Genomic DNA, 44,868 nt, shown 5'->3' with positions numbered 1-44,868 from the left:
TCTCATGTGCGGGCTCTGACTTGGCGACGCACGTTGCGATGGCCAGGTCGCCGGTGACGTTCACGACTGTGCGGCACATATCGAGAATCCGGTCGACGCCGAGAATGATCCCAATCGATTCCCCGGGGATCCCCACAGAGTTCATGACGGCCACGATCAGCGGAAGTGAACCGCCCGGTACCCCTGCCGTGCCGATTCCCGCCAGCACAGACATCAACACGACTTTAAACTGTTGACTGGCGGTCAGCTCGATGCCCATGACCTGTGCCAGAAACAGGACGACCACCCCTTCAAACAGGGCCGTCCCGTTCTGATTGCCCGTGGCACCGACGGTGAGGACGAAATTCGAGATTCGTTTGGGAAGCCGAAGTTCCTCCGAAGCGACTTTCATCGCCGTTGGCAATGTGGCACTGGACGACGAAGTGCCGAAGGCAACGAGCATCGCTTCCGAGACGTTCGAAAAGAATTTCCAGGGGGAAATCCGGGCGAAGACAAACACCACAATGGAATAGACCACGACCAACTGGATTCCGAGACCCAGCAGGGCCGTCAGTACGAACCAGACGAGCGTCTTCAGAATGTCGAAGCCCAATTGAGCCGTCAGGGCAAAGACCAGGCATCCCGCACCGTAGGGGGCCAGTCTCATGGCAAAACTGATGACGGACATGGAGATGGCATAAAGGCCCTCCAGCCAGGAGACGAAGGTCTGCGTCTCGATCGGACGAGTCGTAATCGCCATCCCGCAGATGAGTGCGAAGACCATGACGGACAGCATCCCGTTCCCTTTGGAACTGCCATCGACGGCACCGACCATCTCTTGCAGGGGATTTTCGGGCAGCAGGTCGACAATCGTGTCACGAACGGGCTTGGCATCCTTCAGTTTGTTCATTTTTTCCGAGGCACTGCCCGAGTATTGGGTGATCAGCTTCTGCCGCTGGCCCTCTTCGAGTGCGTGTCCGGGACGAAGAACTCCTACGAGTCCCACACCGATCAGAACCGCAGCGGTCGAGAGGAGTCCGGTGAAACCAAGTGTCTTCAGCCCCATGCGGCCCAGTTTCTTGAGGTCACCAATTTCCACTACCGCCAGTGCCAGTGCCGAGAAGACCATGGGAAGCACGACCATGAACATAATCCGGAGGAAGATTTTTCCGACCGGTTCAACCCAGTAGATCAGCGTATCCAGCCAATCTTTCAGGCCGTTTTTGTTGGCGTCGCCGGGGACGCCCGCTTCGACGGTGGCCACCACATGGGCTGCGAGTCCGCCCAGAATTCCGACAAGCAAGCCAATCAGAATTTTCGTATGCAGCGGAAGGCCGTGCTGTTTATCCTCGTTGCGAAGATCGGTGGACATCGAGATCCTTTCGTAAAATTGACTTCAGCGAAGGAGGATACAGGTCGGTGCCGTGAAGGTCACGTCCAACGAGCATACTTCATCGCTTAAGTGATGCCGCAATTCAGATTGCGTCGTTTCCTGTCTCGCCATGGCAAGCAGCCGCCAAGCAAAAACCGCAATGCAACGAACTTCAATTCAGTTGCAATTCTGCGATAAAATTCGATATCAACTCAGCAAAACTGGAAAGAGGTGAGCATTGGACGAATACGTTGAACCAGTGGGAAAAAGGATTCTGATTCGTAAGGACGAGAGCCGTCAGGTGACTCGGGGAGGAATCGTTCTGCCCGACAACTCCGAGATTCCCACCATCACCGGACGGGTTGTCGAAATCAGCATTCAGATCGAACGGGACGATGATTTTCCTATTCGGAAATATGACAAAGTCATTTTCCATCCGAAACACGCCATCCCCGTTGACTTTGAACCGGACAATCTGCTGTTCGTTGTCCCCATTGAAGACGTGGTGGCGGTCTTCCGTCGCACCAAAGTGTCGAAAGTGCCGGACGAAGTTGACGACGAAATCGAGTCCTCGGATGAAATTCCAGACGAAGAATAAACTCAAAGTCGATCTTGCACACAATTTGCTTAGGGAAGGATTGTGTGTTCTGATGAACAGATCTAAATGATGTTTTGTTTCGTTTTCAGGGGTGATTTGCGGCGGGAAAGTAGACGCTTGCTTCTTCCTTCGACACTCGCGTTGTGAGATTTGCAGAAGCAGTATACACTCCTGATTACCGGTTGAATCACAGTATGGACGCTGGGCTCCCGGAATCAGGACACCTCTCATCGAATGGGTGGGTATGCGCTTTCAACTCTCGCAAACCACGCCGCCTCATCTGAATCGTCGACTGCAGCTCCGAATGTTGTCGTTCGTCGGATTGATGGCGATCATCATGTTCACCGTGGGTGCTGTGACCAAGCGCCCGGGTGTGAGCACGAAGCCGCAGGGGATCTCACCCGATTCGCTGAGCTTTGAGGTTCGTCGTGAAACGTTCGACTTGAAAGAGGGCGAGTTTATCGCTGCTCTCTCAGACGATCTTGCCACTTTGGAAGACCTGTCACCGGTCGCCGAAGAAGACCTCAGAGGTCAGTCGCCCAGGTCGAAATCCCTGGACGATCGGACGCCATTCACGACCCGCAGCAAAGAATCCAGGAAGGCCGGCCGGGAGAGCGGCAGTGATCCTGTTCCCTCGGGCAATCCATTAGCCCTTGATGTGGCCGACGAGTTTGGGGCACGTACCCCCTCGCGGTCGGTCAGTGATTTCGATCGAGTTCCTGCAACAGCCGCTCCTCCGGCGGTTGATGACTGGGCTCTCGACCCCGACTTCGCAGGTTCCGCCCCCGCGCGAAACGAACCAGAAAATTTCATCAGACCGATTCCACGGCACCGGAAGCCTCAGCAACTGGATAATTCGTTCGAAGATCTTCGCACGCCGCGCCTGACGACGGAACCCCCCCCCGCTCGAAGAGATGAACGTCTGCCTGCCCCCAGCAGTGTCGACGAGGGTGACGACTGGAATGTCGCTCCTCGCTCGCGACAGGTGAAACCTGCCAGCGGGCTGTCGACGCGTGGTCCCGCCTACGATCCAGACGAACGTCCGGCCGCACCGATTGAGCTCGGTCGCCGGGGGACAGTCACGCCGTTTCCTCCCAGCCAGCCAGAACCGGTTGATGCAGAAATTGCGAAACCTCGCATCGACAAACGATATCTGGACAGGGTCAAAGACAACGATATCGGAATTCGCAGCGACGAATCCGAAGCCTTCTTCTGGTTGCTGGATCATTCACGGCGGGTTCCTCCGTCCCAGCTGGAACGTGTCTCCAACAAGGATGTGCAGTACATCAATCTGATGACCGAACCAGATCGCTATCGTGGTGAACCGATTACGATCGAAGGGGATCTGTGGCGCCTGTACGAGCTGAAGGCCAATCGGAATTCGTACGGCGTGGCCAGGATGTATGAAGCGTGGATCTTCACCGGAGATTCCAGCAATCATCCGTTCCGCGTCGTCTGTACGAGTCTGCCCAGTGGCATTGAGCCGGGCGAAAATCTGCGGAAGCCTGTCCGCGTCACAGGATACTTCTTCAAGAAAGAAGGCTACCAGTCCAACGGTGGAGTCCACATTGCTCCGACGATTCTGGCACGACGCATTAACATCAACACCATGCCCAACGGAATTCCGTCTACCAGTGGAATTCTCCCCTACATGATCGGGGCCGTCATGGCGATCGGGCTGGCCGTGCTAGTGACGATTGTTGGATTCGCGATCAGCGACGGACGATCGTCGCGAGCGGGAATGGATCGATTACGACGTCACCCACAGATGTCTTTTGCGGGACTCAAGATTCCAGAAACCGTCTCTGTCGAATCGGCCCTGAAGCAATTGGCCGAACAGGAACGCAACGCTGCAGTGACGGGGGCGTATGGCCCCCTGGTCTCGCGACAATCCGTTCGGACGCAGACCCTCCGCGACCGCTCGCCCTCACGTCACCTGCAGGCAGAGGCAACACACCAGCAAAAGCGGCTTCAGACCGGTACACTGCAAGACTGGTCCAGCCGTCAGGCGGCGGCCCGAGCCGAAATCGAAGCGCTGGCTCAGACCCGAACGGCAACGAAGGCCGCCTCAGTCGAACGTGCGGATGAACTGGACGTCAATCGCCTCGATCCTGCTCGGAATGTACTTCAACGGGATCAGGCACTCAGCGAGATTTCCACTGTTGCCCCCGACAATGACGCGGTATCGTTCACTCTCGCTCCGACAATCGATCAGATGCGATTGAAGCACGAGACCGAGTCGCTCTGGCCAGGTGAAACGTTGACATCGGATATCGCAGAGCAGAGTCGACCCGCCGCAGCCTCCAACATCCCCGAAGCGTCGCAGGTTGAAGACGAATCCACAGACGACAGGGTACGTCGGAACCGGCGCAATTGGCGACGTGGAAAGTCGGCCTGACGGTCGCTGCATCGGAACGTCTGAAAGTAGATCTTACCTGGAACTGCCGGTCTTCTTTGTGCGCTCCGCTTGAAACGGAATTTAACGACACTCTTCGTGATTGCTCCCATGGTGTCAGTCGATCCCCTGAACCTGGTCCAGCCCCGGCGCAAAATCACTGGCGTCTCGGCCATCCTGCTGCCGTTTACTGAAGCGGGTGAAGTCGATTGGCTGGCCTTCGATCAGCACGTTTCCCGAACTGTCGAAGCGGGGCTGATTCCCGCCGTCAATATGGACACGGGCTATGTGAATTTGATCGATGACTCGACACGCAACTACGTGCTGAACAGGACGCACGACATTCTGGCAGGGCTTCCCTTCGTCGCAGGAGCGTTCGTCGCTGATCGAGAGGGCGATGCGTTCCAGTGCGATGCCTATCTCCAGCAGATCGAGTTCATCGAAGACCGGGGCGGACTGCCCATCGTTTTTCAATCCTATGGGCTGACGCGTCAGTCGAGTGAGAGAATCGTTGAGAGTTACGCGCAATTGGCTTCCGCCTGTGACCGCTTCCTGGCGTTCGAGCTGACGACCAGTCTGGCACCGTTTGGAGCAATCTACGATTTGCCCACTTTCGAAGGGGTGATGTCGATACCTCAATGCGTCGGGGTCAAGCACTCTTCATTTCGTCGGGAACCCGAATGGGAGCGACTGCAATTACGAAACGAGTCGCGGCCCGACTTTGTGATCTTCACGGGGAACGACTTCGCCATCGATATGGTCATGTACGGAAGTGACTACCTGCTGGGACTCAGCACCTTCGCGCCGGATTTGTTCGCGATGCGTGACAAATTTTGGGAAAACGGGGATCGCCGCTTCTATGAGCTGAATGACCAGTTGCAGTACCTGGGGCACTTCGCTTTCCGTCACCCATCCCCGGGATACAAGCACTCGGCGGCTCAGTTTCTCCATTTGCGCGGGTGGATTGGCACGGATCTGACCCACCCCTTCAGTGTGCAGCGACCCTCGTCAGATACCGAAATTCTGCAGGAAATTCAGGGGCGACTGGAACAATTTGTCGCAGACGTTTCCGCATAGCCAGGGATCGATCTGGTCCATTTTTTCGTTCCATCTTTTCTGAGCTGGGGCGATTGCGCTCACCAATCAGGAAACCTGGGATCGACTCCGAGAAAAGGATCAGGAGCGCGGGATTCAGCATGCCTCAAGCGACGGACGAGTTGTGTGGTCCTGAGGGTGACCGGGTTTACGAGACACAAGATGTCTTTGCCCGCGCAGATTTTTGACGACGCAAGCAATCGCGTGACTGCAATCAAGATCCGGATGCGGGTCGCGACGTGGGCGGAGTTGCAACCCGAAAGGGATTTTTGTCGCTTGCATGGGTTGATTGAGAACTTGGGCTATGGTGCCGCACGCAGGAAAACCTCTTGCTGCTGACCCCGCGAAGACGCGTCAACCTTGGCTACCCGCGGGTCGGGGAGTAAACAAAGCGGGGGAACCGCCTCATATTTTGAGAAGGTTCCCCGCATGCTTTACGCGCTGATTCCGGCGAAGGTTACTTTCGCGACTGGTGTCGCAGGAGTGCGGCTTCGATGAAACTGCGAAACATCGGATGCGGATGGTTAGGTTTGGATTTGAACTCTGGATGGAACTGCACTGCAGCGAACCAGGGATGGTCGGGAAGTTCAATGGCTTCCACAAGTGTGCCGCTGGGGCTGTTTCCACTGAGAGACATCCCACCTGCGATGAACCGTTCACGATACTCGGGGTTGAATTCGTAACGGTGGCGATGACGTTCTGAGATCTCGTTGGTTCCGTAGATCTTTGCCATCAACGAATCAGGAGCGAGCACGCATGGCTGTGCTCCGAGGCGCATCGTTGCCCCCTTCTTGTCGATGTTCCGCTGGTCCTCCAGCAGGCAGATCACCGGGTGGGGCGTAGCTGTGTCGAACTCGGTACTGTCGGCATCATCGAGACCGAGTTTGTGCCGGGCGTATTCGATCACGGCAACCTGCATCCCCAGACAGATTCCGAAGTAGGGGATGTTCTGTTCGCGGGCATATCGCACCGCCTGGATTTTCCCTTCAATTCCCCGGTGTCCAAATCCACCAGGGACGAGCAGACCATCGATACCTGCTAGAACAGAGGCGGCTTCCTGCTGTTCGAGTGACTCGGCTTCAATCCGTTTGACGATGACGCGGGTCGAATGCGAGAACCCGGCGTGATCCAGGGCTTCGTAGATCGATTTATAGGCGTCGCGATGTTCAATGTACTTGCCAACCACGGCAATGTTGACGTCGTGCAGCGGATTCTTGATCCGGTGAACAAGATCTTCCCAGTCATCCATTTCGGACTGACCTGCGGGAAGGTGCAGTTTCTCGAGAATCAGCTTATCCAGACCATATTCGACCAACCCGCAAGGAACTTCGTAGATCGAATATTCCTTGTCCTGTTCAACAATAACGGCACGTTTCTCCAGATTGCAGAAAAGGGCAATCTTGTCGGCGTTATCCTGACCGAGGTCGCGTTCCGTTCGCACGATCAGAATGTCAGGTTGAATACCAATCTGCCGCAGTTGCTGCACGCTGTGCTGGGTCGGTTTGGTTTTGAGCTCTTTTGCCGCTTTCAGATACGGGACGAGCGTCAAATGAATGAACAGACAGTTTTCTCGACCAATATCGAGTGGGAGCTGTCGAATTGCTTCAAAGAACGGCAAGCCTTCGATGTCGCCCACGGTGCCGCCCAGTTCGGTGATGACGACATCGACATCAGGACCGGCCAGACCGCGGACAGCAGCCTTGATTTCGTCGGTGATATGCGGCACGACCTGGACTGTCTTGCCCAGATACTTCCCTTCACGCTCTTTCTGGATCACTTTGGAATAGATCCGTCCGGACGTGTAGTTGGACTCGCGCGTCAGGGGGCTGTTGGTGAATCGCTCGTAGTGTCCCAGGTCGAGGTCTGTCTCTGAGCCGTCATCCAGGACGTAGACTTCGCCATGCTGAAAGGGGCTCATCGTCCCCGGATCAACATTGATGTACGGGTCGAGTTTCTGCATACGAACTTTGAGTCCACGTCGTTCGAGGATGGTCCCGATCGAAGCAGAAGTGAGGCCTTTACCGAGCGAGCTTACCACGCCGCCAGTGACAAAAATATGCTTGGTCATTATGAAACTTTGAAGGAAGGTCAGGCGGGGGAACGAAGGATGGATAAAGGGGGAATGATGAGTGCGATGAGAACCGGCTTCATTCCGCTGCTTTCATCCTCTGGACGAATCGAGCATAGTCCTCAGGTGTGTCGATGCCAACTGAGTGATGCTCAACAATTGCGACTTGGATCCGGGCACCCGCTTCCAACGCTCTTAATTGCTCAAGCTTCTCAAGTTGCTCCAGTCTTGATGGAGCCAATTGCGTCAGCCTGAGCAAAAAGTCGCGCCGGTATGCGTAGATACCAATGTGTAAGGTCCAGGGATGCTCGGCTTCCAGGACTTCTGCGGCTTCACGATCCCGACAAAACGGGATCGGGGCGCGACTGAAATACAGAGCCCGGCCGTCGGCACCCGTAACAACTTTGACGCAGGAAGTTGCCTGAACCTGTTCGAGGGACCGCATGGGTGTTCCCAGTGTGGCCATATCGGCATCAGGGAAGTCGATCAGTGCCTGGACCACGGCGTCGATGTTCGCGGGATTGATCTCGGGTTCGTCCCCCTGGATGTTGACGAAGATGTCACCGTCGGGGCAGCTTCGGCGTGCGACTTCAGCGATGCGATCGGTACCGCTCGGGTGTTCGCCGGTCATTTCCGACCGTCCACCGAAATGAGCGACGGTCCGTGCAATTTCGTCATCGTCTGCAGCGACGATCAAGTGGCTGAGACTGCGAGCCTGCGACGCCGAATTCCACGTGTATTGGAGCAGGGGACGCCCCGTTTCGGCCAGCAGTAACTTTCTTGGCAGGCGAGTCGAGTGCAAGCGGGCAGGGATGATTCCGTAAACCTTCATGATGCTTTTACTTCTGACTGCTCGTTAATGCCATTAAGTGTTGAAAATCGAGATCGTTTCGCAGGGGGTCGAAATCTGTTTCCCGGGGGACAAGTTTAAGCAGTTCACGATCCATTCGGAACGCCCTCCCGAGCCAAGAGAGGGCCTCGAACTTTTCTCCCGCGAGCGAGTAATAGCAAGCGAGATTGTACAGGACGACGGGAACATCCTTGTGGAACTGATAGGCCAGCTTCATGGCGTCAATCGCCCTGGGGAGCTGGTCCACTCTTTTGTAGCACCAGGCCATCCGCATCAGCGCGTTCAGCTCAGTCGGTTTTTCCTTGTGAGCTTCGCGGAAGTCGTCAAGCGCCGGTTGCATCTCTCCTTTCATCAACAAGGCTTCGCCATGCAGCATGCTGACATTGTATCGCTCATCGCCGACATCTTCGATGTGTCCCAACTCGCGTAGTGCGTGGTCAGGCATGTTGAGCGCCAGATAACCTTCTGCGGCTAGAATCTGACGCTCACGACGCTTTGAGGAATTTATGGGCATGAAAGTAAACCACTGGTGGCCGGGGGTGCCTTGCGTTAAGGAACCCGACAGTGCGGCAATGTAACGGATTGCGCGCGGCAGGACAAAGCTGACGGATCAGCGAAGTTTTCCGGCGATGAGTTGCTCGAGCTTAAGAATATCCGCCGAGAACTTCCGAATCCCTTCTGCGGTTTTCTCGGTCGCCATGGCGTCTTCATTCAACAGGAAGCGGAAGCTCTTTTCATCCAGTGTCTGCTTCTCCCACTTCGATGACTTCGCCGCGCTGGCGTCCAGTTTACGGGGCAGGGGATCCGTCGAAGCCGCAAGTTCCCCGAGGAGTGCGGGGCTGATGGTCAACAGATCACAACCGGCGAGCTCGGTAATCTCACCTTTATTGCGGAAGCTGGCTCCCATAATTTCTGTCTGGTAGTCGAACTTCTTGTAGTACTCGTAAATCTCCGTCACCGAGCGGACTCCGGGGTCTTCTGCCGGGGCGTATTCCTTCTTGGTTGCCGCTTTGTACCAGTCAAGAATTCGACCGACGAAGGGAGAAATCAGTCGGACTTTCGCTTCTGCACAGGCGACTGCTTGCGGGAACGAAAAGAGCAGCGTCAGGTTGCAGTGGATTCCTTCGCGTTCGAGGATTTCGGCAGCCCGAATTCCCTCCCACGTGGATGCAATTTTGATCAGGATTCGATCTCGGGAAATCCCATTTTTCTCATAGATGTCAATTAACTGCCGGGCCTTGGCGAGTGTTCCCATTGTGTCGAATGACAGTCGCGCGTCGGTTTCTGTTGAGACTCGTCCGGGTACGATCTTCAGGATTTCGATCCCGAAATTGACCAGGACATGATCGATCACGTCTTCGACCTGTTGTGCACCCGATAACCCTGACCCCTTTCGGTCTGTCACGGCTTTGTCGACAAGATAGGCATATTCCGGCTTGGAAGCGGCAGCCAGGATCAGTGACGGATTGGTGGTCGCATCTTGTGGCTGATACTGCTTCATCGACTCGAAATCCCCGGTGTCGGCGACAACGACCGTGAATTTTTTGAGTTGATCGAGTTGCGATCCGGATCCAGACATAGTGCATCTCCTGCCAATGTGGCGAAGGGAACGTTCCGCTGCAGTCTTTCACAAGTTTTACTCGTTGCGACCGACAGATTCCATCACAGGAAATTCATGTGGAGGCACTTCGCAAGGACGCACGACCTGTTCGTGGTCTCACTTGCGATGCCTGCCTCTTCGCTGGGAACGGGAGGAGGGCAAGTATCGATTTGTCATAAATAAACGTCAGTCTGTCACAGAACGATCGCCCCGGGGCACTCAGCAGCCTGTCTCACCTCGAAAAATGAGCAGCCGCTCCATTTTCGAGAGACTCTGATGCAGTGGCGCAAGGCGGAATTTTGTTGTCACAAGTCGCTAGGCTTCAGGCAACTCGACGTAGAGTTCGGAACCCTCGACGATGACTTCAAAGCAGGGATGCTTCAATTGCGCGTTCAAACAGTGTCGGCCTGATGTCACATCAAACTGCCAGCCGTGCCAGGGGCAGGTGACTGTCGTTCCGGAAAGAGCGCCGCGCGCGAGCGGTCCTCCGGCATGCGGACAGATCCCGTCCAGGGCATGAAAGCGTCCCTCGACGTGAAAAATGGCCACGATCCGGCCAGCCACCACAAACTCGCGCCCTTCTCCCTGTGGAATATCCGAAACGTTCGCTACCCGATGTCGATTCACAGCAAGACGATCCTCTGCAAGTATTACCCGGCACCGGGAGTCAAGAGTTGGCGAACGCTTGTTCAATCGCGGATTTTGTTTTGTTGAACCCCGTCCGCGCGACCTCGAGAGCATCTTGCTTCCAGTAGTCTCGATTGAAGAGTTCAAGCGAAACGGCGCCGCGATAGCCTGCATCTCGCAAAGTTCGAAAGATCATGCCGAGCGGCGCAATTCCGTCACCCGGATAGACGCGATGGGCGTCGTTGATGCTGTCGCGGGCGGGCGTTGCCGGGTAATCATTGACGTGGAAATTGTGCATCCGGGATCCGGCGAACATGGCCAGCCCCTCGAAGCTCGAGCCTCCCTTGAAAATGTGGTAGACGTCGAGGAGGAAACAGGCACTGGGATGAGCTGCTTCAACGCCGATGAAGGCGACTTCTCCCAGTCGCGCCAACGTCTTGGAAAAGCCCCAGAGTTCCAGTTGAGGCAGGACTCCTTCTGCTTGCCCCAGTTCGCAGAGCGCCCGGTATCGGTCTGCGAGTTGATATGGATCAAGCCCCGTTTTATCGGTCACGCCGACGGGAGGAGCGGCCAGACGTTCTCCACCGATTTCCCGGACAAGTCCCATACATCGCCTGGCTTCTTCCAGGCCACGTTTTCGCTCAGCTTCGTCTTCCGCGAGAAATGCCGCAAACCCAATCGCACTTTCCACCTGAAGTCCCGCATCGGCGATTCGCTTTCGCAGATCAGACAGGGTACCACCTGATTTGACATAGTTGTCAATTTCGCCAATCCACGGCTCAATTCCGGCATAACCTGCTTTCGACGCAACTTCAATGGCACCGAGAATGTCGAGCTTGTTCCCTTTGTAAGGGCAGTCGCGAATCGTGCTGGTATTCAGACAAATGCGAAAAGGCTGAGTGTTTTCCGGAGCAGCCGATGCCACCGCGGGGGCCAGCAGCGAGGTGGTTGCAGCGATTGTGGCCGTCGTTCCGAGAAATTCTCTGCGATTGAAGGTGGTCGACATCAGCTTCTTTTCCACGGTTTTGAGGGCTTTGAATGAGGCTTGGATTGTCCAGAATCGAATCCCGCAAAACAACGCTGTCAGTCATTCGCGGTTGGCGATGAAGGAAAATCTCGGAGCGTCAGTTTACTTCCCACTCTCTCCAGTGGAAACTGCCCTGACAATGTTGCCCTGTTGTGCAGTCAGCCTTGACCCCCCAGCGATAATGAAGACATGCTGTTCATCCTCGATAACTACGATTCGTTTACTTACAACCTGGTGCAGCGGTTTGGCGAGATCGACTCACGAGTGGATGTACGAGTCGCACGAAACGATGAAATCACAATCGATGAAATTGCCGCGTTAAAGCCCAGTGGAATTGTGGTTTCGCCCGGCCCTTGTACTCCGCATGAGGCCGGGATCTCGATGGAACTGATCCGGCAACTGGGCCCCCATATCCCGACGCTGGGTGTGTGTCTCGGGCATCAGTCCATGGCCGAAGTCTTTCATTCGCCGGTCGTGCGTGCTGAACGGCTGATGCATGGAAAGGTCTCGCCGATCCATCACCTTGGAACAGGTGTCTTCGAAGGATTGCCCAATCCCTTCACTGCAACCCGCTACCACAGCCTTCACGTTCCCGAAGCGACGCTGAGCCCTGAACTCGAAGTCACGGCCTGGGCCGACTTCCCGGGACATCCGCGAGAAATCATGGGCTTGCGGCACCGAGTCCATCCCATCCACGGAGTTCAGTTCCATCCGGAAAGTTTTCTGACCGAAGGGGGCATTGAACTGCTCAAAAACTTCCTCAAAATTGCCGGTGAAATTTCTTCGTGAGGCTGATTCAGGCCTCACTGGCATCACGGTCGCAAGGTTGACTGTCCCCGTGAATTGATCACTGACGGTTTCGGGTGATTGCAGGTAAGGCCTTCAAACATGGCGAAGAAGACTTCCCCGAGGAATGCCCTGGCTGAAGCGAAGACCGGACCAGCGATACGGCCTTCGTTATTGGGCGACCTTCGACAAGTGATCGAAGCCGCGAGAGAACAGACAGCGCGAGCGGTCAATTCGACGCTGGTCATCATGTACTGGCGAATCGGAAAACGGATTCGTGAAGAGGTCCTGAAAAACGAACGTGCCGAATACGGCAAGGAAGTGGTACAGACAGTATCCGTGGAATTGACGGCTGAGTTTGGACGAGGCTTTGGTCGCCGGAACCTTTTTCGGATGATGCAAATCGCCGACTATTTTCGAGACGAAGCAATTGTGACGGCGCTGTCGACACAATTGAGTTGGAGTCACTTCATAGAGATCCTGACGCTGGAAGACTCGCTCAAGCGAGATTTCTACGCCGAAGTGTGCCGTGTGGAGCGGTGGAGCGTCCGAACACTGCGGCACAAAATCGGCCATTTGCTCTATGAGCGGACTGCTGTCAGCAAAAAGCCGGACGAACTGATCGCCCGAGACATCGCTGCTCTGCGGGACGAAGACCGCATGACACCCGATCTGGTCTTCCGGGACCCTTACTTTCTTGATTTTCTGGGTCTCACGGGGCCGCACATCGAAAAGGATGTCGAAGATGCGATCTTGCGAGAGCTGGAATCTTTTATCCTGGAGATGGGGACCGATTTCGCATTCGTAGCCCGACAGAAACGAATTACGGTCGACAACGAAGATTACTACCTGGATCTCTTGTTCTACCATCGTCGGCTGCGGTGCCTGGTGGCAATTGACCTGAAGCTGGGGAAGTTTCAGGCGGCTGACAAGGGGCAGATGGAATTGTACCTACGCTGGCTCCAGCAGCATGACACCCATCCGGGAGAAGAACCTCCTCTGGGCCTGATCCTGTGCGCTGACAAGTCACAAGAGCACGTCGAACTCTTACGGCTGAATGAAAGTGGGATCCGCGTCGCACAATATTTAACCGAGCTTCCTCCTCGAGAATTGCTCGAAAAGAAACTGCACGACTCGATCCTCATCGCCCGCGAACGTCTGGCTCGCGATGAGGATCACTAACAGCCTGTGGACTGAAGATGGAACTGGCTCCTGTCCCATATTGCTGGCATCACAGTCGATGCGGAGTTGTGTAGTGCGAATCGAGGATTGCCACGGAGCCTGTGCCACCAACTCTTTTTCTCACTGTTTCCTGGAAGCGTTATCTTCAGTCCGCTTCAGGCTGCGTCCTACGAGTTCCGGCAGGAATTTGACGGGCACAGAGGCTTCGTTGATGACGGCTTCGTGAAAGCGTCCGAGGTCGAATTCGGTCCCCATCGATCGCTGGATCTGTTGGCGGAGTCGGAGGAAAGCAGAACAACCGACGAAATAGGTCGAAAGCTGACACGATGACTGTTTGGCGCGAACGACCTTCAGTCGAGCTTCCCCTTCGGCCTGAAAGGCGTCTTCGGTCAGGAACCGCAGGGCCTCATCATCCGACATTTCAGTGCAGTGCATTTTGTGATCAAGGATGGCATTTGCGACGCTGCGAAGTCGGAACTTGAGCTGCATCATTCGCAGGGCCGGGTCCCCCTCACCATAACCCTGATCGAGCATCATTTGCTCGCAGTAGTTCGCCCATCCTTCGGCGTAGACGCCGGATCCCAGAACTTTACGTATGAGAGACGGATTTAGGTTGGCGTATTCCAACTGGACATAGTGGCCCGGATAGGCCTCATGGATTGTCAGTATCTTGAGCATCTGGCGATTGTACTCACCCAGAAAACTGGCGACGCGTGAGCGGTCCCAGTCTGCCGGAGGAGGGCTGATGGCATAGATGCTGGCCGTATGGGGATCGAGCGGGGGGGCGGGTTCCAGAAAGGCGACGCTGTTTCCCCGCTGGAATTCGGGCATCTCGATGATTTCGCACCGGTCAGGATCGGGCAGTCGCAGAAGATTGCGGTCTTTGATGAACTGCTTGATGGTTAGGACGGTGGCACGAGCATCGTTTGCCAGTTCCTCTGCTGAGCTGTGGTCTCGACCGATTTCCTGAAGGACCTGCTGAATGGCAGACTGCCGCCCCGCTTCATCATCGGGAGGGAATGGATGACGGGGGAAATAGCGTCCCCAGAGCAGCTTCGCGATGAGCAGCAGATCGCTACGAACCAACTTCAAGTTGGCCTCTGCTTCAGCGAGAACGTCATCTGCGGTGACGCCCGCATCCAGCACCATTTCGAGTTTCTTTGCAAATTTCTCTCTCCCCAGCCGCCACTCACCGTTCGCGCGAGGAAGCAGTTCGTCCTCAAGGAATTTCTGGTGGCGTTTCAACTCTTCGACGACAGTTGCTGCCGCACTCTGCACCGCCTCCCGCTGTGGCGAGTTTCCGATGATCTCGAGCAGATCCTGTTGGAAGAATGCGATGGCACCCTTGTTCTGAAGGATTGCCGTTTCGGTTACGATTCGGGGCGGGTTCTTCAGATTGGAGCGCGCCGCGACCAGGATCCTGGGAATCGCCTGCATGCGATTCAGTGCGTGAGTAATCGCAGACTCTTTCGACTGGGTCGATTGGGTGAGCAAGCTATAAACACAATCGGTCGCCAGTCCCGTATAGATCCTGGGGTCTGTCTCATAGGGACGCTCGACCTCTTCAAGCCAAAGGTCGAGTTTCAACGAGTCGCGCAGGATCTCAAAATCGACCTGTCCCTCGCGCGATAGCGATGAGTAGGAGATTTCTCTGGCCAGGCGGTCAAGTGTTGCCTGTGTCAGTCCGAAACGTTTCTGACGGGTCTCGGAAGAGACATCGTCGAGCAACGAATCAAATCGGCGGTCACCCAGCCGTGAACCGCGTAAAGGGCTAAAAGTAAAATCCGCTTCCAGGTATTCCTGAAAGATTCTTGCCAGTGTCTGGTCGGCGTCGGTCGGCATCGTGTCTGCGTCCTTTCGTTCCACGTTCCATACGCTGGTCAAAACGTCGTAGGTGCGGGGATCGAGCTGCTTGAGTTCGATCGCGTTGTAGGGAAAGAAGTCGTTTCGGCTGAAGTAGGCCTCTGTCGTCTCAGCAAAAAACTCTTGAGGGTTCGTCATGGCATAAGCGCGACCGCGACTCTTGCGGCCTTCTGCATCCTGTCGTTCCACATTGTCGTAGTCACCACTGGAGCGGGCCCGTTCAAACGCTTCTCGGATCACAGAATTCTCGAACCCGTCCTTCAGTACGCGATGGTGATAGGCATGAGCCAGCTCATGCAGGGCGAAGTTCGGCATACGTCGGATCTCGGCCTCGAAGATGCCGATATTTGTGAATTCGATTCCCTGTGCCATCGCGGGGTCACGACCATGATCTCGCAGCCAATCGGCCGCCGGGTGATATTCCGCCAGGGGAGGCGTGTTGGGGTACTCGGGAGAGAACCAGAGGGGGACTTTCTTCAGTTCCGCCAAAGGACCCGGCGGGACGACACGCTCAATTTCCGAAAGTTGCCGGTGAAGCAGTTCCAGAGCCTTCGTAGTTTCTGCGGACAGGTTTACGAGCAACTGAGGATGCACATGGACGACCCATCCTGACAGATTGCGAACCGTTTTATCGTTCGTTTCTGCGGCCGCAACATTGCGAGCGAGTGCCTGAGCTCGGATCGCAGCTTGAGCGTTCAGAAGTCGCTTTGGCCATTCAAACTTTGGCGCCTGCTGCGGTTCGTACCCCTGCAGGTGGCCCGTCAGACGTGTGGCAGGTTTGGTGTACTTGAGTTCGGTTTCGCCAAAGACTTCGCGGCACAGAGCAGCAAGTCCCGGGTCGTACTCCAGCAGTAGCTCTCGCGTGTTGACATGATTGTGGTCATGGTCATTGATGCGGTTGTTATCAAACCATGACTGGACTCCTTCGGCGAAGTACTCGTGGTGGTTCACGGACGCGTACTTCCCCTTCCAGAGGCCAGCATTCATGGCTGCGTCGTAGGTCTCTTTCAGTCGGCGGTCGAATGTCGGATCGACATTAACCATCCCACGCAAATGAATGCTATGAGCAAACTCATGAATCAGAATGTTTTCTGCTTCGTACGGGTCACCCGGAAAACCCAGCAGGTTTTCTTCCGCGACCGAGCAGTAGGGATCGGTCTCACTTCCCCCCAGGCCACGAGCACGCGCGTCCCAGTAATCTTTGGGAGCGATTCCGTCAAAGTCGGGAACCTTCTCGCCTGCGAGTTGGGCGAATTCTGGCAGGTCCGTTGTAAACTCGTCCCGCGCCATAATGCACATTCTCGCTCCGCTTTTGATCATTGCCTCACGCACGTCAGGTCGTCTGGCAAGCATCATCTTCACGAGGTAAGCGGCTTCTTTCAGTGCATAGGGATTGACCCGACTCGAGGCCACGATCGGAAACCCATCGACACTCACCGACTGCTCGTAGAAAGCCGGAATCCCATTTTTTCCCTGTGGATCTAAGCGGAACCCCTGGTAAGTCACTTCGCTCGTCACGCGAGCCGACGCCTTGTCGTCCCGACCCACGACTTCAAACTGATGTCCCAAGGTCGTAGAGAGAATCAAATCCTTGCCGGGTTCGACCGTCCCGCTGGGAACTTTTTCAGTGGATGATTTCTGCCAGAAAATATCGATGGTCTGGGGACTGCCATTGATCATCTGCAATTGAGGACGCGGAAACTCGGCTTTTTGAGATGATGGCTCGTCAGCGAAAACGGGAACTGTGATCGTGAGAAGGATCGTTCCGATCGCGAGACCGAACATGGTGCCACGAGATTTGACGGGCGGCTGGGGGGTGAATGGGAATCTCATCGAACCTCCACAATTCGTGGACCAATGACATCGGCCCGTGGTGTAATGCCAAGTCCTGGGGTACAGCTTGCCTGCATCGTTCCCTGAACTCGACAGGGGGCTCCCTCGGCAATGCTGACAGTCACATAGCTGTTAAAGTCGGTGCTGGTGAAGCGAAATTCTTCCGGTGTACTGTGCGCCAGATGCGCGATCGCCGCTGTGGTGATGTCCCCGCCCCAACTGTCTTCCAGCGTCATCGCGATCCCCATGGAAACGCAGAGATCACGAACCTGCTTTGTCCGGGTGAGGCCCCCGAGCTTACTGATTTTCAGGTTCACGACGTCCATGGCGAGATCCGCCTTGGCTCGCAGCAGCATGCTCAGGTGATCAATGTTTTCGTCGAGGACGAATGGATGATCTGTGTGTCGTCTCACCGCCAGACATTCTTCATAGGTCAGACATGGCTGTTCGATATAGACGTCGATATCACGAACAGCTCGAACGACTCGGATGGCTTCGTGCTGCGTCCAGCCCGTATTCGCATCGGCGACCAGGCGGTCTGATGGTTGCAACATCGCACGTACCGCACGAATCCGCTCAATATCGGTGTCGGGATCGCCCCCCACCTTCAATTGAAATCGCGTGTAGCCTGCTTCTCGATACCCCGCGACCTTGACCGCCATGGCATCGGGAGATTCCTGTGAAATCGCCCGGTAAAGCCGCACGCTGTCGCCAAAGCGTCCTCCCATCAGCATACAAACCGGGAGTGATGTCGATTTTCCGAGGAGATCCCAGCAGGCGATATCGATGCCGGATTTGACGTAGGGATGCCCCTTGAGTGCCGCGTCCATCCGGTGGTTAATGACAGCGAGTTCCCTCGGGTCCAGTCCGATCAGGTGCGGTGCCAGTTCTTTCAGCCCGGCTCGCACTCCTTCGGCATAAGCGGGAAGATAAAACGGCCCCAGCGGACAGACTTCCCCGTAGCCAATCAGCCCCGTATCCGTTTCGACCCCCACAATCGTACTGTCGAAGACGGATACGGACTTTCCTCCAGACCATTTGTAGGAACCTTCAACGAGGGGAAGTTCGACCCGGTGAGCAAAGATGCGCGAAATTTTCATAGTCACAACGGCTCGCGAAATAAGAGTTCAGTCTGTGGTGAATGTCAGCCACCAGACGCGATCGGAACGAATCGAGCGAACGAATTAAGAATGGATAACCGGAAATCATGGGACGCAATCCTGTGATGGGCAAGCGAAAGGGGCTGCTATGCCCCGGCGAATTTCCGGGTGTGTTGTTTGCGAGACGCAATTCTCGAATTTTCGCGATAGGTTTAGCGGAGTGATTCGTACGTGCTGAATGAGGCAGATATGACAAGCACACCCCCGACACGGCCGACATTGCTTTTTCGGATTCGAAACGCCCGTGACCAGGAGGCGTGGGAGCGGTTCATCGACCTGTATGCACCGCTCGTTTATGGGTTTCTCAGAAAGCGAGGTTTGCAGGATGCGGATGCTGCGGACTTAACTCAGGATGTTTTACGGCAAGTTGCATTGGCCGCGAACTCACTTGAGTACGACCCCAGGAACGGGACCTTCCGCAGCTGGCTGTTCACGATTGTCCAGAACCGCTTGATTGATCACTGGAGAAGAGAAGGAGTGCGTGAGCGTGCCACGGGAGACTCAGTGGCTCAACGGCTTTTGGAAGAACAACCGCAAGCGGGAGTGAACGAATCTGCCGATGGAGATTGGGACACCGATTACAGCCGGCAACTATTCCATTACGCGGCCAAAATTGTGAAGCAGGACTTCACTCCATCGACCTGGCAAGCGTTCTGGCGGACGGCCGTCGATGGGTTGCCCGGGCCAATGGTGGCGGAGCAACTGGGTCTGAGTTTGGCAGCGGTCTATCTGGCCAAAGGTCGAGTCCTGAACCGGTTGAAGGAGCAGGTGAAACAGCTCGTTGGAGAGGAGTAGCCTCGCTGGCATCGGGAAGAATTTTTGCGATCGCGGGCTTCAGCCGTCGACGGCGCAAGCATCGATCGTGAATGGTGCAAGGCCCTGCGATTTTCAGGCCGTGGGCTCATTTTGCTGCAATGGCGGGCGACGGGTGAGGATTGGCAACGAACACGTTCTGTAACTCAGGAAAGTCAAAATCATGACACACTTCACGATCGCGTGTCCCACCCGGGACGACCTGCGGGGCTTGATCGACGGTGCGGTTTCCGGGGAGATGCAGCAGGCGATTCAAACCCATCTCGAGAGCTGCGCCCGATGTCAGCAGGCGCTGGCGTCGCTGGTGGTCGTGAGTGAGTCATGGGACTCAGAACTGGGGAAACTGCGTGAGCAGGAGGGTCTCCCCGTTGAACCGGTTCTGTCCGATGCCATGCAGCAGATGAAGGGGGAGGATTTCGTGGACATCGCGGAGCCTGCTTCCCGGCGGCGTGCGGAGATCGACTTCCTTCAGCCTTCTGACGTGCCGAATTCGATCGGTAGACTCGGACACTACGAAGTCACGGAAGTCGTTGGTCAAGGGGGAATGGGAATCGTGCTGCGGGCATTCGATCCGACGCTGCATCGCGTTGTCGCCGTCAAAGTTCTGGCTCCCTATCTGGCTCACAATCCGCATGCTCGTCGCCGATTTGTCCGGGAGGCTCAAGCCATCGCTGCCGTCAGTCATGACCATGTGATTACGATCCATGCCATCGAAGACGTCGCCGAGCAACCCAGAATCGTGATGCAGTATGTCGCAGGTCGTTCCCTTCAGCAGAAGATTGATGCAGAAGGAGCGCTCGAGCTGAAGGAGATTCTGCGGATCGGAATGCAGACGGCATCCGGCCTCGCTGCGGCTCACGCGCAAGGGTTAGTCCATCGCGACGTTAAGCCATCCAATATCCTGCTGGAAAATGGAATCCAACGAGTCAAATTGACGGACTTTGGGCTGGCTCGTGCCGTCGATGACGCCAGCCTGACGCAAAGCGGAGCCATTGCCGGAACGCCGCAGTATATGGCTCCAGAACAGGCAAATGGAGATGCCGTCGATTACCGGGCCGATCTGTTCAGTCTGGGAAGTGTGATTTACGCGATGTGTGTGGGGCATTCTCCCTTCCGTGCGAGTACTGCCATGGGAGTATTAAAGCGAGTCTGCCATGATCCCCCTCGGCAGATCCAGGAGCTCAACCCCGATATTCCTGATTGGTTGTGCAATATCACAATGAAGCTCTTGGCAAAGAAACCGGACGAGCGGTTTCAATCTGCCAAGGCCGTTGCGGAAGAACTGGAGAACTGGCTGGCCCATGTACAGCAGCCGACCGTAGTAGCCAAACCCAGGGGAGTGTCAGAAGGGGTTTCTGCAGAAGCGGAACCCGCAACGCCGTCAGCGCAGCAAACCGGCTTGCCAGTTTCACAGACCCCAGTGAGTCCCTGGAATAACCCCACCACGACAATCCTCTTTCAGCACATATCCGGGCGGCTCTTGCTGTTCTTATTTCTGACCGGAATGACAGTCTCAATCGCGTTTCACCAATTTAATTCAAAGATCGGTCTTGCCGAAGTGATCTTGGTCGGAGCGATTGCGGGGTTGCTTCTCAGTTTTTGGGGTGTGCTGTTCGTGGCGTTAGTCCGACTGCTTTGGGGCAACGCCCGCGAAGTATTCGTCAGATCTTCCAGTTCGCGATGGTTACCAAAGGTGTCACCTGAAAGACGGCGTGCGTATGGGAGCGCCATTCCTCCCGAGAGCTTAGGAATGCTGTCAGCCATCGTCTTAATGGTCATGGGCGTACATCCGCTGCTTGCCGCCGTTGTTGCTCTAATTGTCTGGATCCTCGTGCTGCGGGTCATTCAGCCACCCGGCTCCGCCTACGGGAAAAGACGTGTCATTCCGGTGGCAGCCCAGGAAAATGGGAATGACCGGAGGACGACCTCTCAATCGGCCGGTTCGGCAGCGGAGATCTGAATCCTGTCGGACACGATGGGGATGTCCCCCGCGGGATCAGGTTGCCAGAGTCGGAATCTCCCAGACCGTGCCGTAGGCATTCTGCTGTTCGAAATACTCCAGCAGTCGTAAGTAGAACTCATGGTTGGCGAGCGTGGCACTGTCCCCAAAAACGATCAGTTTGCGGCGGGCGCGGGTCAACGCCACATTCATCCGGCGGGTATCGTTCAGGAAGCCGATTTCTCCCTTCAAATTCGAGCGGACCAGTGAGATCACGACGGCTTCTTTTTCCCGTCCCTGGAAACCATCGACGGTATCAACTTCGACGGCTTCGCTGCTGAGCAGGTCGCGGATGAGTCGCGCCTGAGCGGCATAGGGCGTGATCACAGCGATATCGTCCGGATTCAGACCCGATGCGATCAGTTCCTGGACTTGACCGATTACGAAATTGGCTTCGCCCTGATTCTGGATGCTGCTGCCTTCCGGATCAGTTTGTTCATCGCAGTCGGATCCTGCGGTGTCATAGAACTGGAGCGAAGATTGTGTCAGGGGAAGTTCGGCGACCTTGGGTAGTTCGCAGAGTCGATGCTCCCGGACTGAGGCGGCGGCGGTCAGTTCCCCATCATAGAACTCGTTCGAAGAGAACTGCATGATTGCCGCGTTCATCCGATATTGAGTTGTCAGTCTGCGCGAGATCGACGTTCCCCAACGTTTCACCAACCGCTCCATCAGGCTGACGCCTAACCCTTTTCGCCTGGCTTCAGGACAGATAATCGTTGGGGGCAACTGGCAGTGATCCCCGGTCAGGACGAGACGCCGGCTGCGGAGAAGTGGGAGCCAGCAGGGGGGCTCGGTTGCCTGAGCCGCTTCGTCGATCACCACCAGATCGAATTGCCGGTCTTCCAGTAAATCCTCGTTAAGCCCGGTGAGGGTACTGCAAACGATCTGCGCTGAATCGAGCAGGTAGGTGACGAGGCGGGACTCGAGTTGTCTGGCATCGTGAAGGAGCCGTTTGGCCTCATCCCGGGCCTCACGGCGCGCCCCGGGCTCGGGGGCCGACCGAGTGAACTTACCTGCCTGACGTCGCAGGATCCACGCTTGCTTTGTCCATTCCCGGGCGAGTCGCAAATCCGGGTGGGATTCAACTAGCAGGTCCAAAGTATGGTCGCGGAGCTGCGGCAAGACCCGTGCCGGGTGTCCGATCCGGATCACTCGTTCTCCTGCTGCAAGCAGTCGCTCAAAGAGATTGTCTACTGCCAGATTACTGGCGGCACAGGCCAGCACCCGTTCACCCCGCCGGACGGACTGCCGGATCAGTTCGACGACTGTGGTGGTCTTACCTGTTCCGGGTGGACCATGGATGATGGCCACATGCTCGGCGGACAGTGCGTGACTAACGGCAGCGTGCTGCGATGCGTCCAAGGGGGACAGGGGGATCCACTCGCGGCCGGGGTTGAACTCCGGTGCGTCTTCGCCCAGCAAGCGGCTTTTGAGCGCCGCCAGGCGACCTCGGTCGATTTCAGCAACTCGCTTAAGAGCGTTTCGTTGACGCTGTCGAGCGATTTCGTCTGACGAAAGATCGATCCGAAACGTCGGACGATCGGCCGTCGTCTCGGGGGAATCGCTGAGCACCACCGTGATCGTTTCGCGGTTGCGATCAGTGACGACTCCTCTCCAGCCCTCCTGTTCACGTCCCTGTTCCTCCGATAGCAGGATCGGTGTTCCCGAGTGAAGTCGAGACCAGGGGAGCTGCTGCCTGCGGTCACGCTTGCCGAGTGTGAGGATGACGCGCCCTCCAAACCCGGCCGTCTCGTCGCGAATGGCGAGATCGACGATTGTCGTACCGGTCCGCTCGGCCTGATCCCCTGATGCCTTGCGTGAAAGCCGCAGCGTCTCGGCCTTCACGGCGTCGGCTTCGAGATCAAGGTTGCGAATCAATTGTTGAAAGAAGTCGGCCGACACAAAGTTCCCTTTTGAAGTTTTTCTCTACGGGAATGCTACATCCGATGCGATGCTCACTTCCAGCGGAGGTCCCTGACGGAGGTCACCTGGACGCTCGTTCGGAGGGTCGACCCGTCCGGGACTCACGTTTCTTCGCAAATTCCTGCGGTGACCCACAACTTCCAGATACCTCCAAATTGACAGCCGAAGGAGCTACGACTTGCGGTGGTAAATGTCGAGAGCATAAAATGATGTTGATTCGTCCACCTTACGAGGATGCCGGTATGCTGCGACTACTCAGTTCCCCTAGACAGCTTTGTAATGGGTTAACCCGGCGGGAACTTCTGGAGGCGGGTGGAACGAGCCTGTTCGGTTTGTCGCTTCCTCACCTGCTGCAAGCCGACGCAGCCCGCGCGGCCGAAGCCACGAGCACCTCTGCGACGAAAATGCCTGATGGGTTCGGACAGGCCAAACGCTGCATCATCCTGTTTCTGTACGGCTCACCCAGCCAGATGGAAACCGTGGACATGAAGCCGGAAGCGCCGGTCGAGATCCGGGGAACGATGAAGCCGATTCCGTCGGTCGTGCCGGGCCTTGATGTCTGTGAGCACATGCCGAACATGGCCCGGATGATGGATCGTGTCGGGGTATTGAGATCGATTCACCATGAATATCCGATTCACGGCGTGGCCCATGCGATGACAGGGACGCCTGTGATCGACGTGAACATGGAACTTAGTCCGAACGATCCGAAACATCATCCCTATTTCGGCAGTGCGGTGGAGTACATCGACCGGCAGCGCCGTGGTGGGATGTCGCCGTTTCCTCAGAATGTGGCCCTGCCGTTCCCGTTCAGTTCGCAGCGGACAGGAGAGGTCCATCGCGCCGGGCCGTATGCCGCGTATCTGGGATCCGCCTACAATCCGGTCTGGACCGAGTTTGAAGGACGGGCAGACCGTTCTGTCTACAAGACCCTGGGTGCCCGGCGGGAAGAAATCTTTGATCCCTACGTTGGTTGTACATCCGATGCTTATTTCCGGATGGCGTCGACTTCACTTCCTGCCGAACTGACACTGGATCGACTCGATCGTCGTCGGTCGCTGCTTCAGCAGATCGACGTGGCCCGCCGAGATCTCGATCAGTCCCTGGGTGGTCGATCGCTGTCAACATTCCAGCAGATGGCGCATTCACTCATTCAGTCCCCCGCAGTTGTGTCGGCACTCGATGTCCGACAGGAATCGCAGGAGACTCGCGAACTCTACGGCATGACGCTCTTCGGACAATCATGCCTTGCCGCTCGCCGGATGCTCGACGCCGGGACCCGGCTGGTCAGTGTGTTCTGGGACGAATACGGTCTGGCCGGGGATGCGTGGGATACGCACTGGAACCACTTCCCCCGCATGGTCGACCAGCTGCTGCCGGGCCTCGACAAGGCATTCTCTGGCCTGGTCCTGGATCTGGACCGACGTGGGCAATTGGACGACACGCTGGTCGTCTGTATCAGCGAGCATGGTCGCACGCCCAAGATTGCGGGGGTCGAAGGAGGCGGGCGTGATCACTGGTCGCAAGCCTACTCTGCACTGTTTGCCGGGGGCGGAATCGCGCGCGGACGCGTCGTGGGGGCCACTGATAAGCACGCAGGCGAAGTTGTTTCAAACCCGGTCGGACCGAAAGACGTGCTGGCGACCATGTATCATCTGCTGGGAATTGAACCGCACATTTTTCTGCCGGACCGGACTGGCCGTCCGATTCCCCTGGTTCCCGAAACCAGTCGAGTCATCACCGAATTGCTGGCCTGATCTGGCACGATCGAATTCGAAACGGGTTGCCTTTGAGACTTCGTTATAGACTTCGGTCCCGCTAACATTGAAGGGTGGTCCCGCCACTCAGCGGAGACTGATTGCGATTTGACCTGCTGACCGCTTCCCTGAATAACTGATCTTTCCGACTGTCCTACCCGCCTGAATTGTCCTCGCCTCAGCTTGCTTGATTACCTGCTTACTTTGACGAGTCAACTTGAGCTGTGATGATCGTCCCCCCATTCAGTAGAAAAGCTCATTATGTCCGCTGACCCCATGCAGACCCATATTGCCAAGACGCTGGCGCACACCAGTCCCCTCATCTCGTGTCGTATCGATCCGACAGGAAGATTTGTCTTTGCGGGAGCCGAAGATTCCAAGGTCGTCCGCTGGGAACTGGCGACAGGAAACAAGGTCGAATTCATCGGGCACGAAAGTTGGGTGCGCAGTTTGGCGTTCTCGGCGAACGGAGAGACCCTGATCACGGGCGGGCACGATGGAAAGCTGATCTGGTGGTCGGCCGCCGCGGACGCTCCTGTTCCACTGAGGACCGTGCAGGGACACGATGGCTGGATTCGTGACTTTGCCGTCAGTCCCGATGGTCAGTTTCTGGCGTCCTGCGGCAACGACCTGAAAGTCAAATTATGGTCACTCGCAGACGGGGGACTGGTACGTGAGTTACTCGGGCATGAACGACACGTCTACGGCGTGGCATTTCATCCGGACGGTAAGCAACTTGTTTCGGGGGATTTAACCGCGAAGTTCGTGCATTGGGAAGTGGAGACGGGAAAACAGGTACGCACTTTCGAAATTGCGAGTCTCTCGAAATACGACCCGGGCTTCATGGCGTATTACGGCGGTCCTTTCTGCCTTGAATTCCATGCAGACGGAAAGCGGCTGTTCGCCGGGGGAATCACCAACGTCTCAAATGCGTTTGCAGGAGTCGGGAATCCCATCATCGTGCAGATTGACTGGGAACAGGGAAAGGATGCAGTAACCCATCTCAGTAAAGGTGGTGTGCAGGGAACGGCATGGGGACTGACCTGTAAGCCGGAAGGGTTCCTGATCGGAGCGACGGGTGGGCAGGGGGGCGGTCACCTGTTCTTCTGGAAATACGACCAGAAGGATGAGTTTCATACGCTCAACCTTGGCAATGTCGCTCGTGACCTCAGCCTGCATCCCGATGGACTTCAGATCGCAACGGCCCACTACGACAAGAATCTTCGCATCAGTCTGATGGCTCCGAAGACCTGATCGGTCGTGGAGGCTTTGGAATTTGAGCGGGCGTCGGTGCGAGAGACTGCAGCCTGTGTCCGTCATGCGCACCCTCAGTTGGAAGCGTTTCGCTGAAGCGCGCTCTTAATAGCTGCCAGCGCCTGGGGGGTGCCGTTGATCGTCCCTTTCAGCGGAAGGAGACTTGTTCTGTAGTCGTCGACTCGACCCAGAAACTCAAGGAAGCGGCGCGCTGTGAACGATTCGACGGTCATCCAGTCTCCTGCCCCCATCTGTCGCAGAAAGTGAGCATTGATCTGCTGCTCGTGATGCATTTCTTCCGGGATCGCAAAGACAGGCTTTCCGTAAAACAGGGCCTCACCCAGCAACTGATTTCCCGCAGCGCTGACGAGCGCCGTGCAGGAAGCAAGATCGGCGACGAAACGATGTTCGTCGATTGCGTGAAAAGTGACTTGCCCCATGGCGGGGCGTTCCCCCAGGCCATAGACGCGTACAGGCCACCCCGATTGGGCCAGAATCTCGATCACGGCTGGGGGAGTATTGGTGCGGAGATAGGACAGCAGGAATCGATTCGTTGTAGGGATCGTTGCCACGACATCCGGCCTTAACATGGGGCCGATTTGCACGACGTGTTCAAAGCCCTTCTTCAAGGGAGGTGTGTAGAACGATGAGGCGACCGGAGTGTAGGGCCCCCAACCGTAGTACCAGCGAACCGCCCAGCTCATCCACCACGCGTAGCGTCGCAGCAGGAGTGGTAAACTGCTGAGATCGTAGGCAAGCAGCACATGCTGGTGATCGATACTCATCCAGGGGAGCCCCGTCAGTCGACTTGCCCGGGGAAGCGCGGGTTCAAAGTCGGAGATGGCCAGGTCTGGCTTTTCGAGTTCGATCTGCTTTCGAAGCGTATCGACAAGTTGCGGCAGGACCCGCCAGCCAAATTTCATCGCTGCCGCAGTGGACTTAAACAGATCCAGTTTGCCACCCGTATAACGAAAGTTCAGGCCTGGGATCTTCTGCAACCGGACATTCTCAGATTGTCGTTCCCCGTACGATTTCGACAGAAATTCATACGCATCCCCCGAAGCGAACAAGACGATTTCATGTTCACTTTTCAGATGCTCCACCAGCGTCATCACCCGCACGGCATGCCCACGCCCTTCGCCGGCCATACTGTAGAAAATTCTGGACATCCGATCTCCGGGACGCAGCGATGAACGAAACCTCAGCGGTCGTCAATGATAGGCTGTTCGCAAGCCAATACACTCTGGCTGGGGTGAAACGTACGGGAGATTGGCTGACTTTGCTATCGACAACGTCACAACAGCTCCGTTCAGACGCGCAGCGCAAACGATAGTGTGACCGTGTCCAACGGGATTCTCTGCAAGTCGGCATTCATCGCGCCTGGATTCACCGGGGCACGTTTTGTTTGAGAGGGTGCTTTTCAAAGAATTCCCAGATCAATTCGTTCGCAGAAATGTTGCGCGCACAGCGGCCCAGGAACGCAATGGGTACCTGACGACCGGGCCAGGTATGCCCACCGCCGTCGATGACAACCAGGACCACGTCCGCTGCTGTCGCCTTCTGCGGGTAAGTACGACGGGTGACCGTTCGCTTGTCTCCTTCTCTGGAAAGCATGTCGACCTGACATTCTTCTTCGCATCCATTGCGTTTAGCCCAATATGCGACCGTGTCTTCAGCACCAAGCAGTTGGAATACAGGTGGCGTTAGATTGATGGGGGAACCATAGGGGACGATCCCGTCACTCGTACCGTGAAAGTGCAGTACAGGGACAGCTCGAGGTGGTTCAGGGAGATCCATCGCCATCGTTCCCGAGACGGCCGCAATGGCGGCGATTCGGTCGGACATTTCTGAAGCCAGCCGATAGGACATCATTCCACCGTTACTCATCCCACAGGCATAGATCCGATTTCGATCGACGTTCGCGATTGATTCGAGTTCGTCCAGCAGATGTCCAATAAACGCGACATCGTCCGTTTTCTTTCCCTTCAGTCGGCTAATCAGGCCGCCAGCGTTCCACGTCCTCAGGGGACCGGGACCCGTACCGCTGGGATAGACGGCGATGAATCCTTTTGCGTCGGCGGTTTTATTCAGATTTGTGAACCAGACCATCATGGAACCATTCATGGCGGCACCATGCAGGGCCAGGACGACCGGCGTTGGTTTTTTAGGGTCATAGCCCGGAGGAACGTGCAGGATGTAGGATCGCTTCTCGGCACCGGAATAGAGATAACGTGAGTGGTCGCCGGGGGTCAGCGGCGTCGCGATGACGCTCTGGACCGTGGAAGCGGTCGGTGCTTCTTCTGTGCGGCCCAGCTCTGAGGTACTTCCCAGCACAACGATGAACAGCAGAAACCTGCAGAGGCGACAGGTGTTTGATTCAAGGATTCCGAATGGACGATGCAATTGAACTTCCTCCACTGACGACCAGTGAAAACGCCTGACGCAGGGCCTGGAGCTAATGTGTGATGCCTCGAACTTCTCGGGATTCAGTAAGCGACCTAATCTAATCACCGACAACCGCGACGCATTCACGGGTTGGAATCCGCAGCGAAACGGCGACGGGTCAGACCCACTTCGTCGTCGACGACCGATGCTCGATACAGGACAATGTCGAGCGTCGGTGGACGAGCTGAAACGATCTACGCCAGCAGTTCCGGAATGATCTTGGCACCCTCGACGCCGGTGAGTCGCTGATCAAGACCCTGGAATTTTACCGAGAAACGTTCGTGGTCGATGCCCAGACAATGCAGCATCGTGGCGTTGAGATCATTAACGTGGACCGGGTTTGAAACGACGTTGTAGCTGAAGTCATCGGTCTCACCGTAGACCTGACCACCCTTGATACCCCCTCCCGCCATCCACATGCAGAAGTTTCGCGGATGATGGTCGCGACCGTAGTCGTCGCTGGTCAGTCGCCCTTGTGAGTAGACGGTTCTCCCGAACTCGCCACCCCAGACCACGAGCGTTTTATCGAGCATTCCGCGCTGCTTCAGGTCTTTCAGCAGTGCTGCAATTGGCTGATCGGTATCCTGGCATTGGGCCCGCAGGTCACGCGGCAGGTTGCCGTGCTGGTCCCATCCCCGGTGCAGGATCTGAACGACTCGCACTCCCCGTTCGATCAGTCGCCTCGAGAGCAGCGCACTGGCTGCGAATGACCCTGGTTTTGTGACTTCGGGGCCATACATGTCCAGCGTGGCCTTGGACTCTTGTGCGAGGTCCGTCAGCTCAGGAACGCTGGTCTGCATCCGAAAGGCCATTTCGTACTGAGCCATTCGCGTCAGCGTTTCGGGGTCGCCCAGTTGCTCGAGTGTTCGTTGATTCAGTTCGCCGAGTGCATCGAGCATGGCTCGCCGGTTCCCGGCACTCACTCCAGCGGGATTCTGGACGTAAAGAACAGGGTCGCCAATGTGACGCAGCGCAACGCCCGTATATTTGCTGGAGAGGAACCCGCTGGACCACATGCGAGTGAACAACGCCTGAGCCGCCGCACTCGAAGACCATGAAGGTGTCAATACGACAAAGCTGGGCAGATCGTTACTTTCGCTTCCCAGTCCGTAAGCGAGCCACGAGCCCAAACTGGGTCTGCCAGGGACTTCGTTACCGGTCATCACGAAGGTACATGCGGGGTCATGGTTAATGGCATTGGTGTGCACTGTCTTCACGACGGCGATGTCATCAACGCATTCGGCAGTATGGGGGAGCAACTCGCTGACCCAGGTCCCGCATTGACCATGCTGGTGAAATTTGAACATGGAGGGAGCGACGGGCAAACGACTTTGTCCGCTCGTCATGGTGGTGATTCGCTGTCCCTTCCGAACGGATTCTGGCAGGTCTTTATCGAAATATTCGGCCAGGTTCGGCTTATAGTCCCACAAATCCATCTGCGCAGGTCCACCGTTCATGTGCAGATAGATGACGTTTTCCGCCCGGGGGGTGAAGTTTGGAAGTCCGGGTAATGCCGGATGCATCCGGGTGGCAGCAACGGAGTCCGCCGCAAGCGCAGAGGAGGCTGCTGACATTCCCAGGGCGATCCCCCCCATGCGAAGTCCAGTCGAACCGAAGAACTGGCGCCGGGTCATGGCCAGCAGTTGATCATGAAGTATGTTCATTTCTCTATTTCCCTCTGCAAGAACTTCGACTGTGGTCGGCGAGCTCGGATTACTCGTGGTTCCATCGCAAGGTGCAAGACAGTTCAAAAAATCGGAACGTCTCTTTTCCTTGTCACGCCGCGGCCCATCTCTGGAAATGCGATCACAATTTCGCCCGCGAACACCGGGAAGCGGGACTCCCACGGGAATTTTCAGTTTCGGTTTAAGGCCTCGTCAGTGTTCAGAACAAGGTTGGCGAGCATTGTCCAGGCTGCTGTTTCAACGTCAGATGCAACTCCTCGTGGCTTCGATTCGCCGACGTGAATTGCCTGATGGGCCGATTCCGGATTACTGGCGAAGAGTTCCGTCTGTCGATTGAGCGAGGCGACAAGGAGCGTCAGCTCTTCTGGTGCTGGCTGGCGCGAAAGGACGGTCTTGTAGAGGTATCTCAGCCGACTTTCAGTCGATTCACCCCCTTCGACGAACACCCGCTCGGCGAGTGCCCGGGCGGCTTCAAAGTGCTGAACGTCGTTCATGAGCTGCAAAGCCTGAAGCGGCGTGTTGCTTCTCTCACGGACCGTGCAGACCTGTTCGCGGTTGGGGGCGTCAAAGTTCGACATGAATGGCGGCGGGGCTGTCCGTTTCAAAAACACGTACAAACTGCGTCGATAGAGCGAAGATCCGTGATCCTGCATGTAGAACCGGGTATTGCTGTCGGAGTATCCGACAGGCTCCCAGATGTTTGCGGGCTGGTATGGTTTCACTCCCCGGCCCCCCATCGTTAGATCAATCAGGCCGCTGGTAAACAAGGCGTTGTCTCGCACCTGTTCTGCGTCCAGGCGAATCCGTGGGCCACGGGCATAGAGGCGGTTTTCGGGATCGGCAACTCGTGCTTCCGGCAGCAGCCGACTGTGTCGCCGGAACGCGTCAGAGGTGAGCAGCAGCTTCATCAACTGTTTCGTATTCCAGCCGGATTCACGGAATTCGGCGGACAGCCAGTCGAGCAGTTCCGGGTGGCTGGGGACTTCTCCCTGCATTCCGAAGTCAAAACTCGTTTTGACAATCCCTGTGCCGAACACTTGTTGCCAGAATCGGTTGACCGTCACTCGTGCTGGCAACGGGTTTTCAGGAGTCACCAACCAGCGAGCCAGATCGAGTCGATTCAGTCGTGTTTCCGGGCTGCTTTTCTTAATTGCTGGAAGCACCGCAGGAACAGCAGGCTCAACCGGGTCTCCCTTCGTGTCGTATTGTCCGCGCAACATGACAAACGACTCCCGAGGAGCGGGCGTGTCCCGGAAGATGAACGTCCCCGGGGGGGAATCGTCTGCGACGGTCCGTGCGATACGCGCCGTTAACCAGGTCGTTCGCGCGGCAGCCACTTCTTCGTTCACCGGTCGAGCCACGACTGCCAGGTAGAATCGGCGCAGCTTTGAGGCTTCGTCCTCTGTCAGCACTTTGTCAGGTCCTGCCTGGATCAGTGCATGTAGTTCGCCAGGCAATTCTGGAGGAACCGTTGTGCCGATGGCTTTTCGCCATGCTGTCATCGATTCCAGTGGATCTGTCGCAGGATCAGCTTGACCTTTCAGGAGAACTGCGTCCCAGTAGGCAATTCCACCGGTTTGCGACAGCTTGAGTCCATGGATCCGCTGTCCGGGGTTGAGGCCCAATTCTGCGGCGTTGATCGTCAGGCGATTCCACTGACCGGGACGGATCTCGGATTCCGTCGCCCCGTCGCGAACCAGCCCCCCGTCTGTTTTCTTCCAGTTAAGGGTCTTCGCGCCAGCGATGCCGAAACCGATCGACGCGGGAAGATCGACTTCGTCGACATAGACGGAAACCTCAAACTGCCCCTCCTGGGGGACAGCGAATGGATGCAGCTTGTATTCAAAGTCATCCGTGTATGTTGAAGCGAAGGCTTGTCGGATGATACGGCGACCCAGTGGGGCCGTGATTTCGGGGTCGGTCATCCAGTCGATCGGATTGCGAGACGAACTGCGCGAGTAGGCCCCGAAAGGAGTGACATCGTCGAGCAGGACATCACGCACGGTTTTTCGGGCGATTTCCGTTTTGGCGTCCGCGGGATCAACGTAGTTCGTATGGGACAGAACAATATCGATCCACGCCCGGGCTTCTTCCTGAACCTTCGCTGCTGCTGCGGCGGTCGCTAGTTCTTTTTCACGTGGCAGTTTCATGAAGGGCGCGGTCACATTGGTGTTACCATCCATTGCAGGATCGGCCGCGCTGTTGAAGAACGCGTAGAGAGAATAGAACTCTTTGGCGGTCAGTGGATCGTACTTGTGATCGTGACAGACTGCACAACCCGCCGTCAGCCCCAGCCAGGCTTGTGAAACGGCTGTCGTTCGTTCGACCGCGTACCGGTAAAGAAACTCTTCCGGGATCGCGCCCCCTTCACTTGTCGTCACATTGCAGCGGTTGAATCCGGTTGCGATCAGCTGGTCACGCGAGGGATTGGGCAGCAGGTCTCCCGCCACTTGCCAGATGGTGAACTGATCATAGGGAAGGTTCTCATTGAATGCGCGCACGACCCAGTCTCGGTAGGCCCACATCTGCCGTTCATTGTCCAGATGCAGCCCATGGGTATCGGCGTAGCGCGCGACGTCGAGCCAGTGCTTGGCCATCTCTTCGCCGTAGCGGCTTGATGCCAGATACCGATCCACCATTTTTTCATAGGCGTCTGTGGAAGTATCGGCGAGATACTCATCGACTTCCTGAAGTGTTGGAGGGAGGCCAGTGAGTGTGATGGCGACGCGTCGAATCAGGGTTTCGCGATCCGCTTGCGGCTGAGCGGTCAGACCTGCTTTCTGCAGTCGTTTATCCAGGAATCGATCAACGGGATGTGGCGACTGGATCGCGGGAGGAAGTTCAGGCCGCTGAATCGCTTCGAAGGCCCAATGCTGCTGATATTTGGCACCTTGCTCGACCCAGCGTCGCAGAATTTCTTTCTGTGCATCGCTGAGTGTCTTGGTCGATTCCGGCGGTGGCATCATCTCGGACTCATCCTTCGACAGGATTCGTTGGACGAGAGAACTTTCATCAACTTTTCCGGGGACGACCACGGGGGATTTTCCGTGGAACATGCCGTCGGCTGTATCGAGTCTCAGATCGGCTTTCCGTGTCGAGCCATCCGGGCCGTGACAATGAAAACATTTGTCGGCCAGAATCGGTCGAACGTCGCGGTTGTACGAGACTTCGGGTTCGGCTGCGAAAAGAGGTGCGACAGGACGCACACTGACTGCCAGGCCCGTGACGAAATAACACGCCCCAAGGAGGGCGATTGGCTTTGGCCGAGTGAATTGTTGCCGAGCGTATGAGAACAACTGCGTACCTCGCATTTCACATCGTCAATTGGACGTAGATAAACAATCTCAAGAGCAGGATCGCGGGAGTGGCGACCTTGTTGTCCCATTTTACGTTCCCGTCCCCCCCATTGTCGAACTCGACACTCGCTGTCTCCCCGTGCCGTGCGGTCCCAAAGCAGCCTAAATGACATTGTCGCGACCTTTTGCGGGTTTCTGGAAGATTCAGGAGTTCTGGTGAACTCCTGACCTGGAAGACGCGATTCGTTCAGGGATTTACTCGAAAGGCGGGTTGCGAACACAATCAGGGGGTGAAATGACGGAGCATGCCTCGTACGTGGGATGCCGGTTGCCAGAACTGGAACGCGTTCGGGTTACTACTTGAGGAGAGATCATGACAGGTCCGATGCCATCACCGGCTTTGTTTTTTGAGACCATTAACGCATTTCAGAAAACAGAGGCCCTTCGATCGGCGATTGAACTCGATTTATTCACGCTCTGCGCGGCAGGAGACCAGACAGCGGAGAGCCTCGCTGCAGCGACAAAGACCTCGCCACGAGGTGTTCGTATTCTGGCCGATGCGCTCTCGATTTACGGATTCCTGACGAAGCGAGGGAATGTTTATGAATTAACGCCGGATTCCCAGGTCTTCCTTGTTCGCTCGTCTCCCGCCTATCTGGGGGGAGTTATCGAGTTTCTGCTGACCCCACAAATTCGTGAAAGTTATCACTACCTGACGGCGGCAGTGCGTCGCGGGGGAACGGCTGTCTCGGAAGAGGGGACGGTTTCTTATGACAATCCCGTGTGGGTCGCATTTGCCCGGGCGATGGGGCCGATGATGCATTTGCCCGCTCAGTTGCTCACGGGTCTGATTGGCGGAGAGACGCAGCAGCCACTGAGAATTCTGGATGTGGCGGCCGGTCACGGACTGTTTGGGATCGCGTTCGCCCAAAAGTATCCGCAGTCCCAGGTAACGGCACTTGACTGGGCCAATGTTCTCAGCGTGGCGACTGAGAATGCCGAGCGTGCGGGAGTCGCGGACCGGCATAAGCTGTTGCCGGGCAGCGCGTTCGAGGTCCCCTGGGGCGGCCCGTACGATCTGGTGCTGTTAACAAACTTCCTGCATCACTTTGACCTGCCGACCTGTCAGCAGATCGCAGAAAAGGCTTATGCGAGCCTCGCGCCCGGGGGACGTTGCGTAACGTTGGAGTTTATTCCTGATGCGGACCGCATCAATCCCCCAGCGACCGCCTCGTTTGCTCTGACAATGCTCGCCACAACGGCCCACGGTGATGCCTACACGTACGCAGAACTGGAACAGGTGTTCCAGAAAGCCGGTTTTCAGAAGAACGAGTTCCGTCCCTTGCCGCCGACGATGCAGCAGGCGGTGATTTCCTATAAAGACTGAGTCTCTGTCCCGGGCTCGCTGTACCACTGACGTCAGATGATTCAGCAAGCTCCGAGCCCTCCCCGTTGGATTTACCGGGGAGGGCTCTGTGAGGATGCGAGATCAACCCGATGGTCGCTTCATTCCCGGTACAGATCAGGGCTTCTTCCCTTCCTCGCCGAAAGTCGATTTCTTGCGAAGCAGGTGATGATATTGCTGAGCGAACCGGTGCGATTCGTCGCGAACGTACTGGAGCAGTCGCAAGGCAAACGAATGTTTGCTGAGAACACGGGGGTCGGACTGGCCTGGCAGGAAGATTTCTTCTTCGCGTTTCGCCAGCGAGCAGACGAAGGGGGGCGTGACGCCGATACTCTCAAGTGCTGCCATGGCAGCGCCAAGCTGCCCCTTTCCGCCGTCGATCAGCAGCAGATCGGGGAATGGTTCCCCTTCCTGCTGGAGGCGTCGGAAATGGCGGCTCACCACTTCGCGCATTGAGGCAAAATCGTCGACTCCATCGACCGTGCGAATTTTGAACCGCTTGTATCCCTGCTTAAACGGAAGTCCGTCGATGAACTGAACGCAACTGGCAACGGTTTCTCCTCCCTGAAGATGGGCGATATCCATCCCTTCGATGCGGCGGGGAAGGGAGGGGAGATCAAAGACTTTCTTGAGCCCCAGAAGTCCTCGTTTGGGATCGACCTGAAAGACTTCGGGCTGGGCATGTTCGCGCAAGTCGCCTCGAAGGTTCAAATTTTCCAGAGATGTAATTTGATCCCGCAGCCGCGCAGCTTTCTCGAATTTGAGTTCCTTCGCCGCCAGTTGCATTTCCTGTCGGAGTTCTATGAACAGCGTTTCTTTCTTGCCATCCAGAAACATGCGCAGCCGGCGGATGTCGCGGCGATAATCTTCGCGCGAGATGCGCTGGTTGCAGGGGGCCGTACATTGCCGGATGCTGGCCAGCAGACAGGGACGGAACCACCGCCAGCGGTCGTCGGCTTCCTTAATGTCCAGGGTGCAGGTCCGAAACTGAAAGATCTGCTGTAGAACGGCGATGGCTCCCCGCAGGCGTTTGGCGTTTGTGAACGGCCCGTAGAGCTTTGTTCCGCGTGGTCGCGGCTTGCGGGTAAATTCGACCCGGGGAAACTCTTCGCGGATGAAGATTTCCAGATACGGGAAGGTCTTGTCGTCTTTCAGTTCCTGATTGAACCGGGGCTGGACATCTTTCACCAACCGGGCTTCGAGCAGCAGGGCATCGACTTCGCTATCGGTCACGATATAGTCGAGATCTTTGATCTCGGGGACGAGATTCGCCGTGCGCAGGTCTTCTGCAGCCTGTTTGGTGAAGTAACTTCCCGCCCGGTTCCGTAAATTGACGGCCTTACCAATGTAAATCACCCGGCCGCGCCCATCCTTCATCAGATAGACCCCGGACGTTGTCGGGAAGGTTTTCACCTTTTCTCGCGGATCACACGGTGGCTCGGGGGGAAGTGTGTTGTCACTCATGCAGAAAGGTTCTCGGCGGTCTCTTTGCTTGTCAACTTGTCGGCGAATGAAGTAAGTACGACAATGGATTGAAATTGCTCTGGCAAAATGTCCACCCCCCGTGGGGCGGCAATCGAATAATCAGTTCAGGCAGATGACTGGATCATCGGTCTGGCTTTGGGCTTTGTGCGTAAAGTCATTCTAACGAAAGTTAACGTGTCCATGATCGATTCGATCGAAATAGATGGGGTTCGTCTCTATCTCAGCCAGCCGGATTCGTCAGAAGGCGAGTGGATCGGTCAGCGGGAGATTCTTCAACAGTTACTGGCCTGCTGGCTGGTGGTTGACCAGAAGGATCTGCCACTTTCTCCTCGATTGGTGGGTTCACCGGGAATCGGGAAGACCACACTGGCAATCTCTGCAGGACGCGCCCGGCAGCAACATCTGCACATCTATCAGTGCACGGCAGATACTCGACCTGAGGACTTGCTCGTGACCCCCGTTCTCGCCGAGAACGGCAAGATCAAGTACCACGCGTCGCCGTTGGTGACGGCGATGGTGCGCGGCGGCATCTGTATTCTCGACGAAGGGAACCGGATGAACGAGAAGTCGTGGGCCAGTCTGGCACCGCTGCTCGACCATCGCCGCTATGTCGAATCGATCGTGGCGGGGGTTACGATTCACGCGCATCCTGATTTTCGCTGTGCCGTGACGATGAATGATGACGAATCGACGTTTGAGATTCCCGATTACATTCTCAGCCGTCTGCAGCCGACCCTGACCCTGGGGCACCCGAACCGCGAAGATGAAATGTCCATTTTGAGGTTCCATCTCCCCTTTGCAGAGACGGAGATGCTGAACCTGACGGTCAACTTCCTGCAGCAGTCGCACGAACTGAATCTCGATTTCTCCACCCGGGACGGCATCAACGTGCTGCGGTATGCGATGAAGCGGATGGCTCAGGATAAAGATCATCCTGTCAGCAAAGATGCGCTGTGGAAAGAAGCTCTGATGAACTGCCTCGGCGAAGGGGCCGAAGACCTGGAGTCGCTGGCACGGCGGCGTCAGCAGTCGCTAGGCGGGAATGCCATGCCGATGGGGTTGGGGGACTTTTTCTTCGACCCGGGGGATCCGATGCATCCAGACTACGATCTCGATGACGAGGACGACGAGGATGTAGAGGACCGTTGATTTCTGGATGTCGTGACGGCCTTTTGGAGCCTATGACCACGCTCTCCATTCTATACCGAAAGGCCGAATTTGAAGGGGGTTTCAGGTTTCCTGTCATTTTGGCTGCAGGGTGTCAGACTGCGTTTTGAGGCCCAAACGAATTTCTGCCAAGTTGGCATTGTGGAGAGTTGCCTCGCCGTCGGATTCAAGATTTTTGTTTCGGCGTTTCGTGTTGCCTGTTGATGTAATGCTTTTTAAGAAAATAGGTTGCATTTTGGGGAATGTCTCTGTCAAGCCTGTGTTGACCCGAATGGTACATGACTTGCTTTTTGAGAGGGGCAGACCGGGCCCGGTCGATTCTCAAATCAATCGTGTCACAATCTCTCAGGGAGAGGTCCTCCCTGACGGAATGGAGGTCTCACTATGCTTGTAAGAACTCGACGAATCGGTTTGCCCTCTGTTGACAGTCTGTCCACCGTTCATCGCGATATGGAAGAGTTGTTTGGGCGTCTGGTGAACGGCGCCGCCAACGGTGCCTCCGCTCATGGATGGCACGCTCCCGTCACCTTGTGGAACGATGCTGACAAAGTCTACGTCGAAATCGAAGTTCCCGGGGTCAAGAAAGAAGACCTGGAAGTGACCGTCCATAATGGACTTCTCCGGATTGCAGGCCAGCGCAAGGCTGCGGAAGGGGAACGTCAGTACTGGACGAATGAACGACGCTTCGGGGCCTTCGAGCGGACCATGACGATCCCTGACGAAATCGACGCAGACAGCATCGATGCCGAACTGGTGGACGGCGTGCTGCATCTGACGCTGACCAAGAAACCGGAAGCTCAGCCGAAGCGAATAGCCGTCAAGTAACCTGCGTCGCATGACAAAGCCAGTCATCTTCGATCGTTGAGTGGTTTCACTATGCGACCGAAGGTGACTCAGGTTTGAGTCTTACTCGATAGAGCAAACGATTGAATGAGGGGTTCATCATGCCAGCATGGTGGACTCCTTGTATTTTCGGAATGGGCGAACAAAGCGTGTCGTCACATGATATGAACCGACGAGGATTGTCGCTTCTCTTCGTACCGGCACCTGAAGCACTATTCACATTTGGGCCGACGGTTGTGGCCGATGGGACTGAATAAACAGGCGGCTCATAACTTCCATGGCAGGTTGGCGTCGTCATCGGCGTCAGGGCTTACCCACCTCTGGGGGTGATGAGCCGCCATTCGGATAGGACGAGGGGGCCTGCCCTGCAGGGGACTCGGCTTCCGCTGGGCGAGGGTGACTTCGTTTCACCAGCGTGATCGAGTTGCCAGTGGTGTTGTGGTAGGCCTCATCCATAAACGAGCGAATCAGCAGCAGTCCCCGTCCACTGGGTTTGAGAAAGTTTTGCGGGTCCCGCGGGTCGGGAACTGCTGCCAGATCAAAGCCCGGACCTTCGTCCGTGATCACGAACCTGACCTCGCCGGGCGTAAAACGTGCTTTGAGGTGAATTCGGCGATTGCAGTAGGGAAGTGTCTCCTGACGCGCCAGTATCAACTGTTCATAGGCGTCGTCTTCGCGGTCCCGCAGCTCCGAGCTGATTTCCAGATTGCCGTGGATCATGGCATTCAGCAGCGATTCTTCCAGTGACACGCCAATGCGTGTCAGTTGGTGCTCCTCGAACGTGCCACTCGATTGTCCGATTTCCTGCAGTTCTGCCACCGCGGCAGACAGCAATCTCCGGTCATTGATGAGCGAGAATTCGAGTTCATGCGCGACGATGTGCCGGGTGAGTCGTTTCCGGATCTGACGTCGCGTCGCGGCGGTGAGCACAGTCTTCACGACATCGGATAGACGGCCCCGAATCGACTGCTTAGGGACGTAGCTGGCTGCTCCCTCCTGGATGGCCTGGACGGCAATATCTTCGTTCCCAAATGCGGTCAGGATGACAAACGGCGTGCAGCGAAATCGGTCCCGGACGACCGCGAGTAACCCCAGCCCATCCAGTCGCGGCATTTGCAGGTCACTGAGAATCAGGTCGAAGGGGCCCTGTTCCTCAAGACTCTGCACCGCATCTAATCCGTCTGTGGCCTCGACCACTTCGCATTCGAATGATTTCTTCAATATATCTCTGATGATTTGCCGCGCCAGCAGCGAATCGTCAACGATTAAGAAGCGAGTCATACCGTCTCCTCCGAATCGGGTCGACTTGCGGGCCCGCGTCTGAAATGTCACGGTCCTTCCGGTAACGGAGGAACCGCAGAGTTGTCTAATCGGCCGCTTCATTTGGGGCAGATGGACTCCAGTCCTCTGGAGATTTCCCAGTGCCCCACTCTGAGGATTTTCGCGAGTTTGCTCGGTTGCTTCAATCTTGTGATGACGCAGCACGGAAAATGTGCATAGAAACGTCCTCATCCCGTAGAATGTCTTCGCCTTCAGGACAATGACAGGGCTTCAGGGACTGCCGCAATTCTGCTCTGACTGGATGATCTGAAGATCGCCTGATTCAGATTATCCCCTCGGAGCGGTGACAGAACGAACTGTTTTCAGAACTAATTGACCCTTCACGGAGAGGTGTTCAGAACGACCATGGCTGCCACCAGTGTCCAATTTTCCGTTGCGATCCACATGATGGCTGCCTTGGCCGAGCACTATGGGGAAGCAGTCCGTTCTGATCAGCTGGCAGCAAGTGTCAAAGCGGATTCCAGTTTTATTCGGCGGTCGCTCTCGAAACTCGCAAAAGCAGGCCTGGTGGAGACGACGCGAGGCCGAAATGGCGCCTGTTCTCTCGCTCGCCCTCCCGAAGAAATCACACTTCTGGATATCTACCGAGCCAGTGGCGCGCCACCGCCGTTCTCGATTCATCATTATGATGTCCAGGAAAAGTGCTCCGTCAGCGTTCACATTAAGTTCTGTCTGGGTGACGTCCTCGACAAGGTCCGGTTGAGTTTCGAAGAGACACTCTCGAAGACCACGCTCGCCGACATTATTTCAGATCTTCGAAAAAGATCGTGTAAGGATCGCTCGGGCCCCCTGTAATCCCCTTCAGATGAGTTTGTTACTTTTAATAGCACAAAATCGCAGGGAAAGAAAAATGAGCAAGCTGACAGGTAAAGTCGCGGTCGTGACAGGGGCTTCCAAGGGGATTGGTGCTGGCATCGCCAAGGCTCTCGCGGCTGCAGGCGCTTCTGTGGTTGTCAATTACGCGAAAAGCAAGAGCGGTGCAGATGAAGTCGTCAAATCGATCGAAGCTGCCGGGGGAAAAGCAGTGGCGGTCGGCGCCGATGTTTCGAAGAAAAGTGATGCTGAGTCGCTGATCGACGCAGCCATCCGGAACTACGGTCGGCTGGATATCCTTGTAAACAATTCGGGCGTGTATGAGTTTGGAGCGATCGAAGAGATCACCGAAGAGCATTTTCACAAGCAGTTTAACGTGAATGTGCTGGGCCTTTTGCTGACGACACAGGCTGCCGTTAAGCACTTGGGGGCGGGTGGTCGCATTATCAATATCGGCTCGGTGGTTTCGCGCCTGCGTCCCGCCAACACGGTCGTCTACACGGCGACCAAAGGGGCTGTCGACATGGTGACGTCAGTTCTGGCGAAAGAGCTCGGGCCGCGCCAGATCCGCGTTAACTCGATTAATCCCGGCCTGGTCGAGACAGAAGGAACGCACGCCGCCGGCATTGTCGGGTCTGACATGGAACGTCAGAACGTGGCGATGACTCCGTTGGGCCGCGCCGGTCAGCCAAAGGATATTGCGTCGGTTGCCGTGTTTCTCGCATCGGATGAGTCGGACTGGATGACAGGGGAACTGCTGGTCGCGAGCGGTGGACTTTAATCCCATTCGGTGGACGCAGCGAACTGACGCTTTCTCTTTAAGGTGAGAGTTACATCCAGGTTGATTGGCCCGGGTCGCTGCGCGCACGGTTCAGGTTGTGGCAGCCTGTCCTCTGCCGATGCCGATTCAAACTTTTCCTGACGCCAGTGTTCTTCATCAGGCTCATGAATGTCGGAGACTGACTCTGGGGACGAACCTGGGGTCGCTCTGCGCGACCTGCCGTTCGGTCGGCAGCTCATCCAGAAACTATCAACCAGCCCGATCCCATTTCCTCGGTTCCCCCGGCGGGATGCCGTTCGCCCAGGGCCTTCGGTCAGAAGGGGGCATTCCGCCATGCGTTGGTGACTCGGGTTTCGGAAATCGAAGTCTGTGGAATGGCACCCACGTTCGATGACTGCAGGAAACAGGCAGATCAGGTGTGAAGAAGGACCCTTTTTCGTGTTCCGTTCGCAATTCCACAGGGACAAATATAGTGTATTCCCCGGTGACGGTTCGGAAGCGCTGGTGGCAATTTCCTGCGGGAAGTGATGCCCATTTTCCCTGACCGTCTCAACACGGCCATTTTGATTTCCCACCTGCATGGTTCTCTTCATGAAACAGTCTGACACGACCCGCCGAAACTTTCTTAAAACGTCAATTGCGCTCGCGGGAGCGGTTCCATTGATGTCCCGTCTCGCCTCCGCTCAGACCGGAGATTCGGACCGCCCACTGTTTGCTTACGTGGGAACGTTCAGTTCACCTTTGACGGATGTGCTGCCCACTCAGGTGGACCTTCCCCCCGGGAATGGTCGCGGGATTCATATTTTCAAAGTGAATCGATCCACGGGGGTGCTCGATCCTGCGGGCGAATTTCCGATGGGGACCAGTCCCAGTTGTCTCGCGCTGAACGCTACCGGGACCCGAATGTATTCCGCGAACGAGACGGACCGGGTTGGGACAACGAAAGAGGGGACCGTAAGTGCCTTTGCGGTCAACCAGCAGACAGGACAACTCGAGCTACTCAACACGATTCGTTCCGGTGGTGCCGGTCCGACTTACGTGAGCGTCCATCCGAAGGGCAAATTCCTGCTCGTCGCCAACTACTTCGGTGGTTCTGTCGCCGTTCTGCCGATCCTGGCCGATGGCAAGTTGGGTGAGCCGACCGACGTCAAGAATGATGCGGGCAAGATCGGTCCGACGAAGGCCGTCAATGCTCCCCCGGGCAGCTTCGCCATCAGCGGGCATGACCGAACGCATGCGCACATGATTCAGGCAGATCCTTCCGGTCGATTTGTGCTGCATATCGATCTTGGTCTTGATCAGATCCTCGTCTCGAAATTCGACGAAAAGAAAGGGACTCTGACCCCCGCTGCAACACCCTACGTGTCACTGCCCCCCGGTGATGGGCCTCGACACTTCAACTTCCATCCGAATGGCAAATGGTTCTATTCCATTCAGGAGGAAGGGTCGACGGTTGTGCTGTTTGACTATGACGGTGAAACAGGTCGCCTGACCGAACGCCAGACCATTTCAACACTTCCCAAAGGCTTCGCGGGCAGCAATTTCTGCTCAGAGATTCTCGTGAGTGCGGATGGCAAATTCCTCTACGCGGGGAACCGACTGCACGACAGCATCGGGATCTTCTCTATTGGTGCTCAGGGTGAGCTGACGTATCTCGGTGAAGAATGGACGCGGGGTGATTACCCGCGGAGTTTCAACGTCGATCCGTCGGGAAAATTCCTGTATAGCTGCAACCAGCGTGGCGACAACGTCGCACTTTTTGAAGTCAATCAGCAGACCGGCGGATTGCAGTTCACGGGTCACTACACGGCCGTCGGAAATCCCTCGATCATTATCTTCCTCGAACCGAATCAAAAGTGATCGATGAGGAATTGAAGATTTCCCCACCTCTCATTCGTCAGAGGTGGGGAGGGAATGGATCAGATGCGGTCTCTCGAATCGTCGCCCGGGACGAGTATCGAGAGACCGCTTTTTTGCGTCGCAGGAATCGGAAACTCACTCGGCCACAGACTGCATCTCCCATGTGTGCAGTTGCCGAATCAGACTTGGGATGGCTTCGAGCTCTGATCTTTAGAGACGGCGCGGATCAAGGCATCGATTCGGACCGGTTTTGAAATCCAGCCGTCGAGTTGCAGCGGCTCTGAATCAAACTCGTTGCGCGATGAACCACTGACAGCGAATACCCGCAAGTCGTGCAGTCTCAGATCACTTCGGACCGACTTAAGAAAAGTCGGGCCGTCGACATCGGGCATTCGCATATCGAGTAGAACAATATCCGGCAGTTCATGTTCGTGAAGGTAATCGAAGGCTTCGCGTCCGTTGCCCGCGGTGGCGACTTCGAACCCGCCGAGTCGAAGGCACGTTGCGAGTAGTTCACGTTCGTTTGCCTGATCTTCGACGATGAGAACCTTGGGTGTTGTCGACCTGGCCTCGACAACGGCGTCGTGAGTGGCTCGCTCCAAATCAGAAAATTCGCGTAAAACTTCGCTGAGGTTGGCTTCGAGATCGACCGTTTCACCGATTTCGATTTTCCGTTGAAGCAACTGAAGCTTCAGCATTCCCAGGTTAAGTTTATTTCTCCAGGCGTGGCTCAGTTCTCGCACTTCCTTCGTCATTTTCGAAGTGGAAGCAGGGGAACGAGAAGCAGAGTCGGGGCTGTTATCCAGCACTTCTTCCCGGAGCACTTTGACGTCGTTGGGGGCCTCGATTCCCAGTCGAACGACAGAACCGGCGGAACGAAGGACATCGATCGTGATGCCCAGTCCGGGAAAGACCACTCTCTGTCCCGGGCGTCGAGATAGTACGAGCATTAGATAACCCTTCCTTGGCGAGAAACCAGGCGCATGACCAATGGTAATGTGGCAGGTCGCTGCGATTATCAGGGTAAGAGCCTCTTGCCCACGTCTACACATCCGTGCGGACCCCGACAATCCTTCTTGCTGCAGATTCTATACGACGCGGTACGAAGTTCAATAGCGATCCCGATTTAGGGAGAACCGACTACCAAAGCTTCGCTCTATGGGGGCAAGTGTCGCCTGCAAACATTCTCCAGCGACTCGCCCGCAGTTCATCGAGTAACACGCTGCGAACGACGTTCCCGGATAGTGCCATTGAAAACTAACGAACACTCCATTTCGATTGTTGAGTCCACATCGTTTTACATGGGATAGAGCCGGGTTACGTTGAGAGGTGTGCTATGCAAAGACGGCATTTGCGTTCTTGTGCAGTCGTAGGAGAAGGAATGTTGATGTCAGAGTGAATCGCCCAATCAGCCGCTTTTGAGGTTTGATTACGGCCCTCACGTGTCGCCGTCCACCATCGCCAATTCGGTCTCTGAACGAAGTCGAATTCGCGTTGAACCGCTGAGGGGGCCGAAGGCGTTCGTCGATGAATCGCCAACTCGGATCTGTGGCATCCGACCCGATC

General features: G+C 56.2%; 32 protein-coding genes. 15 read left to right on the top strand and 17 right to left on the bottom strand.

Features of this window, described 5'->3' with window-relative positions; translation table 11 throughout:
• Nucleotides 1-1,351, bottom strand: a 1,351-nt coding sequence (locus tag VGE80_RS03270) for a dicarboxylate/amino acid:cation symporter (protein WP_440591661.1), incomplete at its 3' end; no start/stop codon positions are given.
• A 238-nt stretch (nucleotides 1,352-1,589) separates the two neighbouring features.
• Between VGE80_RS03270 and VGE80_RS03265 the strand changes: the two genes are divergently transcribed.
• The 3 genes from VGE80_RS03265 (at nucleotide 1,590) to VGE80_RS03255 (ending at nucleotide 5,421) form a co-directional block, all read left to right on the top strand.
• Nucleotides 1,590-1,949: a co-chaperone GroES gene (locus tag VGE80_RS03265; RefSeq protein ID WP_373650731.1), complete on the top strand. Its 360-nt coding sequence runs from the start codon at nucleotides 1,590-1,592 to the stop codon at nucleotides 1,947-1,949.
• Between the two features lie 244 nt (nucleotides 1,950-2,193).
• Nucleotides 2,194-4,347, top strand: coding sequence for a hypothetical protein (locus tag VGE80_RS03260; protein WP_373650732.1), 2,154 nt, complete (start codon nucleotides 2,194-2,196; stop codon nucleotides 4,345-4,347).
• Between the two features lie 108 nt (nucleotides 4,348-4,455).
• Nucleotides 4,456-5,421 carry a dihydrodipicolinate synthase family protein gene (locus VGE80_RS03255; RefSeq protein WP_440591660.1) on the top strand — a complete coding sequence of 322 codons (966 nt, stop codon included), beginning with the start codon at nucleotides 4,456-4,458 and terminating at the stop codon, nucleotides 5,419-5,421.
• Nucleotides 5,422-5,896: 475 nt separating this feature from the next.
• On the opposite strand, the gene VGE80_RS03250 is transcribed toward VGE80_RS03255, so the two are convergent.
• The 6 genes from VGE80_RS03250 to VGE80_RS03225 all read right to left on the bottom strand — a co-directional run bounded on the left by VGE80_RS03250 (nucleotide 5,897) and on the right by VGE80_RS03225 (nucleotide 11,590).
• A complete protein-coding gene (locus VGE80_RS03250) occupies nucleotides 5,897-7,507 on the bottom strand; it encodes a CTP synthase (RefSeq protein ID WP_440591659.1) in 1,611 nt (536 codons plus the stop codon).
• Nucleotides 7,508-7,586: 79 nt separating this feature from the next.
• A complete protein-coding gene (gene kdsB, locus VGE80_RS03245) occupies nucleotides 7,587-8,339 on the bottom strand; it encodes a 3-deoxy-manno-octulosonate cytidylyltransferase (protein ID WP_440591658.1) in 753 nt (250 codons plus the stop codon).
• Nucleotides 8,340-8,346: 7 nt separating this feature from the next.
• Entirely contained in the window at nucleotides 8,347-8,871 is a 525-nt protein-coding gene (locus tag VGE80_RS03240) for a tetratricopeptide repeat protein (RefSeq protein WP_440591657.1), read from the bottom strand.
• Between the two features lie 96 nt (nucleotides 8,872-8,967).
• Nucleotides 8,968-9,936 carry a transaldolase gene (gene tal / locus VGE80_RS03235; RefSeq protein WP_397571188.1) on the bottom strand — a complete coding sequence of 323 codons (969 nt, stop codon included), beginning with the start codon at nucleotides 9,934-9,936 and terminating at the stop codon, nucleotides 8,968-8,970.
• 336 nt (nucleotides 9,937-10,272) lie between these two features.
• Nucleotides 10,273-10,584 (bottom strand): Rieske (2Fe-2S) protein, encoded by a 312-nt coding sequence (locus tag VGE80_RS03230; protein ID WP_373650738.1) that lies wholly within the window; start codon nucleotides 10,582-10,584, stop codon nucleotides 10,273-10,275.
• A gap of 40 nt (nucleotides 10,585-10,624) precedes the next feature.
• Nucleotides 10,625-11,590, bottom strand: coding sequence for a sugar phosphate isomerase/epimerase family protein (locus VGE80_RS03225; RefSeq protein WP_440591656.1), 966 nt, complete (start codon nucleotides 11,588-11,590; stop codon nucleotides 10,625-10,627).
• A gap of 210 nt (nucleotides 11,591-11,800) precedes the next feature.
• Between VGE80_RS03225 and VGE80_RS03220 the strand changes: the two genes are divergently transcribed.
• Both VGE80_RS03220 and VGE80_RS03215 read left to right on the top strand, forming a co-directional pair.
• A complete protein-coding gene (locus VGE80_RS03220) occupies nucleotides 11,801-12,400 on the top strand; it encodes an anthranilate synthase component II (protein ID WP_440591655.1) in 600 nt (199 codons plus the stop codon).
• A 99-nt stretch (nucleotides 12,401-12,499) separates the two neighbouring features.
• Complete coding sequence (locus tag VGE80_RS03215) at nucleotides 12,500-13,579, top strand: PDDEXK nuclease domain-containing protein (RefSeq protein ID WP_440591654.1); 1,080 nt, start codon at nucleotides 12,500-12,502, stop codon at nucleotides 13,577-13,579.
• Nucleotides 13,580-13,699: 120 nt separating this feature from the next.
• Here the strand turns inward: VGE80_RS03215 and VGE80_RS03210 are convergent, their stop codons facing one another.
• Both VGE80_RS03210 and VGE80_RS03205 read right to left on the bottom strand, forming a co-directional pair.
• Nucleotides 13,700-17,275 carry a DUF885 family protein gene (locus VGE80_RS03210; RefSeq protein WP_440591653.1) on the bottom strand — a complete coding sequence of 1,192 codons (3,576 nt, stop codon included), beginning with the start codon at nucleotides 17,273-17,275 and terminating at the stop codon, nucleotides 13,700-13,702.
• The gene (locus VGE80_RS03205) at nucleotides 17,272-18,375 is read right to left on the bottom strand and encodes a cis-3-hydroxy-L-proline dehydratase (RefSeq protein ID WP_440591652.1); all 1,104 of its coding nucleotides are present in this window, start codon (nucleotides 18,373-18,375) and stop codon (nucleotides 17,272-17,274) included. Before VGE80_RS03205 ends, VGE80_RS03210 begins: the two co-directional genes overlap by 4 nt.
• Nucleotides 18,376-18,624: 249 nt before the next feature.
• On the opposite strand from VGE80_RS03205, the gene VGE80_RS03200 reads away from it, so the two are divergent.
• Together VGE80_RS03200 and VGE80_RS03195 are read left to right on the top strand one after the other, a co-directional pair.
• On the top strand, nucleotides 18,625-19,230 hold the full coding sequence (locus VGE80_RS03200) for an RNA polymerase sigma factor (protein WP_373650744.1): 606 nt from the start codon (nucleotides 18,625-18,627) through the stop codon (nucleotides 19,228-19,230).
• A gap of 181 nt (nucleotides 19,231-19,411) precedes the next feature.
• Nucleotides 19,412-21,208 (top strand): protein kinase domain-containing protein, encoded by a 1,797-nt coding sequence (locus VGE80_RS03195; protein WP_440591651.1) that lies wholly within the window; start codon nucleotides 19,412-19,414, stop codon nucleotides 21,206-21,208.
• Nucleotides 21,209-21,244: 36 nt separating this feature from the next.
• On the opposite strand, the gene VGE80_RS03190 is transcribed toward VGE80_RS03195, so the two are convergent.
• A complete protein-coding gene (locus tag VGE80_RS03190; protein ID WP_440591650.1) occupies nucleotides 21,245-23,149 on the bottom strand; it encodes an AAA domain-containing protein in 1,905 nt (634 codons plus the stop codon).
• A 227-nt stretch (nucleotides 23,150-23,376) separates the two neighbouring features.
• Here VGE80_RS03190 and VGE80_RS03185 point away from each other — a divergent pair, with 227 nt between their 5' ends.
• Both VGE80_RS03185 and VGE80_RS03180 read left to right on the top strand, forming a co-directional pair.
• The gene (locus VGE80_RS03185; RefSeq protein WP_373650747.1) at nucleotides 23,377-24,927 is read left to right on the top strand and encodes a DUF1501 domain-containing protein; all 1,551 of its coding nucleotides are present in this window, start codon (nucleotides 23,377-23,379) and stop codon (nucleotides 24,925-24,927) included.
• Between the two features lie 261 nt (nucleotides 24,928-25,188).
• Nucleotides 25,189-26,181 carry a WD40 repeat domain-containing protein gene (locus tag VGE80_RS03180; RefSeq protein WP_373650748.1) on the top strand — a complete coding sequence of 331 codons (993 nt, stop codon included), beginning with the start codon at nucleotides 25,189-25,191 and terminating at the stop codon, nucleotides 26,179-26,181.
• A 74-nt stretch (nucleotides 26,182-26,255) separates the two neighbouring features.
• Here VGE80_RS03180 and VGE80_RS03175 read toward each other — a convergent pair whose 3' ends face one another.
• The 4 genes from VGE80_RS03175 to VGE80_RS03160 form a co-directional block, all read right to left on the bottom strand.
• Nucleotides 26,256-27,350: a glycosyltransferase family protein gene (locus VGE80_RS03175; RefSeq protein ID WP_373650749.1), complete on the bottom strand. Its 1,095-nt coding sequence runs from the start codon at nucleotides 27,348-27,350 to the stop codon at nucleotides 26,256-26,258.
• Nucleotides 27,351-27,567: 217 nt separating this feature from the next.
• Nucleotides 27,568-28,584 (bottom strand): extracellular catalytic domain type 1 short-chain-length polyhydroxyalkanoate depolymerase, encoded by a 1,017-nt coding sequence (locus VGE80_RS03170; protein WP_440591649.1) that lies wholly within the window; start codon nucleotides 28,582-28,584, stop codon nucleotides 27,568-27,570.
• Between the two features lie 236 nt (nucleotides 28,585-28,820).
• Nucleotides 28,821-30,290 (bottom strand): DUF1501 domain-containing protein, encoded by a 1,470-nt coding sequence (locus tag VGE80_RS03165; protein WP_373650751.1) that lies wholly within the window; start codon nucleotides 30,288-30,290, stop codon nucleotides 28,821-28,823.
• Between the two features lie 191 nt (nucleotides 30,291-30,481).
• Nucleotides 30,482-33,622, bottom strand: coding sequence for a PSD1 and planctomycete cytochrome C domain-containing protein (locus VGE80_RS03160; protein WP_440591648.1), 3,141 nt, complete (start codon nucleotides 33,620-33,622; stop codon nucleotides 30,482-30,484).
• Nucleotides 33,623-33,980: 358 nt separating this feature from the next.
• Here VGE80_RS03160 and VGE80_RS03155 point away from each other — a divergent pair, with 358 nt between their 5' ends.
• Entirely contained in the window at nucleotides 33,981-34,994 is a 1,014-nt protein-coding gene (locus VGE80_RS03155) for a methyltransferase (protein WP_397571176.1), read from the top strand.
• Nucleotides 34,995-35,129: 135 nt separating this feature from the next.
• Here the strand turns inward: VGE80_RS03155 and VGE80_RS03150 are convergent, their stop codons facing one another.
• A complete protein-coding gene (locus VGE80_RS03150; protein WP_440591647.1) occupies nucleotides 35,130-36,476 on the bottom strand; it encodes an excinuclease ABC subunit UvrC in 1,347 nt (448 codons plus the stop codon).
• 201 nt (nucleotides 36,477-36,677) lie between these two features.
• Here VGE80_RS03150 and VGE80_RS03145 point away from each other — a divergent pair, with 201 nt between their 5' ends.
• Together VGE80_RS03145 and VGE80_RS03140 are read left to right on the top strand one after the other, a co-directional pair.
• Nucleotides 36,678-37,646, top strand: a complete 969-nt coding sequence (locus VGE80_RS03145; protein WP_397571861.1) for an AAA family ATPase — start codon at nucleotides 36,678-36,680, stop codon at nucleotides 37,644-37,646.
• A gap of 402 nt (nucleotides 37,647-38,048) precedes the next feature.
• A complete protein-coding gene (locus tag VGE80_RS03140; RefSeq protein ID WP_440591646.1) occupies nucleotides 38,049-38,489 on the top strand; it encodes an Hsp20/alpha crystallin family protein in 441 nt (146 codons plus the stop codon).
• A 321-nt stretch (nucleotides 38,490-38,810) separates the two neighbouring features.
• Here the strand turns inward: VGE80_RS03140 and VGE80_RS03135 are convergent, their stop codons facing one another.
• Complete coding sequence (locus tag VGE80_RS03135; protein WP_440591645.1) at nucleotides 38,811-39,788, bottom strand: response regulator; 978 nt, start codon at nucleotides 39,786-39,788, stop codon at nucleotides 38,811-38,813.
• 405 nt (nucleotides 39,789-40,193) lie between these two features.
• On the opposite strand from VGE80_RS03135, the gene VGE80_RS03130 reads away from it, so the two are divergent.
• From VGE80_RS03130 to VGE80_RS03120, 3 genes are all read left to right on the top strand, one after another.
• Nucleotides 40,194-40,643, top strand: a complete 450-nt coding sequence (locus tag VGE80_RS03130) for an RrF2 family transcriptional regulator (RefSeq protein ID WP_373650757.1) — start codon at nucleotides 40,194-40,196, stop codon at nucleotides 40,641-40,643.
• Between the two features lie 55 nt (nucleotides 40,644-40,698).
• Nucleotides 40,699-41,442: a glucose 1-dehydrogenase gene (locus VGE80_RS03125; protein WP_440591644.1), complete on the top strand. Its 744-nt coding sequence runs from the start codon at nucleotides 40,699-40,701 to the stop codon at nucleotides 41,440-41,442.
• Between the two features lie 591 nt (nucleotides 41,443-42,033).
• Nucleotides 42,034-43,302, top strand: coding sequence for a lactonase family protein (locus tag VGE80_RS03120; protein ID WP_440591643.1), 1,269 nt, complete (start codon nucleotides 42,034-42,036; stop codon nucleotides 43,300-43,302).
• A 179-nt stretch (nucleotides 43,303-43,481) separates the two neighbouring features.
• On the opposite strand, the gene VGE80_RS03115 is transcribed toward VGE80_RS03120, so the two are convergent.
• Nucleotides 43,482-44,252 carry a response regulator gene (locus tag VGE80_RS03115; RefSeq protein ID WP_440591642.1) on the bottom strand — a complete coding sequence of 257 codons (771 nt, stop codon included), beginning with the start codon at nucleotides 44,250-44,252 and terminating at the stop codon, nucleotides 43,482-43,484.
• Nucleotides 44,253-44,868: the final 616 nt, after the last annotated feature.

The sequence above is a fragment of the Schlesneria sp. genome, from assembly GCF_036405755.1.
GTDB classification, from domain to species: Bacteria; Planctomycetota; Planctomycetia; order Planctomycetales; family Planctomycetaceae; genus Schlesneria; species Schlesneria sphaerica.
Note: the sequence above shows the minus strand (reverse complement) of the source record. Positions and strands in the feature narration are given on the sequence as shown.

What these genes read in the sequence shown, in the direction of transcription:
- VGE80_RS03260 (WP_373650732.1), top strand. Translation starts at nt 2,194, where the DNA reads ATGCGCTTTCAACTCTCGCAAACCACGCCGCCTCATCTGAATCGTCGA.
- VGE80_RS03255 (WP_440591660.1), top strand. Translation starts at nt 4,456, where the DNA reads ATGGTGTCAGTCGATCCCCTGAACCTGGTCCAGCCCCGGCGCAAAATC.
- VGE80_RS03250 (WP_440591659.1), bottom strand. Translation starts at nt 7,507, where the DNA reads ATGACCAAGCATATTTTTGTCACTGGCGGCGTGGTAAGCTCGCTCGGT.
- kdsB (WP_440591658.1), bottom strand. Translation starts at nt 8,339, where the DNA reads ATGAAGGTTTACGGAATCATCCCTGCCCGCTTGCACTCGACTCGCCTG.
- VGE80_RS03240 (WP_440591657.1), bottom strand. Translation starts at nt 8,871, where the DNA reads ATGCCCATAAATTCCTCAAAGCGTCGTGAGCGTCAGATTCTAGCCGCA.
- tal (WP_397571188.1), bottom strand. Translation starts at nt 9,936, where the DNA reads ATGTCTGGATCCGGATCGCAACTCGATCAACTCAAAAAATTCACGGTC.
- VGE80_RS03225 (WP_440591656.1), bottom strand. Translation starts at nt 11,590, where the DNA reads ATGTCGACCACCTTCAATCGCAGAGAATTTCTCGGAACGACGGCCACA.
- VGE80_RS03220 (WP_440591655.1), top strand. Translation starts at nt 11,801, where the DNA reads ATGCTGTTCATCCTCGATAACTACGATTCGTTTACTTACAACCTGGTG.
- VGE80_RS03215 (WP_440591654.1), top strand. Translation starts at nt 12,500, where the DNA reads ATGGCGAAGAAGACTTCCCCGAGGAATGCCCTGGCTGAAGCGAAGACC.
- VGE80_RS03210 (WP_440591653.1), bottom strand. Translation starts at nt 17,275, where the DNA reads ATGAGATTCCCATTCACCCCCCAGCCGCCCGTCAAATCTCGTGGCACC.
- VGE80_RS03205 (WP_440591652.1), bottom strand. Translation starts at nt 18,375, where the DNA reads ATGAAAATTTCGCGCATCTTTGCTCACCGGGTCGAACTTCCCCTCGTT.
- VGE80_RS03200 (WP_373650744.1), top strand. Translation starts at nt 18,625, where the DNA reads ATGACAAGCACACCCCCGACACGGCCGACATTGCTTTTTCGGATTCGA.
- VGE80_RS03195 (WP_440591651.1), top strand. Translation starts at nt 19,412, where the DNA reads ATGACACACTTCACGATCGCGTGTCCCACCCGGGACGACCTGCGGGGC.
- VGE80_RS03185 (WP_373650747.1), top strand. Translation starts at nt 23,377, where the DNA reads ATGATGTTGATTCGTCCACCTTACGAGGATGCCGGTATGCTGCGACTA.
- VGE80_RS03180 (WP_373650748.1), top strand. Translation starts at nt 25,189, where the DNA reads ATGTCCGCTGACCCCATGCAGACCCATATTGCCAAGACGCTGGCGCAC.
- VGE80_RS03175 (WP_373650749.1), bottom strand. Translation starts at nt 27,350, where the DNA reads ATGTCCAGAATTTTCTACAGTATGGCCGGCGAAGGGCGTGGGCATGCC.
- VGE80_RS03165 (WP_373650751.1), bottom strand. Translation starts at nt 30,290, where the DNA reads ATGAACATACTTCATGATCAACTGCTGGCCATGACCCGGCGCCAGTTC.
- VGE80_RS03160 (WP_440591648.1), bottom strand. Translation starts at nt 33,622, where the DNA reads ATGCGAGGTACGCAGTTGTTCTCATACGCTCGGCAACAATTCACTCGG.
- VGE80_RS03155 (WP_397571176.1), top strand. Translation starts at nt 33,981, where the DNA reads ATGACAGGTCCGATGCCATCACCGGCTTTGTTTTTTGAGACCATTAAC.
- VGE80_RS03150 (WP_440591647.1), bottom strand. Translation starts at nt 36,476, where the DNA reads ATGAGTGACAACACACTTCCCCCCGAGCCACCGTGTGATCCGCGAGAA.
- VGE80_RS03145 (WP_397571861.1), top strand. Translation starts at nt 36,678, where the DNA reads ATGATCGATTCGATCGAAATAGATGGGGTTCGTCTCTATCTCAGCCAG.
- VGE80_RS03140 (WP_440591646.1), top strand. Translation starts at nt 38,049, where the DNA reads ATGCTTGTAAGAACTCGACGAATCGGTTTGCCCTCTGTTGACAGTCTG.
- VGE80_RS03135 (WP_440591645.1), bottom strand. Translation starts at nt 39,788, where the DNA reads ATGACTCGCTTCTTAATCGTTGACGATTCGCTGCTGGCGCGGCAAATC.
- VGE80_RS03130 (WP_373650757.1), top strand. Translation starts at nt 40,194, where the DNA reads ATGGCTGCCACCAGTGTCCAATTTTCCGTTGCGATCCACATGATGGCT.
- VGE80_RS03125 (WP_440591644.1), top strand. Translation starts at nt 40,699, where the DNA reads ATGAGCAAGCTGACAGGTAAAGTCGCGGTCGTGACAGGGGCTTCCAAG.
- VGE80_RS03120 (WP_440591643.1), top strand. Translation starts at nt 42,034, where the DNA reads ATGAAACAGTCTGACACGACCCGCCGAAACTTTCTTAAAACGTCAATT.
- VGE80_RS03115 (WP_440591642.1), bottom strand. Translation starts at nt 44,252, where the DNA reads ATGCTCGTACTATCTCGACGCCCGGGACAGAGAGTGGTCTTTCCCGGA.